The organism is Amycolatopsis sp. NPDC041971, assembly GCF_055588925.1.
The window spans coordinates 170,315-211,563 of sequence record NZ_JBVJCE010000018.1; the positions used below are offsets into that span (position 1 = coordinate 170,315).

At 67.9% G+C, this 41,249-nt stretch carries 31 protein-coding genes, 2 tRNA genes and 2 pseudogenes (1 of these 35 cut by a window edge); 21 read left to right on the plus strand and 14 right to left on the minus strand.

Annotated elements, in window-relative coordinates; translation table 11 throughout:
- On the plus strand, positions 1 to 252 hold the final stretch of the coding sequence (locus ACZ6DT_RS31045) for a TetR/AcrR family transcriptional regulator (protein WP_465602081.1). It extends 354 nt beyond the left edge of the window; the window shows 252 of its 606 coding nt (coding positions 355-606); its start codon lies beyond the left edge, outside the window; it ends in the stop codon at positions 250 to 252.
- Here ACZ6DT_RS31045 and ACZ6DT_RS31050 read toward each other — a convergent pair.
- From ACZ6DT_RS31050 to ACZ6DT_RS31070, 5 genes and pseudogenes are all read right to left on the minus strand, one after another.
- Positions 223 to 576, minus strand: a complete 354-nt coding sequence (locus tag ACZ6DT_RS31050) for a hypothetical protein (RefSeq protein WP_465602027.1) — start codon at positions 574 to 576, stop codon at positions 223 to 225. The two genes, ACZ6DT_RS31045 and ACZ6DT_RS31050, sit on opposite strands and share 30 nt — an antisense overlap.
- Positions 577 to 814: 238 nt before the next feature.
- A pseudogene (locus ACZ6DT_RS31055) lies at positions 815 to 1,036 on the minus strand (MarR family winged helix-turn-helix transcriptional regulator); the annotation flags it as partial.
- Positions 1,037 to 1,433: 397 nt separating this feature from the next.
- A complete protein-coding gene (locus tag ACZ6DT_RS31060; protein ID WP_465602028.1) occupies positions 1,434 to 2,390 on the minus strand; it encodes an ankyrin repeat domain-containing protein in 957 nt (318 codons plus the stop codon).
- Positions 2,374 to 3,210, minus strand: coding sequence for a TIGR03620 family F420-dependent LLM class oxidoreductase (locus tag ACZ6DT_RS31065; protein WP_465602029.1), 837 nt, complete (start codon positions 3,208 to 3,210; stop codon positions 2,374 to 2,376). Before ACZ6DT_RS31065 ends, ACZ6DT_RS31060 begins: the two co-directional genes overlap by 17 nt.
- A complete protein-coding gene (locus ACZ6DT_RS31070; RefSeq protein WP_465602030.1) occupies positions 3,207 to 4,115 on the minus strand; it encodes a TIGR03620 family F420-dependent LLM class oxidoreductase in 909 nt (302 codons plus the stop codon). Before ACZ6DT_RS31070 ends, ACZ6DT_RS31065 begins: the two co-directional genes overlap by 4 nt.
- Positions 4,116 to 4,210: 95 nt before the next feature.
- On the opposite strand from ACZ6DT_RS31070, the gene ACZ6DT_RS31075 reads away from it, so the two are divergent.
- The 6 genes from ACZ6DT_RS31075 (at position 4,211) to ACZ6DT_RS31100 (ending at position 14,212) form a co-directional block, all read left to right on the plus strand.
- Complete coding sequence (locus ACZ6DT_RS31075; protein WP_465602031.1) at positions 4,211 to 4,777, plus strand: TetR/AcrR family transcriptional regulator; 567 nt, start codon at positions 4,211 to 4,213, stop codon at positions 4,775 to 4,777.
- A 140-nt stretch (positions 4,778 to 4,917) separates the two neighbouring features.
- The gene (serA, locus tag ACZ6DT_RS31080; RefSeq protein WP_465602033.1) at positions 4,918 to 6,516 is read left to right on the plus strand and encodes a phosphoglycerate dehydrogenase; all 1,599 of its coding nucleotides are present in this window, start codon (positions 4,918 to 4,920) and stop codon (positions 6,514 to 6,516) included.
- A 305-nt stretch (positions 6,517 to 6,821) separates the two neighbouring features.
- Positions 6,822 to 10,226, plus strand: a complete 3,405-nt coding sequence (locus ACZ6DT_RS31085) for a S8 family peptidase (protein ID WP_465602035.1) — start codon at positions 6,822 to 6,824, stop codon at positions 10,224 to 10,226.
- 235 nt (positions 10,227 to 10,461) lie between these two features.
- A complete protein-coding gene (locus tag ACZ6DT_RS31090) occupies positions 10,462 to 11,505 on the plus strand; it encodes a 3-isopropylmalate dehydrogenase (protein WP_465602037.1) in 1,044 nt (347 codons plus the stop codon).
- A gap of 291 nt (positions 11,506 to 11,796) precedes the next feature.
- Positions 11,797 to 13,422: a citramalate synthase gene (cimA, locus tag ACZ6DT_RS31095; RefSeq protein WP_465602038.1), complete on the plus strand. Its 1,626-nt coding sequence runs from the start codon at positions 11,797 to 11,799 to the stop codon at positions 13,420 to 13,422.
- 19 nt (positions 13,423 to 13,441) lie between these two features.
- The gene (locus tag ACZ6DT_RS31100) at positions 13,442 to 14,212 is read left to right on the plus strand and encodes a fumarylacetoacetate hydrolase family protein (protein WP_465602040.1); all 771 of its coding nucleotides are present in this window, start codon (positions 13,442 to 13,444) and stop codon (positions 14,210 to 14,212) included.
- Positions 14,213 to 14,281: 69 nt separating this feature from the next.
- Here ACZ6DT_RS31100 and ACZ6DT_RS31105 read toward each other — a convergent pair whose 3' ends face one another.
- Entirely contained in the window at positions 14,282 to 15,520 is a 1,239-nt protein-coding gene (locus ACZ6DT_RS31105; RefSeq protein WP_465602042.1) for an FAD-dependent oxidoreductase, read from the minus strand.
- A gap of 556 nt (positions 15,521 to 16,076) precedes the next feature.
- On the opposite strand from ACZ6DT_RS31105, the gene ACZ6DT_RS31110 reads away from it, so the two are divergent.
- The 3 genes from ACZ6DT_RS31110 (at position 16,077) to ACZ6DT_RS31120 (ending at position 17,139) form a co-directional block, all read left to right on the plus strand.
- A complete protein-coding gene (locus ACZ6DT_RS31110; protein ID WP_465602083.1) occupies positions 16,077 to 16,811 on the plus strand; it encodes an HAD family hydrolase in 735 nt (244 codons plus the stop codon).
- 51 nt (positions 16,812 to 16,862) lie between these two features.
- Positions 16,863 to 16,934, plus strand: a tRNA-Gln gene (locus ACZ6DT_RS31115).
- Between the two features lie 132 nt (positions 16,935 to 17,066).
- Positions 17,067 to 17,139: transfer RNA gene (locus tag ACZ6DT_RS31120), tRNA-Glu, on the plus strand.
- Between the two features lie 1,113 nt (positions 17,140 to 18,252).
- On the opposite strand, the gene ACZ6DT_RS31125 is transcribed toward ACZ6DT_RS31120, so the two are convergent.
- Complete coding sequence (locus tag ACZ6DT_RS31125; RefSeq protein ID WP_465602044.1) at positions 18,253 to 19,002, minus strand: calcium-binding protein; 750 nt, start codon at positions 19,000 to 19,002, stop codon at positions 18,253 to 18,255.
- Between the two features lie 814 nt (positions 19,003 to 19,816).
- Here ACZ6DT_RS31125 and ACZ6DT_RS31130 point away from each other — a divergent pair.
- Positions 19,817 to 21,142: a hypothetical protein gene (locus tag ACZ6DT_RS31130; RefSeq protein ID WP_465602046.1), complete on the plus strand. Its 1,326-nt coding sequence runs from the start codon at positions 19,817 to 19,819 to the stop codon at positions 21,140 to 21,142.
- 412 nt (positions 21,143 to 21,554) lie between these two features.
- Here ACZ6DT_RS31130 and ACZ6DT_RS31135 read toward each other — a convergent pair whose 3' ends face one another.
- From ACZ6DT_RS31135 to ACZ6DT_RS31145, 3 genes are all read right to left on the minus strand, one after another.
- Positions 21,555 to 22,232, minus strand: coding sequence for a 3-oxoacid CoA-transferase subunit B (locus ACZ6DT_RS31135; protein ID WP_465602047.1), 678 nt, complete (start codon positions 22,230 to 22,232; stop codon positions 21,555 to 21,557).
- On the minus strand, positions 22,232 to 22,999 hold the full coding sequence (locus ACZ6DT_RS31140; RefSeq protein ID WP_465602049.1) for a CoA transferase subunit A: 768 nt from the start codon (positions 22,997 to 22,999) through the stop codon (positions 22,232 to 22,234). The genes ACZ6DT_RS31135 and ACZ6DT_RS31140 overlap by 1 nt, the downstream gene beginning before the upstream one ends.
- A 104-nt stretch (positions 23,000 to 23,103) precedes the next feature.
- Positions 23,104 to 24,129, minus strand: coding sequence for an esterase/lipase family protein (locus tag ACZ6DT_RS31145; RefSeq protein WP_465602051.1), 1,026 nt, complete (start codon positions 24,127 to 24,129; stop codon positions 23,104 to 23,106).
- 472 nt (positions 24,130 to 24,601) lie between these two features.
- On the opposite strand from ACZ6DT_RS31145, the gene ACZ6DT_RS31150 reads away from it, so the two are divergent.
- From ACZ6DT_RS31150 to ACZ6DT_RS31165, 4 genes are all read left to right on the plus strand, one after another.
- On the plus strand, positions 24,602 to 25,513 hold the full coding sequence (locus tag ACZ6DT_RS31150) for a 3-hydroxyacyl-CoA dehydrogenase family protein (protein ID WP_465602052.1): 912 nt from the start codon (positions 24,602 to 24,604) through the stop codon (positions 25,511 to 25,513).
- Between the two features lie 88 nt (positions 25,514 to 25,601).
- Positions 25,602 to 27,512: a helix-turn-helix domain-containing protein gene (locus ACZ6DT_RS31155; protein WP_465602054.1), complete on the plus strand. Its 1,911-nt coding sequence runs from the start codon at positions 25,602 to 25,604 to the stop codon at positions 27,510 to 27,512.
- Positions 27,513 to 27,726: 214 nt separating this feature from the next.
- Positions 27,727 to 29,373 (plus strand): tannase/feruloyl esterase family alpha/beta hydrolase, encoded by a 1,647-nt coding sequence (locus tag ACZ6DT_RS31160; RefSeq protein ID WP_465602056.1) that lies wholly within the window; start codon positions 27,727 to 27,729, stop codon positions 29,371 to 29,373.
- A gap of 80 nt (positions 29,374 to 29,453) precedes the next feature.
- On the plus strand, positions 29,454 to 30,776 hold the full coding sequence (locus tag ACZ6DT_RS31165; RefSeq protein ID WP_465602057.1) for an MFS transporter: 1,323 nt from the start codon (positions 29,454 to 29,456) through the stop codon (positions 30,774 to 30,776).
- Positions 30,777 to 30,857: 81 nt separating this feature from the next.
- Here the strand turns inward: ACZ6DT_RS31165 and ACZ6DT_RS31170 are convergent, their stop codons facing one another.
- Positions 30,858 to 32,645: a helix-turn-helix domain-containing protein gene (locus tag ACZ6DT_RS31170; protein WP_465602059.1), complete on the minus strand. Its 1,788-nt coding sequence runs from the start codon at positions 32,643 to 32,645 to the stop codon at positions 30,858 to 30,860.
- A gap of 401 nt (positions 32,646 to 33,046) precedes the next feature.
- Positions 33,047 to 34,663 (minus strand): poly(ethylene terephthalate) hydrolase family protein, encoded by a 1,617-nt coding sequence (locus tag ACZ6DT_RS31175; protein WP_465602060.1) that lies wholly within the window; start codon positions 34,661 to 34,663, stop codon positions 33,047 to 33,049.
- Between the two features lie 675 nt (positions 34,664 to 35,338).
- On the opposite strand from ACZ6DT_RS31175, the gene ACZ6DT_RS31180 reads away from it, so the two are divergent.
- The 4 genes and pseudogenes from ACZ6DT_RS31180 (at position 35,339) to ACZ6DT_RS31195 (ending at position 38,110) form a co-directional block, all read left to right on the plus strand.
- The gene (locus ACZ6DT_RS31180) at positions 35,339 to 35,629 is read left to right on the plus strand and encodes a hypothetical protein (protein WP_465602062.1); all 291 of its coding nucleotides are present in this window, start codon (positions 35,339 to 35,341) and stop codon (positions 35,627 to 35,629) included.
- 104 nt (positions 35,630 to 35,733) lie between these two features.
- Positions 35,734 to 36,066: a hypothetical protein gene (locus tag ACZ6DT_RS31185; protein ID WP_465602063.1), complete on the plus strand. Its 333-nt coding sequence runs from the start codon at positions 35,734 to 35,736 to the stop codon at positions 36,064 to 36,066.
- Between the two features lie 145 nt (positions 36,067 to 36,211).
- Positions 36,212 to 36,553: pseudogene (locus ACZ6DT_RS31190) on the plus strand (VOC family protein); the annotation flags it as partial.
- Between the two features lie 558 nt (positions 36,554 to 37,111).
- Positions 37,112 to 38,110, plus strand: coding sequence for a ferritin-like domain-containing protein (locus tag ACZ6DT_RS31195; protein ID WP_465602084.1), 999 nt, complete (start codon positions 37,112 to 37,114; stop codon positions 38,108 to 38,110).
- A 60-nt stretch (positions 38,111 to 38,170) separates the two neighbouring features.
- Here ACZ6DT_RS31195 and ACZ6DT_RS31200 read toward each other — a convergent pair whose 3' ends face one another.
- The gene (locus ACZ6DT_RS31200) at positions 38,171 to 38,662 is read right to left on the minus strand and encodes an ATP-binding protein (RefSeq protein ID WP_465602064.1); all 492 of its coding nucleotides are present in this window, start codon (positions 38,660 to 38,662) and stop codon (positions 38,171 to 38,173) included.
- Between the two features lie 98 nt (positions 38,663 to 38,760).
- Positions 38,761 to 39,615 (minus strand): DUF4394 domain-containing protein, encoded by an 855-nt coding sequence (locus ACZ6DT_RS31205; protein ID WP_465602065.1) that lies wholly within the window; start codon positions 39,613 to 39,615, stop codon positions 38,761 to 38,763.
- 145 nt (positions 39,616 to 39,760) lie between these two features.
- On the opposite strand from ACZ6DT_RS31205, the gene ACZ6DT_RS31210 reads away from it, so the two are divergent.
- On the plus strand, positions 39,761 to 40,291 hold the full coding sequence (locus ACZ6DT_RS31210) for a sigma-70 family RNA polymerase sigma factor (RefSeq protein WP_465602066.1): 531 nt from the start codon (positions 39,761 to 39,763) through the stop codon (positions 40,289 to 40,291).
- The gene (locus tag ACZ6DT_RS31215) at positions 40,288 to 40,947 is read left to right on the plus strand and encodes an anti-sigma factor family protein (RefSeq protein WP_465602067.1); all 660 of its coding nucleotides are present in this window, start codon (positions 40,288 to 40,290) and stop codon (positions 40,945 to 40,947) included. The genes ACZ6DT_RS31210 and ACZ6DT_RS31215 overlap by 4 nt, the downstream gene beginning before the upstream one ends.
- The last annotated feature ends 302 nt before the right edge of the window (positions 40,948 to 41,249 follow it).

Here is a 41,249-nt window from a genome sequence, read left to right on the forward strand (position 1 = left end):
GAGACCGCGGCGCCGGGGGCGCGTTACCGCATCGGCGCCTACCGCTTCTGGCATCGGCACGTGGCGATCCTGCTCGACGGCACGCCCGACCCGGAGCACGCCGCGCACGCCCTGCTCGCGCCGATGGCGGCCGAGCACGCGACGGCGTTGCTGCCGGAACTCGGCGAAGAGCGGCTCCGCGCCGGGATCACGCGCCTGTGGCAGGCGATGAGTTCCGGTCGATCAGGCGGATCCGGCCGCCGCCATCACTAGATGCCAAGAGGTCGCGATGGCTTCGATCCGGCAGTCCCGCAGGCGGAAGTGCTCGGCGGTGTGCTGGATTCCCATCGGCAGCAGGGTTCGCATGTCGTAGACCAGTGTCGCCTCCGAGTCGCCGTACAGCTCACTGATCATCTCGACGCGGGTGACGACCTGGAGAAAACCGGGGAGTCCGGCCAGATGGCCGTCGGCGTCGGCGCTCATCCGCGGGCTTCGGAATGTGAACGCGTCGGTGAGCGGGGCGGCTGCGGCGGTTACGTCGCCCGCGAATCTCGCCCGGTGATAGGCCTGGACGGTTTTCCGTGTCGTGTCGGTCATGAACGTTCTTCCAGATAGCGGGCCAAACAATCCTGGTTTTCCACCACACGCAGGCAGAGGTGTCGGAACAACGCGGTTTCGGCTGGGGTGAACCGCGGAAGACCGCCGCCATGGCCGCTTGCGAGGGCCGACGGAACTCGTCGAGCCAGGTCCGTCCGGCAGGGATGATCCGGGCGAGTACGGAACGCCTGTCCTCCGGCGCGGGGACGCGATCGGCGAGTCCGCCCCGCTCCAGCGTGTCGACGAGGCCGGTGACGTTTCTCGAACTCACTCCCGCCGAGGCGGCGAGATCCTTGATGCTGATGCCGGTTTCGTCGACCGCCAGGCGGAGCAGGATGTCCAGGGCGCCGGGGCTGAGCCCGCGGTCGCCTGTCCCCGTCGAACGCAGTTTGTCCAGGCCGCGAGCCGCCGCGCGGATGGTCGCGGCCGCTTCCAGGACACCGTGATCGTCGGCGGACACCGGCCTATCGCTGCCAAGACAGATGGCCGCGGTCGTGCCCGATCGTTCGTATCCGGTCTCAGGGCGCCTTGGTGGACATTCGTGCGAGTTTGGCTTTCGAGGGGACGCCCTTATTGTCGACCGCGACGAGCAGTAGTCACCAGGCGGTGCCGCAGTACTGTTGGCTGGCGCCTCCGCTGCGACGACCCCGTTTCACCATCGGCATCGATCAATTCGTAGGGCATCCAGTCGGCACCGCTCGCAATCAGGCAGCCCTCTGCGGGGAGGACCAACCCGGCCAATCTTGATGTGCTTCGCGATCGCTCACGACGACGGAAGCTAGCAGAAACCATCCATGACCTGCAAAAACTATGCTGTTAGTTCAGTTAACAGGCCGCATGCAAGCCGTGGCTCCCCCTCAGGCGTCCCGCAGCACCGCCAGGATCTCCGTCTGCTCGAAGTGCTCGGCCCACCCCAAGGCCGACGACGAGTACAGCGAGTCTTCGACCGAAGGATCCGCCCCCGCCTCGAGCAGAGTGCGAACCGCGTCCACGTGACCGCCCTGCACGGCAAGGTGCAGCGCCGTGACACCCTCCCCATGGGAAAGCCCGCCGAACGTCCCCCGCTGGTCGACCGAAGCCCCGAGTTCCGACAAGGTCTTGATCGCCGAAGTCTTCCCCTGCGCGGCGGCCCAGGTCAGCGCCGTGCCGCGGTAGACGTCGGCGTCCACGTCCGCGCCCCGCTCCACCAGGGTCCGCACCGCGTCGGAGCGGTCGTTCCGCGCGGCCCACGAAAGCGCCTCGTCGATGATCTCGGCCGGATCGTCGCTCGGCCGCCATTCCGGGAAACCGCTGTGCGGCCGGTGGAACTCGCGATGCGCGCCGGCCTCGGGGGAGAGCGTGCCGTCCGGCGCGAGCAGCGGATCGAGCAGGTCGGCCCGGCCGAGTCCCGCCGCCACCCGGAGGTTGCCGGGGGAGAGGTCGCGCGAAGCCAGCAGCTCCGCCGCCTCACGGTGGCCCCAGAACAGTGCGACCACCAGCGGTGTCCCGCCGTCACCGCGGGCGGAAACGTCGACCGGGGCGCCCGCGTCGAGCAGCATCGTGACCAGCAGCGGCAGCCCGGCGTACCCGGCCTGGTGCAACGCCGTCCAGCCGTGGACGTTGGCCGAAGCCGGATCGGCGCCGTGGTCGAGCAGGAGCCGGCACAGCCGCTCGTCGCGGGTCGCGGCGGCCATGCCGAGCAGGTCGTTCCCGTTCTTCCCGTGCGCGTGGACGAGCGTGGGCAGGTCGCCGATCAGGCGCGCGAGCCCGGCGAGGTCCCGCGCGTCGATCAGTTCCCGTGCCCGTTCGAAAGCGAGTTCAGCCGGTGACGTCACGCTTCCGCACGCTACCCCCGACCCCCGACAGAACCCGCCATTCGGCCAGCGGGATCCGGTCGTCCCCGGTCAGGACCTGCAGACAGACGTGATCCGCCCCCGCGTCCAGATGCGCCCGCACCCGGGCGCCGATCTCGTCCTCCCCGACGGCGACCAACGCGTCCACCAGCCGGTCGGAGCCGTAGTCCTCCTCGGTGAACCCGAACCGCCGCAGATTCGCTTGATGGTGGACGGCCAGGTCCAGATACATCGACACGTGCCGCCTCGCGATCTCCCGGTCCGATCCGAGGACGACGGCCTGCTCGACGGCGAGGAAGGCCGAAGGCCCCATGACCTCCCGCGCCAGCGCGGTGTGCTCGACGGGGACGAAGTACGAATGCGCCCCATCGGTGCGTTCCGCGGCCAGTGCGAGCATCTTCGGCCCCAGTGCGGCCAGCACGCGCCGACGCGGGGAGTCCGGTGTGGACAGTTCGGCCTCGTCCATTCCGTCGAGATAGCCGCGCATCGCCTCCAGTGGTTTCGCGCCCGGCAGGTGACCACCCAGTCCGAGGACGAACCGGCCGGGGTAGGCCTCGGCGAGAGTCCGTTCGGCGGCGGCCGCGGCGACGGGTGTCCGGTGGGAGAAGCGCGCGATGCCGGTGGCGACGGTCAGCCGGGAGGTCGCCGCCAGCAGCAGGCCCGCCTGCGTGAACGCCTCCCGCCCCCGGTATTCCCCGAACCACACCGTGTCGAAGCCGAGTTCCTCGACTTCTGCAACCGCCTCGCGGACCGCGCCGATTTCCATGCCGTCGAACGAGAACGTCCAGATCCCGACGCTCATCGGCTCACCGCCGTCAACGCCGGAGCGAGCCGTTCCAGATGGTCCACTATGGACGATAGATCGTCGCCCACCGGATTGACGAGCACGGTGTCCGCGCCGGCGTCGACGAGGTCCTTGATCCGCACGGCGATCCGCTCTTCGTCGCCCCACGCCGTCAGCCCGTCGACGAGCCGATCGCTGACGTCGTCGATGTCGGCGTCGGTGTAGCCGAGCCGCTTCCAGCCCTTGAAATAGTGCGGGATGCCGTATTGCTTCATCAGCCCGATGTCCCTCGCCACGCTCTTCCGCGCCTGTTCGCGATCGCCGAGCAGAACCGAATGGGTGGGGATGAGCAGCTTGTCCCGGCCGAGGATCTCGCGGGCGTACGGCGTGTGCTCGAAGGGCTGGGCGAACGGGTGCGCGCCGTCCGTGAGATCCCGCGCGAGTCCGAGCATCTTCGGGCCGACGGCGGCGAGGACGCGCGGGAAAGGTACCGGCGAAGGGAATTCCTCCGCCGCCGCGGACATGGCCCTGAGGTACTCACGGGTCTGCTCGAGCGGCCGGTAGTCCGAACCCGCTTTCGCCGCCTGATGTGAGTGCCCGATCCCGACACCGAGCACGAACCGGCCGGGAAAGGCCTCCGCGAGCGTCCGCCCGCCGCTGTGGGCGGTGTACGCGGGCCGCGACCAGATGTTCGCGATCCCGGTACCGACCACCACCCGTTCGGTGGCGGCCAGCGTGATGGCGCTGTACGCGAACAGCTCCCGGTTCCCTGGCCCTTCGCCGCCCCAGACGGTGCGATAACCCAGCTCTTCCAGGCGCCGCACGGCCCGCCGTTCCTCGTCCGGTGTCGGCGTGAACAGGCCGACCGGCAGCCAGACGCCCACCGGGCCCAGCCGCTTTCGCGTTCTTTCGATCAAGGTCATTCCCGGTCTCCCAGTTAACATGAGGCAGCCTCCGCTTACGCCTTCGACTATACGGAGGCTGCCTCCGATTTGTCGAGACTAAGCTCGGGAGCGCGATGGACACCGAGAAGAAGCCGCTGCGGGCCGACGCCCGGCGCAACTACGAGCGCCTCGTCGAAGAGGCGAAGCGCGCCTTCGCCGCGCACGGGGTCGAGGCGTCGCTGGAAGAGATCGCGCGCCGGGCCGGTGTCGGCATCGGAACGCTCTACCGGCACTTCCCGACGCGAGAGGCATTGGTCGAGACGGTGCTTCGCGAGGGCTACGACGCGCAGGCCGCGGTGGCCCGCGAACTCCTCGGCTCCCCGGATCCGGTGGACGCGCTCAAGGCCTGGTTCGCCGGGATGGGTGAACAAGGGGCGCGCTACCGCGGACTGCCCGAACTGATGGTCGACGTCCTCGACGACGAGACCTCGCCGCTGTATGCCTCCTGTCACGCGATGCGGAACCAGGTGTCCCACCTGGTGGACAGAGCGAAGGCTTCGGGTGAGCTCCGGGCGGACGTCACCGTGCACGAGTTGCTGGTGCTGCTGCACGCGCTTTCCTGGGCCAGCGAACACCTTTCGGGTGACAAGGGCCTCGAACGGCTCCTCGACCTCGTTTTCGCCGGATTACGGGCGAGTTAACAATCCCCTGTCACCAGGGCTAAACTGCGGCGCAACCGGGCACAACGGCGTGACCGTCAACCGCTTCGAGGCACTTTTTCCCGTCGAGAAGCCAAACAACCCCGAGTCGCAGGCACAGACCAGATAGTGGGAGCCGTATCGTGACCAAGCCGAACAAGCCCGTCGTCCTCATCGCCGAGAAGCTCGCGCCTTCCGTGCTGAGTGTCTTCTCCGACGAGGTCGAGGTCCAGCATGTGGACGGCACGGACCGCCCCGCGCTGCTCGAAGCCGTGAAGACGGCGGACGCGCTGCTCGTGCGGTCCGCCACCAAGGTCGACGCCGAGGTCCTCGGTGCCACCACCTCGCTCAAGGTCGTCGCCCGCGCCGGCGTCGGACTGGACAACGTCGAGGTCCCCGCCGCCACCGAACGCGGGGTGCTGGTCGTCAACGCGCCGACCTCGAACATCGTCTCCGCCGCCGAGCACGCCGTCGCGCTGCTGCTCGCGGTCGCTCGCCGGGTCCCGGCCGCGGACCAGAGCCTTCAGGGCGGCGCGTGGAAGCGCAGCGCCTACTCCGGCGTCGAGATCCAGGGCAAGACCATCGGTGTGGTCGGTCTCGGCAAGATCGGCCAGCTGTTCGCGCAGCGGCTCGCCGCGTTCGACACCAAGCTGATCGCGTACGACCCCTACGTCTCCGCCGCCCGCGCCGCGCAGCTCGGCATCGAGCTGGTGACGCTGGACGAGCTGCTGGAGCGCGCCGACGCGATCTCCATCCACCTGCCGAAGACCCCTGAGACCAAGGGCCTGATCGGTGCCGAGGCGCTCAAGAAGGTCAAGCAGGGCGTCATCATCGTCAACGCCGCGCGCGGTGGCCTCATCGACGAGGAGGCACTGGCGGACGCGGTGCGCTCCGGCCACGTCGGCGGCGCCGGTGTCGACGTGTTCGTCACCGAGCCGACCACCGAGAGCCCGCTGTTCGGGCTGCCGAACGTCGTCGTCACGCCGCACCTCGGCGCGTCGACCGCCGAGGCGCAGGACCGCGCGGGCACCGACGTCGCGAAGTCCGTGCTGCTCGCGCTGCGCGGCGACTTCGTGCCGGACGCGGTGAACGTCGCGGGCGGCGGCACGGTCGGCGAACTCGTGCGGCCGTACCTCTCGCTCACCCAGAAGCTCGGCACCGTGCTGACCGCGCTCAACCCGAAGGCGCCGTCCTCGGTCACCGTCGTGGTCAAGGGCGAGCTGTCCAGCGAGGACGTCAGCGTGCTCCCGCTCGCCGCCGAGCGCGGCGTGTTCTCCGGTGTCGTCGAGGACCAGGTCACCTTCGTGAACGCGCCGCGGGTGGCGGAGGAACTGGGTGTCCAGGTCGAGCTGGTCACCGAAACCGAAAGCCCCAAGTTCCGCAGCCTGGTCACCGTCCGCGCGGTCTACGCCGACGGCGCGACCCTGTCGGTGTCCGGTTCGGTCACCGGCAAGGACGAGGTCGAGAAGCTGGTCGAGGTCAACGGCCGCCACTTCGACCTGCGTGCCGAGGGCAACGTGCTGCTGCTCGAGTACCCGGACCGCCCGGGCATCATGGGTCGCGTCGGCACGCTGCTCGGCGAGGCCGGTCTCAACATCGAGGCCGCGCAGATCAGCCAGACCACCGACGGCGCGGACGCCGTCATGTTGCTGCGGGTGGACCGTTCCGTGGACTCGCACCTGCTGGAGCCGATCGGCGCCACCGTGGGCGCGCACACGATTCGCGCGGTCGACTTCGGCTGACCTCCGAGTACATGAAGGCCCCCTTCCTTGCGCCTGGGTACAGGAAGGGGGCCTTCATGTACTTTCTCGCAATTAGTCGACTAACTGCGATCGTTGTGTGTGCGGGGTTCGCGAGAGTGCAGGGCAAGATTCAGTAACGGTGAAAATTGCCTACTGAAGTCGGGTGGGCGGGCCGATAGGTTTTTGCGGCGAGGCCGAACCATCGCGCCGTCAAGGGCACGGCGCGGCGCCGGGGCTCACCGTCGGGGGTGTGTTCGAGCGGCAGGCAGGTTCGAAGTCAAGGCCTCGAGTGAGGGCACGTACTCATGAACAGATCCCGCGTACCCCGGTGGGCCATCCGCTCATCGGCCGCGGTCTTCGCCGCACTGCTCGCGACGTCCGTGACCGGGGCGACGGCAGCCGCACAGGATGTCCCGCTCGCGGACGGCGTCACGCCGGCGAAGATCGACCGTAACGGATTCCAGGGGAAGGTCGAACCGAAGCTCAAGGCCGCACAGGGCAAGATCACCGCCTTCGTCGAGCTGGCCAAGCAGCCCGCCGTCGACGCCTTCAACGCCGAGCAGAACAAGGGCGCCGGCAAGGAAAAGGCCAAGAAGGCCGCGAAGGACGCCAAGGCCGACACCGTCGCGACGGTGAACTCCGTCGTCGGGCAGCTCAAGGCCGCCGACGCAGGCACCCAGTTGGTCACCCAGACCTCGAACGCGGTCGCCGGCGCGGTCGTCACGGCCGACGCGGCGAAGATCCGCGAGCTGGCGAAGCGGCCGGACGTCGTCTCGGTCAAGAAGGTGGTCCCGAAGACCCGCACGAACTCCAGCGCGGTCCAGCTGACCAACACGCTCGCGTCGTGGCAGCAGACCGGCCGCTACGGCGACGGCATCCGCGTCGGCGTGATCGACGACGGCATCGACTACACCCACGCCACCTTCGGCGGCCCGGGCACGGCCGAGGCGTACAAGGCGATCAACCGTGACCAGGCCACCCCCGCCTTCCCGACCGACAAGGTCGTCGGCGGTATCGACCTGGTCGGCGACGCCTACGACTCGGGTAGCGACGATCCGGCACTCAACACCCCGAAGCCCGACCCCAACCCGATCTCGTGCGGCCACCACGGCACGCACGTCGCGGGCACGGTCGCCGGCTTCGGTGTGGACGAAGCGGGCAAGACCTTCACGGGCGACTACAAGAAGCTGAACAAGAAGAAGATCGAAGCGATGCAGATCGGCCCGGGCACCGCGCCCAAGGCCCTCCTGTACGCGATCAAGGTCTTCGGCTGCGACGGCTCGACCAACGTCACCTCGCAGGCGCTCGACTGGTCGCTCGACCCGGACGGCGACGGCGACTTCACCGACCATCTCGACGTGGTCAACCTGTCGCTGGGCGGCGACTTCGCCACCCCGGACGACCCGGACTCGCTGTTCGTGCGCAAGATCGCCGCGAACAACGTCGTGCCGGTGTTCTCCGCGGGCAACGGCGGCGACCTCAACGACGTCGGCGGCGCGCCGGGCAACACGCCCGAGGCGCTGACCGTCGCCAGCAGCCGAGACGCGTCCGTCCTGCGCGACGCCGTCGAAGCCGTCGCTCCCCTCGGTGTCAAGGGTGCGAAGACCGGGCAGTTCAGCCAGAACTACGCGGCCTACGACACGCTCGACGTCACCGCGCCGGTGGTCACGCTGTCGGCCGACAACGCCGCCGGCTGCAAGCCGTACTCCGAAGCCGACAAGGCCAAGGCCGCGGGCAAGATCGTGTTCCTCGAATGGGACGACAACGACGCGACCCGCGCCTGCGGTTCCGGCGCCCGTTCGAACAACGCGCAGGCAGCCGGCGCCAAGGGCGCGCTGTTCTCGTCCACGCTGGAGCACTTCTCGGCCGGGATCGCGGGCAACGCGGCCACGCCGACGTTCCAGCTGACCGGCGGCGCGACCGCCTCGGTCCGCCCGGCGCTGGCCGCCGGCACGCTGCAGGTCCGCATGACCGGCAAGGGCCGCGTGTCCGTGCCGACCACCGACCAGTCCATTGTGGACACCCCGAGCTCGTTCACCTCGCGGGGCGGGCGCGGCCCGGCCGTCAAGCCGGACGTCGCGGCGCCCGGTGACTCGATCTCGTCCGCGCTGAGCGGAAGCGGGGCCGGTCGCCTGGTCATCTCCGGGACGTCGATGGCGGCTCCGCACACCTCGGGTATCACCGCCCTGATCCGTCAGGCGCACCCCGATTGGTCCGTCGAGGAGGTCAAGGCCTCGGTCATCAACACCGCCGGTCACGACATCCGCGACGCCTCCGGCCGCACCTACGGCCCGCAGCGCGTCGGCAGCGGCCGGATCGACGCGAAGGCCGCGTTGGACAACCAGGTCCTGGCCTACGTCGTCGACAACCCCGGCTTCGTCTCGGTGAACTTCGGTGTCGTCGAAGCGGGCGGCCCGGTCACCCTGACCAAGACGGTCAAGGTGGTCAACAAGGGCATCAAGCCGGTCGAGTACTCGGTGGGCTACGAAGCCGTGAACTCGCTCCCCGGTGTCGAGTACACAGTGGACAAGCCGACGGTGAAGCTGAGCCCGCGCGGGATCGCGCTGGTGAAGGTGACCCTGAAGATCGCCGACCCCAAGGCGCTCCGCAAGGTCATGGACCCGACCATGGCGGCCACGCAGGCCGGGCTCGCCCGGCAGTTCGTGGCGGACGCCTCCGGCCGGATCGCGTTCACCCCGAAGAGTGGCACGGCCGTTCCGCTGCGGCTCTCGGTGTACTCCGCGCCGAAGCCCGTCTCGGCCATCAACACCCCGGGCAACGTCAACTTCGGCGCGGGCCAGAACCAGGCCGTGCTGAACCTGACCGGCAAGGGTGTGGACCAGGGCACCGGTGCGCAGCGGTACCGCTCGCTGATCAGCGTGCTCGAGCTTCAGGCGGAATCGCCGCAGCTGCCCGAGTGCGACGGCGACGTCACCACCGACTGCACCCTGAACCAGACCGCCAAGGGCGCCGACCTGCGCTACATCGGCGCGGCGTCCACGGCCCCGCTGGCCAAGGCGCAGGGTGAGCCGGAGAACGCGTTGCTGGCCTTCGGTCTCACCACCTGGAGCGACCTGGCCAACCTCGGCAGCAACACCTCGCCGTTCGTGGACATCGACACCACGGGCGACGGACAGCCGGACTTCGAGACCTATGTGACCAAGGTGACGGCCACCGACGTCCTCGTGGCGGTCACCGTGGCGCTGAAGCCGGGCTTCCCGCAGGTGGACATCCAGCCGATCAACGGCCAGCTCGGCGACGTCGACACGAACGTGTACGACACCAACGTCGCCGTGCTGCCGGTGAGCATCGCCGCGCTGGGCATCGACCCGAACGCCGCGTCGCACAAGATCAGCTACACGGTCGGGACCTCCGGGTTCTACGCGGCGCCCGGTGCGGACTCGTCGACGATCGACTACGTCGGCACGCCGCTTTCGTTCGACGCCTTGGCTCCCGCGTACACCGTCCAGGGCGGCGGCGACTCCGCGCTGGGCTACGTCGCGAAGCCGGGCACGGCGCTGGTGGTCAACCGCAACGCGGCCGCGCAGGACACCGTGCTGGGCCTGCTGGCGATCGAGCACCACAACGCCTCGGGCAACCGGGCGACCGTGGTGAAGATCCAGGCGAACGCCGGCAACGGCAACGCGGGCGCCGACCGGCCGGGCAACGGCGGACGGCACACCGGACGTCAGCCGATCGGTGTCGGCTGACGCGGAAGTGCGGTAATCCGCGTTCGATGAGGTGAGGGACGCCCTGGCGGCAGGTTTTCGCCAGGGCGTCCCTTCTTGTATTCACTCTTTCGGCTGTCTCGCTCTGTGGGAGATTCCGGCATAAGGGTGGTGCGGCTACGGCTACCGGGCTACGGCCGGTAACCTTCCGCTGCTGGCGTTTTCTTGCGGATGGGCCATCCGGACTGCCGGTGGCCTGGTCTACGGAGGTGTGTGGATGCGGCTCGCGGTGATCCCAGGAGACGGGATCGGGCCCGAAGTGGTCGCCGAGGCGCTCAAGGTGCTCGGTGAGGTCGTACCTACGGCGGAGATCACGAACTACGACCTCGGCGCCGCCCGGTGGCACTCCACCGGTGAGCTGCTCCCGGAGTCGGTACTCGGTGAACTCCGTCAGCACGACGCGATCCTGCTGGGCGCGGTGGGCGACCCGACGGTGCCGAGCGGCATTCTGGAGCGTGGGCTGTTGCTGCGGCTCCGGTTCGAGCTCGACCACCATGTGAACCTCCGCCCCGCGCGGTTGTACCCGGGGGTGCGCGGCCCGCTCGCCGACTCGGGTGAGATCGACATGGTCGTCGTGCGTGAAGGCACCGAAGGCCCGTACGCGGGCAACGGTGGTTTGCTGCGCAAGGACACCGACCACGAGATCGCGACGGAGGTCAGCGTCAACACCGCGTTCGGCGTCCGGCGCGTGGTGACCGACGCGTTCAACCGTGCCGAGGCGCGGCCCCGCAAGCATCTGACGCTCCTGCACAAGACGAACGTGCTGGAGTACGCGGGCTCGCTGTGGTCGCGGATCGTCGAAGAGGTCTCGTTGGAGCACCCGGAGGTGACCGTCGCGTACTCCCATGTGGACGCCGCGACCATCCACCTGGTGACCGACCCGTCCCGCTTCGACGTCGTGGTGACCGACAACCTGTTCGGCGACATCATCACCGACCTCGCGGCGGCCGTGACCGGCGGCATCGGGCTGGCGGCGAGCGGGAACCTCGACATCACCCGGCGGAACCCGAGCATGTTCGAGCCGGTGCACGGCAGCGCGCCGGACATCGCGGGCCAAGGTCTCGCCGACCCGACCGCCGCGGTGCTTTCGGTCGCGCTGCTGCTGGACCACTTGGGACAGAAGGAAGCGGCGCGGCGGATCGAGGCCTCGGTGGCCTTCGACCTCGCGACCCGCGACCAGGCGTCGCCCGGCGCGACGCACGCGATCGGTGACCGGCTGGCGGCCCTGGTGTCGTCGAACGTGCGCCCGGTCACTCACTAGTTCCCACGCGCGCCATGAACGGTCCTTTCCTTGCGAATTTCGCCAGGAAAGGACCGTTCCTTGCATTCGGGGATCACTGTGGCGTCTCAGCGAATGGGAAATTGCGCCCGGCTTGTGGACCCTAGGCGGGCCGTGTGCCATGATGCGTCCGTGACCTCCTGCACCATCATTATCGCCGAGCGCGCCGGATAACAGCTCCACAAGAGCCCCCGGCGCGCAACCTCTCGCACCCATGCGGGAGGTTTTTTTGTTGCCTGAACACGTTTTGCCACCACCATGAGGAGTTCCCCCGTGACTCGCACGGAGCCCGCCGGCACACCGCTCGGCGACGCATTCCACCTCTACGACACGACGTTGCGCGACGGTGCGCAGCGCGAGGGGATCTCCTACTCCGTCACGGACAAACTGGCGGTGGCGAGGCTGCTCGACGATCTCGGGGTCGGGTTCATCGAAGGCGGATGGCCGGGCGCCTTGCCCAAGGACACGGAATTCTTCGCTCGGGCCGCTTCCGGCGAACTCAAACTCCGCCACGCCGCGCTCGTGGCCTTCGGCGCGACCCGGAAGGCGGGCACGAAAGCGAATCAGGACACGCAGGTTCGCGCCCTGCTCGACTCCCAGGCGCCGGTGATCACACTGGTGGCCAAATCGGACTTACGCCACATCGAGCGGGCGCTGCGGGTCGACGTCGGCGAAGCGTGCGAGATGGTGCGGGACACCGTCGCGTTCCTCGTCGGCGAAGGACGTCGCGTCTTCCTTGACGCGGAACACTTTTTCGACGGCTACGCGTTCTCCCCGGACACCGCGTTGAAGGTGCTCGACGCGGGTGTGAACGCGGGCGCCGACGTCGCCGTGCTGTGTGATACCAACGGCGGCCGCCTGCCGCTCGGCCTCGCGGAAACCGTCCGCGAGGTCAAGGAAAGGACCGGATTCCGGCTCGGAATCCACTGCCAGGACGACACTTCCTGCGCGGTGGCGAATTCCGTCGCCGCCGTGCAGGCCGGCGTGACGCACGTCCAGTGCACCGCCAATGGTTACGGCGAACGGGCGGGTAACGCCGATCTGTTCGCCGTGACGGGAAATCTGGTGACCAAGCTCGGAATGGAGGTGCTCCCGACCGGAGGCGCCGCCGAGCTCACCCGGGTCTCCCATGCTCTTGCCGAGATCGCGAACATCGCCCCCTACACCCACCAGGCGTACGTAGGGGCGTCGGCCTTCGCCCACAAGGCGGGACTGCACGCGAGCGCGATCAAGGTGGATCCGTTGCTGTACAACCACATCGATCCAGCTTCTGTCGGCAATGACATGCGGGTACTGGTCACCGAGATGGCCGGCAGGGCCAGCCTGGAGCTCAAGGGACGTGAGCTCGGGGTCGACCTTGCCGGCCAGCCCGAGGCGCTGACGAGCGCCATACGCAAGGTGAAGCGGCTGGAATCCGAAGGCTGGTCCTTCGAAGCCGCGGACGCTTCACTGGAACTCCTGCTGCGGCGGGAGGTCGACGGCCCGCAGAGCGACGTCCTCGACGAACCGCCGTTCGAGCTCGAGTCGTACCGGGTCGTGCTGGATCACCGGTCCGACGGAGAGGTCGTCTCCGAAGCGACGGTGAAGGTGCACGTCGCCGGGCAGCGCGTGATCGCGACCGCCGAGGGCAACGGCCCCGTGCACGCGCTCGACGCCGCCCTGCGCGAGGCGCTCAGCCCGTATCTGTCCTGGTTGGACAGTGTCGAGCTGGCCGACTACAAGGTGCGGATCCTGCCCGGCCACCCGGGCACCGACGCCGTCACCCGCGTGCTCGTCGAGACCAGCGACGGCGAACGGGAATGGACCACCGTCGGCGTGCACGGCAACATCGTCGAAGCGAGCTGGCTCGCGCTGTGCGACGCGCTCGTGCACAAGTCCCTCTCCGAAGGTCGTGGCTGAGGAGTCGTACAGTGGGGGAGTGCGTCTAGCCCGAATTGTTCATCCCGGTGGTGTCGCGTTCGCTTCGATCGAAGGGGACGGCGACGACGCCCAGGTACTGGAAATCGCCGAGCACCCCTTCGGCAACCCCAACTTCACCGGCAAGCGCTGGCCGCTCGCCGACGTCCGGCTGCTCGCGCCGATCCTGCCGTCGAAGGTGATCGCGGTCGGCCGGAACTACGCCGAGCACGCGGCCGAGTTCGGCAACGAGGTCCCGCGGGACCCGATGCTGTTCATCAAGCCGTCGACCACGGTGATCGGCCCCAACGCGCCCATCCGCCGTCCGCGCGGCGTCGGCCGCGTCGACTTCGAGGGCGAACTGGCGATCGTCATCGGCCAGCCGGTCAAGAACGTGCCCGCCGCCCGCGCGGCGAGCGCGATCCTCGGCTACACCGTGGCGAACGACGTCAGCGCCCGTGACCTGCAGAAGTCCGACGGCCAGTGGGGCAGGGCGAAGGGGTTCGACACCTTCTGCCCGCTGGGCCCGTGGATCGAGACCTCGCTCGACGCGGCCGACCTCGCGCTCAAGTCCGAGGTGGACGGTGTGCTCAAGCAGGACGGCCGGACGTCGGACCTGGTGCACAAGATCCCCGAGCTGGTCGAGTTCGTGTCCGGCGTGATGACCCTGCTGCCCGGCGACGTCATCCTGACCGGCACGCCCGAGGGCGTCGGCCCGATCGAGGACGGCCAGTCGGTCTCGATCACCATCGAAGGCATCGGCACGCTGACCAACCCGGTGCAGGAAGTCTGACCCGAGTGCTATGAACGGTCCGTTACTTGCAAAATTTGCAAGTAACGGACCGTTCATAGCACTGGGGACCTAGCCACCGGCCGGCTCCATCGCCCGCCGCGCGAAGGCGGGGGCGTGCTCGGGCCGCAGGCCCAGGCCCAGCAGCCGTGCGGGGACGTAGGACAGCACGGGAAACCGGCTGAACAGCTTCACCATCATCGCGGGCGGGCCGTTGCGCCTGCCCGCCATGACCGGCCCCATGACGTTCTTGTGCAACATCCGTTGCAGCCCCTGCACCAGCATCGTGGGCGCGAGACGGCGCCTGCGGACCTTCGCCAGGTCCGCCACCGACGGCCTGCCCCGGCGCAGCGGTTCGGCGAGCAGGGTGGCGGCCGCGACCGCGTCCTGCACCGCGAGGTTGACGCCGACCCCGCCGACCGGTGACATTGCGTGCGCCGCGTCACCGATGCACAGCAGCCCGTCGAGATGCCACTTCCGCAGCAGGTTCATCTTGACGTCGAGGAACTTGACGTCGTCGGTCGTCTTCAGCTCGTCCACGCGGTCGGCCAGCTCGGGAAGGATCGCGGCCACGTTCTCCCGGAACGCCTCGATGCCTTTCTCGCGGAGGTCCCCGCCCTTGGGGCTGAGGTAGGCGATCTGGAAGTAGCCCTTGCGCGGCAGCGGCACGGCGAAGCGGCGGTCCCGCATCTTCGGCGTCAGTACGCCCTCGAGTTCGCCGTCCCGTCGCGAGATCCGGAACCACCACGCGTCGAACGGGATGGGGTAATCCTTCGTCATCAACCCGGCCTCCCGCCGGGCCTGCGACCAGCGGCCGTCGGCGGCGATCACCAGGTCGGCGCGCAGTTCGCCGGTTTTCCCGTCGGCGTCGCGATAGCGGACCCCGCTCACCCGGCCCCGTTCCAGGATCAGCCCGGTCATCTCGGTGCTCTGCCGCAACGTGAACGTGGGCTCCTTCGCGCCGGCGTCGGCGAGCAGGTCCAGGAAGTCCCACTGCGGGACCATCGCGATGAACGGATGCGCCACCTTCAGCCGGGTCAGATCGGCCAGGCGCATCATCGTGCCGTCGTCGGTGGGGAAACCGGCGTAGGAGATCTCGCTGTGCGGCAGGCTGAGGAATTTCTCCCCGAGGCCCAGTTCGTCGAGCAACGTCAACGTCGACGGGTGCACGGTGTCGCCGCGGAAGTCCCTCAGGAAGTCCTTGTGCTTCTCCAACACGGTGACCTCGACCCCGGCCCTGGCCAGCAGCAATCCGGCGACCATGCCCGCGGGGCCACCGCCGACGACCACGCAGTTCGTGCGTTCGCTCATCCGTCCCACCCCTTCGAAACCCTTATTCATCACTTGTTGAATAAGCTCAGCATGCACCTGTCCGGCATGCGCGTCAAGCGCCGTCCGGGCGGATGCCCTGTTCGGGCCATGTCCTGGGTCTCACCGGTCCGCATGAGCTTCCCGGCGGTGGACAGGGATTGTCCAAAAAGGACCTATGGGGGCCGTGTGACAGTCCCGGAAGGACAGCGATCGTGGAAATACCCTTGTGGACGGTCCGTGTCTCAAGCCGCGTAAGGATTTCGTCGTCGTCACGCGGTGTGCGCGCCGTGGATCGGATGGGAGGGCGGGCATCGGCAATTCACCCGGCCGGCCGTGCTACTCGTTGTCCGGTAACTAAAAAACGTCATCTCACCAACTGGGAGTAGAGTGCCCGCGCCGGAACAGAGCAGCCTTAATCACCTCATCGGCAGAGTCGCGATCGCGCTGGGTGCCCTAGCCTCACTTGGTGGATTTCGCTCTCGTGCCCCGGACCCCGTCACGAACCACGCCGGACGTTCCGGAAGGAGCCCCGTGGGAGCCCCCGGAGCTGCGGTTGGTGTGCCTCGACATCGATGACACGCTGATCGACTGCACGGCGGCGATCCGCCTCAGTCTGCGCGCGCTCACCGGCCAGAACGATCTCTGGCCACTGTGGGATCTCATCACCGAAGAGCACGTCGCGCTGGTGGTCGCGGGCCAAATCGATTACGCGACCATGCATCACAAGCGTACTGAATGTTTTCTCGCCGAGATCGGCATTCTGGCCGACGAAGACCAGGTCAACGGCTTCGAAAGACGCCGTCGTGAAATTCTCACCCGTTCGTGGCAATTGTTTGAAGATGTCCTCCCATGTCTGGAATGGCTTCGTGCCGCCGGCGTCCTCGTCGCGGCCGTCACGAACGCCTCGGGCACGCATCAGCGCAAGAAGATCGCCGACCTCGGACTCGCCCGGTTCTTCGACCACGTGGCCATCGCCGGTGAACTCGGAGTAGCCAAACCGGACCCGGCGATGTTCCACTCGGTCTGCCTCGGCCTCGGCTGCGACCCGGCGCAGGCCGTCCACGTCGGCGACAAGCTCGACACCGACGCCATCGGCGCACGTGACGCCGGGCTGGGCGCCGTCTGGCTCGATCGGGACGGCATCGCCGAGCGTGCCCCGGCGGGCGTGCACACCATCTCCGGCCTCGACGAGCTGCCTGAGCTGCTGGTTTCCGAGTTCGCGAAGCTCGGCGTCCCGGCTCAGCGCGCCACGGAGACCCCCGCTTTCACGGTGCGGAACAGCGTGCTCTAGTATTCTTTCTCGTGCGGCACCGAGCCGGTCAAGATCGGCACGGTACCTCACTGGGGTATGGTGTAATTGGCAGCACGACTGGTTCTGGTCCAGTTAGTCTAGGTTCGAGTCCTGGTACCCCAGCTGGAGAAACTCTTCGGAGTGAAACACAGAGTGACCCCCCTGCGAAGGAGGGAAACCCGGTCTGGTAAGTTTCTCCGCAGCAACACAGCAGGTGAACAACTGAAAACCTCCTCTCAGAGGAGGAAGATCCTAGCCCCCGTCGTCTAGCGGCCTAGGACGCCGGCCTCTCACGCCGGTAGCGTGGGTTCGAATCCCATCGGGGGTACGTACAGCTTCCATCCAAGAAGTCCCGACCGAATCGGTCGGGACTTTTTGCGTTTCGGGGGAAGTCATCGGCGTGGCTGATCCTTTCTGCGGTTACAGCTGTTTCGGTAGTTGAACTGGAGATGCGGAGTTCAGGTCTGACGACGTGGCCTTCGGTGGCTGCTTCTTGTCTTCCGTGTCGAGGCGGGCGATCGCCGCCAGAGCCGTGGTCTTGTCGTCTTCGAGCTTTGTGCTTGCCGCGGAACCGAGTCCTGCCACCGGACCACTTCAGCCAGTTGCCGTTGGAGGCTTTTTCGACGCTCTTGGGCGGCGCGGTCGTCCACTGTGGCCAGGTCGGCTTCGACGATATTTCGCCGAGCTGGGCAGAAGGGTCGGTCGACGCAGAAGGCTGATACGGCTTCGAGTAGTTCATCCTCGCGGAGCCGGAGGGCTGCCGAAAGCACGGCGTGCGGCGGCCCGGCGGTTCTTGCCAGGAAGACCGCGCCGCGGAAGACGTACGTCCGTTCGGTGTGTGTGCAGCGGCAGTACGGAGCGGGACTGACGGTCGGGAATGATCTGGTCGACCGGAGCCCTGACCCGACCGTCAACCTGTCGGTACGGGGTATTCGTGCCGCGGCCCGCGGGACCTTGTCCACTTTGGATCCGGCGGATCCGCGGCACTCGACGACGCGTACACCGAGCTGCTGAGTTGGCTTAGTGGTGACGGCTTACCCCGGTCTCGAAGACCAGCTTCAGACGTTCGCCGATTTGCTACGCCGCCGTGGTGGCCAGGACGATCTCGCGGGCAGCAGGCAACTCGGTGTGGATGCCCTGGCGAACGCGGGCCGGCGCGTGTTGCCGCATGCCGCGAACACGAGTCCTTCGGTCTCGGCGCTGCTGACGGGTGAAGTCGAAACCAAAGCCATCCGAGACTCGTTCTACGCGGAGGTGTGTTCCTGGGAGGAACGGGGCAACCACCACGGCGCTGGGTTCCCGCGCCGGAAGGCCCGGGTAAGCCGTCCGAAGTGCTCGAACATCCGCGAAGCCCGCTGCGGCTCGTGCAGCTGGCCTGCCACGCTGTCGCGAATATGCGGGAGCCGCGTGAGAACCGATCCGGCCGAGAGAGCTGCCTACGTCAGATGGTGTCGTGGGTGGCTTGTGGCCCGGCGGGCAGGAGGCAGGCGTAGCTCGCGGGGAGCAGGTTGACGAAGGTTCCGTTGGCTCCGGTGCAGATGTTGCCGGCTTCCTGGACGCGGCGGTTGGCTGGGTTGAGGGGGTTGAAGACGCAGACGTATCCCACTGGGTTGACGGTGAGGGACAGGACGCCGCCGGTCGTGTTGCACAGTTCGGTGGCGTTTCCGGTGCTCGAGCCTGGGCCCGAGGTGGGTGGTGTGCTGGTGTTCTCGCAGCCGGCGTGGATGTCGGGGTCGGGCGCGGGTCCTTGGCAGGTGTCGATGCCGTCGCCGCCGTCGAGGCTGTCCTGGCTGCCGTCGTTGGAGGCGCCGATGAGGGTGTCGTTGCCCGCGCTGCCGGAGATGGTGTCGATGTCCAGGCCGCCGGCGAGGGTGTCGGCCCCGGTGCCGCCGGTGATGGTGTCGTTGCCGTCACCGCCGTTGACCGTGTCGTCGAAGTCCGAGCCGGTGATGGTGTCGTTTCCGCCGTTGCCGTTGATCGTCTTGGCTGGGTTCGTGCCGCCGCAGTCGATCGTGTCGTTGCCGGGAGTTCCGGTCACGACCGTACTGGTCTGGGTCACGCCTGGGCTGACGACGCAGTTGACGGCGGCGTGGGCGGTCAGCGGGGTAGCCGCCCACAGGGCCGGGGCCGCGAGGGTTCCGGCCAGCATGGCGACGATTGCCCGGCGGACCGGATTCTGCTGAAATCTCATGTTCTTCATTTCCCGAAACACAATTGAGTGAGGACTCGCACAGGCGCGGTGCGCCGGCGGAATAGAAGTGCGCCGCTGTGCGGTCGAATTGTCGACGTTCGCCTCGTTCGCACAAAAAACCTCGGTTCGTGATCTTGAACCGCGATCTTCACGGATATGTCACGTCACCGAGGTCTAGGGGTACAAGAGGCAAGTTACTCCGGCGGTGGCGGAAACCGATACGGGTGTACCTCGAATGCGCGTGCACCGTCCGGAGTCGACACGAGACCGTGTCGTCCACGCTCGGCCGAGTTCGGCATGACGGCCGTCGCCGGCCGACGGAGTTCGGCGCGACGTCATTTCTTGCATGCCTGGGGAAACAAGGGTATCGAGGCTTCACCTCATCCGCCCTCGGTCATCTGGATTTTCCGGTGGGGTTCCCGGGGATGTGCGATACCGCGGGACGTCGGCAGTCGCGCCGGATTGGCGAAGGGTCGAACGAGTTCCGTCGGTTTGTCTTCGGTTTCGAGCCTGACGTGCGGCGAAAGTGTTGTATGCGGCGGGTGAGAGGGCGTCTCACGGCGGATATGGCCGACGGTCGACGCCGGTCGCGATCGCTGGCATCCGTGGGTTTGACGGCGTATGGGTGACTAGCCACGGTTGCGCTTGCAAACCCCGGTGAAGGGGCGAAGGGTCGGTCATGTCGAGGGTGTTGGTTTGTCCGGTCCCCTTCGAACACGGCATCGGGCAGTGACCCCAGTCTTTCGGTCACCACGCCACCTCGCAGGTTCGTGGCATCAGTCCCGGATCCCTTATATCCCTTGGAAGGTTGATCATGAGATCGACAGCGCGTATCAGTACGGCGGGCCAGGTCGGCCGGGTCCTGATCGGTGTGGGCACCGCGGCGGGGTTCGCCCTCGCGGTTCCCTCACAGGCGTGGGCGCTCCCGCCGGGGTGCACCCAGAGTGGTGCCAACTTCACTTGTACCGCTGGGATTCCCGCCGGTCAGGTGCTGGACGGCACCACGGGGAACAACATCATCACCATCACCGGCGGTGCCGTGAACGGGACTGTGAACGGTCTTGCCGGCAACGACACGATCAGGGTGACCGGTACCGCCGGGTCCTTGGGCGCCAACGGCCCTCCGGGTGCGGCCGGTAACGCGGGTACGCCCGCGGGCACCGCGGGTGGCAACGGCGGAGCGGGAATCGTCGGTGGTTCCGGTGTGGGGACGACCGGGGTCATCAACGCCGGTGACGGCACGGACAGCGTCACCGTCCTCGGTGGTGCGGGAGGCAATGGCGGGAACGGCGGCCAGGGCGGGGCCGGCTTCGCCAGCGGTGCCGGTGGTGCCGGAGGTAGTGGCGGTGTCGGCGGGATCGGTGGTGCCGGTAACGCCGGGAACGTCACCGGCGGCGTCGGCAGTGACACCGTCGTCCTCACCGCGGGCAGGGGTGGCAACGGCGGTCTCGGTGGCCTCGGTGGCAACGGCGGCGGTGTCGCCGGTGGTGCGGGTGCCGGGGGTATCGGTGGCGCGGGTGCGGCCGGTGGTGTCGGGAACTCGGGAGCCTATAACGATGATCTCGTCGATCCCGGGCTCGACAACGTCACCGTGAACGGTGGTGCCGGTGGTACCGGCGCGGCCGGTGGCGTCGCGGGCTGCGGCCATGGTGGCGGTGCCGGGGGCGTCGGCGGCGCCGGCGGTGCCGGTGGCGTGGGGAACTCCGGGACCGTCAACGGTGGTGCCGGTGTCGACACACTCAAGTCCAATGGCGGGCTCGGCGGCAACGGTGGCGTCGGTGGCAAGGGCGGCAACGGCTCCGCATCCGTCCAGCCCGGCGGCGCCGGCGGTGTCGGCGGTGCGGGTGGTGCCGGTGGGATCGGGAACTCCGGCACTCTCACGGGTGGAACCGGTATCGACAGCATCACCGCCACCGGTGGCAAGGGCGGCAACGGTGCCGTCGGCGGTAACGGTGGCACGGGTTGCAGTGGCCCCGGTGGTCCTGGTGGCATCGGTGGTGCCGCGGGTGCCGGCGGTCTCGGGAACTCCGGGACCATCAACGACGGGGCGGACACCATCGCCACGCCGTCCGGCGCGAGTGGCCTGGCGGGCGGCAACGGTGTCGCCGGAGTCAACAACGGCGGCGTCTGCACCTGCTGACCAGTGAACTCAACGGCGGCGACATCACCGGCAACGCCGGGGATGTCGCCGTCGGCAAACCGGCAGCCGGCACGTAAACGCGTTGTCCGTCAACGCTTTTCAGGATTCGCGCGCCACCGGCGGACTCCATCGCAGTCGGGAGCGCGGTGAGAGCTTCTTCTGACAGGCTCGCGGCGAACTGAAGGTGTGCGGCGGCGTCAACCGGCATCTGATGCCCGGAGATGAAGATCAAGGCGGTTTCGAGGTCCCCGGATGAGCCGATCGCGAAGCGGTTCGTAGGTCTCTGAGGCGCGGTCCTCGGAGCGGTGGACGTCGACTCGCCCATGGGCCGGACCGGCCAGTGTTCCTGACACCGCGGGCGGTCTGGCCCTCATTCTGACTAATGCGTGGACATCTATCCGCAACCGAGCTGTCATAGGTGGGCTCCCGACCCGATGTTCTTCGCGTGGGCAGGAGGGGCCGCGGTGAGGACGGATGTGCCCGTCGCGGCGACGATGTCGTCGGCGGTGACGTCGGGTGCGGTCTCGATCAGCTGGAGCCCCTCGTCGGTCACGTCGAGGACACCGAGATCGGTGATGATGCGGTTGATGCACCGGCGGCCGGTGAGCGGCAGGGTGCACTTCTCCACGATTTTGGGGCTGCCGTCGCGGGCGGTGTGTTCGGTGAGGGCGACGACGTGGCGTGCGCCGTGGACGAGGTCCATCGCGCCGCCCATGCCTTTGATCATTTTTCCGGGGATCATCCAGTTCGCGAGGTCGCCCTGGCCGGAGATCTGCATGGCGCCGAGGATCGCGGTGTCGATGTGGCCGCCGCGGATCATGGCGAACGATTGCGCGGAGTCGAAGAAACTGGCTCCGGGGAGCGTGGTGACCGTTTCCTTCCCGGCGTTGATGAGGTCGGGGTCGACCTCCGATTCACGGGGATAGGGGCCGGTGCCGAGGATGCCGTTCTCGGAGTGCAGGACGACGTGGACGTCTGCGGGAATATGGTTGGGAACGAGGGTGGGCAGGCCGATGCCGAGGTTGACGTAGCTGCCGTCGGCGAGTTCGGCGGCGGCGCGGGCGGCCATCTGGTCGCGTGTCCACGGCATCAGTCGGTGGTCCTTTCACTGGTGGTGCGGCGTTCGATGGGTTTGTCCGCGGCTTGTTCGGGTGTGAGTGCGACGACGCGCTGGACATGGATCCCCGGTACATGGATCCGGTCGGGGTCGAGGTCACCGGGTTCGACGAGTTCTTCGACTTCCGCGATGGTGATGCGCCCGGCGGCCGCGGCCAGCGGGTTGAAGTTGGCCGCCGACCGGCGGAAGACCAGGTTCCCGTGCCGATCCCCGCGATAAGCGTGTACCAGGGCGAAATCGCAGGTGATGGCGCGTTCGAGGACATAGTCGCGGCCATCGAACACGCGGGTCTCGCGAGGCGGGGACGCCACCGCGACCGTGCCGTCCTCGGCGTAGCGCCAGGGCAGCCCGCCGTCGGCGATCTGGGTGCCCACACCCGCGGGGGTGAAGAACGCGGGAATGCCCGCGCCCCCGGCGCGTAACCGCTCGGCGAGCGTGCCCTGGGGGATGAGTTCGACCTCGAGTTCCCCTGCCAGGTACTGACGGGCGAATTCCTTGTTTTCGCCCACATAGGACGCGACGACCCGTGCGACTCGGCCGGATTCCAGGAGGACGCCGAGTCCCCGTCCGTCTGTGCCGCAGTTGTTCGACACGAGGCTCAGCATGGACGCTGTCGTGCCGTGTACGGCCTGGATGAGCGTCTGGGGTATGCCGCACAGCCCGAAGCCGCCGACGGCCAAGGACGCTCCGTCGTGGACATCGGCCACGGCCTGTGCGGCGCTGGACACTACTTTGTTCATGAGGGAAGGCCACTCCTCTACCAGTGCGAAGTGAAGACACGGACCGGGGTGACGATGGCGGGTACCTCGCACCCCGGCCCGTGGAACGGTGCTGCGGCGACTCGTTACGCGCAGGTCGTGTCGAGGATGTAGAAGTTCGGGCCGGTCTCACGCAGCTTGGTCGTTCCACTGGTGATGTTCAGGCCGAGATTCTGCTCGGAGCCGTTGGCCAGGGCAGTACCGAACCGGTCATGTGCCCGGCCTGCCTGCACGTGCCCGTAGTTGGACGCCGAGAAGCAGGCCCCGGGGGTGGTCGTCGGAGTGGTGCTGGTGGGCGGTGTCGTCCCGGTGGTGGGGACAGGAGTTCCGGTCGGGCGGCCCTCGTGGGTCGTGATGAACGAGCGCATCGCGGCGAGCGCGGTGCTGTTCTTGATGATGGTGAAATGGTCCGGTGCCCCGGCCCCGGACATCAGGTGGTTCTCGTCGGCACCGGCGAGTTTGGCGGTGTCATAGGGGGCCGCGTTGGTGTCCTTGACCGACCGCACGGTCATATAGGCGACCTTGTCGTTGAACGGCACCTCGGTCCCGGCGTTCAGTTCCCGCAGGAACGGGGAATTCGCGCTGCCGAACTGCTGGCAGGAGACGTAGAACTGGCAACCATTGTTCGTGGTCCCGTGCTGCGGGCCGGCGAATCCGATGTACTGCGACACCTTGTCCCCGCCGCCGAGGTTCTTGATGTAGTACCGGGCCGCCAGCGTGGACGCCGACCAGGTCGCCAGTACGACCTTGGCGGCCCCTGTCTGGGAGCGCACCTGGTCGACCTTGGTGCCGAGTTCGCGGGCGGCGACGGCGAGGTCCTGGGTCATTCTGCTGCTGTCGGTCCAGGTGAACAAGATGTTCGACGGCCACCCGTTGGACTGCAGATTCGACTTCATCGTGTCCATGTTGGCCGTGGTGCCGGTCATCCCGGGAATCATGATCACCGGGTCGTGTGCGGCGGCGGCATCGGTTTCGGCACTGGCCGGACCTGTGCTCAGCGCGAGCGCGGTGGCGGCCACGGCGACCAGGGCGGCGGAGCCCGCCGCGAAAAGCCGAGTTCGACGGCTCGGAAGATTTCGCGCCGAATGGGAAGGGTGCGGATTCGCAGGCATCGTTGCCTCCATGGTGTTACAGCACTGCGCGAGACGGGAGAGATGTTCGCGGCCCCGGCGGTGGGGAGTCGGTGCTCGAGGTGGCAATACTGTAGGGACAAGGCACCCCGGTAGCGGTATGTGCAAACGTCACACTCTTGCGTTGCCACGGATGTGTCACCCGTCGCGTTGTCTCACCGGGGGCGGACAAACCGATGGCGTAACCCCGGGTCCAGACCCCCGTCACCGGCTGATTTCTCATCCAAGGAGTGACAGAGGCACACTGCCGAGGAGCCAGAAGTGTGTTGCCCGCATATTTGTCCGGTGGTCCGGCACCCATAACGTGGTGCTCACTCACCGCTCACGGTCGAGCCATCACCGACAGGTCACCGCCCCGCACAGAGCGACGTCACCTCGGTGACGCTCCGGTAACCGGGCTTCTTACGCCGTGCGCCAGTCAGGTTCGCGAACCCATTCTGAAGGAAGTCGTTCAGTGACCCGTTTCGGTATCATCGGCGGCGGTCTCATGGGCCACGGTATCGCCGTCGCCCTGGCTCAAGCCGGCCACCAGGTCGGTGTCTTCGACATCGACCCCGCCATCCTGGCGAGTCTCAGTGACCGTGTCGGCCAGGCGCTGTCGCGCATCGGGGTCTCGCCCGAGCGGGCCGGCACAGTGCGGGATCTGATCGTGCCGGTCGCTTCGCTGCCGGAGCTCGCGCGGCAGTCGGAGATCGTCGTGGAGGCGGTGTCGGAGCGTTTGGCGGTCAAGCATGACGTGCTGGCCGCCCTCGAATCCGACATCGCGCCGGACACGCCGGTCTGGACGAACACGTCGGTGCTGTCGATCAGCAAGGTCGCCCACGCGATGGCGCACCCTCAGCGCCTGGTCGGAGTGCACTGGTGGAATCCTCCCTATCTGATCCCCCTGGTGGAAATCGCGCCAGGCGCGGACTCCGACCCGGATGTCGTCAAACACGCCTACGACCTGATCACGTCGCTGGGCAAGACCACCGTCCGGCTGCACCGGGACGTACCGGGGTTCATCGGGAACCGCCTGCAGTTCGCCCTGGTGAGAGAAGCCCTCTACCTGCTCGACGAGGGCGTGTGCGAGCCGGAGACGATCGACACGGTCGTCCGCGCCAGCCTCGGGCTGCGCTGGGCCGCCGTGGGCCCCATGGAGAACGCCGACTACATCGGACTGGACCTCACCCGCGCGATCCTGGCCAACCTGGCACACGACCTGTCCAGCCGGACGAACTCGTTCCCCACCCTTGACCAGCTCCTCGAGCAGGCCCGCACGGGCCGCCCCACCGGGAGCGGACTGCTCGCCTGGCCGGACGGACGCGGCGACGAGGTGGCCGCGCGACTGGAAGCCGGGATCCGCCGAGGACTGTCCGCGAACTGACTCGCCACCTCGATCATCGAAGGTCACACTGTCCACAAGGCGTGGTCGAACGCGCGGCGGGACGTGCCGCCGCTCATCAGGAGGATCGATGCGGGCGAAAGGTGAATCCCTGCTTCAGCTGTTGCAGCAGGACGCGGACATCAGTGCCTTCGACACTGCCGTGACGCGGGCGCGGGCGGCGAACCTGGCCCCCGGCGAACTCGCCGAGGTCGAGCGGGAACGCGCGATCGCGCTTCAGCTGCGCGAGACCCTCATCCGGCACCGCCGCAACGAAGCCGAACTGCAACTGCTCAACGACACGGCCAACGATCTCGCGTCGATCCGCGACCTCGATTCGATCCTGCAAGCCATCGCCGACCGGGCCCGACGGCTGCTGGAATGCGACCTGGCCTACATCAGTCTCAGCGACAGTGACCGCGGCGACTGCTTCATCAAAGCGGCCTCCGGGAACGTCTCCGGTTTGCTGGTCGGTCTGCGCCTGGCTCCCGGCTGCGGACTCGGCGGCATGGTCGCCCGCACGGGCGAGCCCTACAGTGTGGCGTCCTACCGGCGGGACAGCGCGCTCACGCATACCGAGCCCGTCGACCGGACGGTCGCCGCCGAGGGAATCGAATCTCTCCTCGGTGTCCCCGTGAAGCTCAAACAGGAAGTGATCGGTGTCCTGCTCGCGGCGCACCGTGCGGTACGGACGTTCAGCAGCCGCGACATCAACGCGCTCAGCATGCTCGCCAACCACGCCGCCGTCGCGATCCAGAACTCCCGGCTGCTGACCGCCGCCCAATCCGCGGTCGAGGATCTGCGTGTCGCCAACTCGACCATCGGTTCCCACGTCGACGACCTGGAACGCACCGCCGAGGTCCACGAGCGCCTGACGAAACTGGTCATCCAGGGCAAGGGCGTCGACGAGGTCGTCCAAGCGACCGCCGCCGCGGTCCCCGGTGAGGTCGTGGTCGTGGACGAACACGGCGTCGCGATCGCCACCTCGGGCGAAGACGGCGACGCGCCGCTGGCGGAGCTGGCGGAAATCGGTGTCGAGGCGCGTCGGTCCGGTCATACCCTCGTGCGGGGCCATCTGTGCGTCGTGCCGATGATCACCGAGTCCGAGCCATTGGGCACCATCGTCCACGTCGGCCCGTCGACCGTCAGCGACACCGACCGGCGCATTCTGGAGCGGGCCGCGCTGGTCGCCGCGCTGGTCCTGGTCACCCGGCGGCGAATGGCCGAAGCCGAAGCGCGGGTCCGCGGCGAACTGCTCGGCGAACTCCTCACCCGGCAAACGCAGGACTACGACCTGCTGCGACGCCGTGCCGCGATCCTCGGCGTCGACCTCGACACCTGTCACGTCATGGTCGTCGCTCACTTGGAAGGCCCCGCTCGCGAGCGGATCTATCCCGCCATCGCCGCGCTGGCCCGCCGCTTCCGCGGCCTGGCCACCCACCACCACGACGCCGTCGTCCTGCTGGCGCCCGGCGACGAACCCCGCGCGGTCGCCGGCGCCGCCACACGCGAGCTGGCGCGGGCCTCTCGCCACCGGGTCACCGCCGGCGTTGCCCGGGTGCCGCGCCCCACCGCGATCATCGCCGCGCACGACGAAGCCGCCCGATGCCTGCGCGCCCTGCTGGCCCTCGGCCGCCACGGTGACACAGCCGAAGCCGGCGACCTCGGTTTCGTCGGAACCCTGTTCAACGGCCGCCCCGACCTCGGCGGTTTCATCAACGCCACGATCGGACCGATCCTGGACTACGACCGCGTCAACCGGACCGAGCTCCTGCACACCCTCGAAGTCTTCTGCGCCACCAACCACAACACCCGCAACACCGCGCAGACACTGCACTTGCACCACAACACCGTGTCCCAGCGGCTCAGCCGCATCAGCCACCTCATCGGCGAAACCTGGCGTCACGCGGATCAATTGCTGGAGATTCAAGTCGCCTTGCGCCTGCTGAGGGTCACTGGCGCCACGAGCACTACGACCAGCGCCGGCTCCGGCGAGGCGTGAGGTAGGTCCGCTCCGCGATCTTCGACTCGACGCGCACGGCTCGTGGAGGTCGCACTCGCGGTGTCACCAACGGGCAGGCGTGGGTGGCAGTCGGTCAGAAACACACCGCGGGTGTCACACCTGAACAGGCGGTGACCGGATCCAGTGTGCCGCGCGCACATCGCGGTGAGTGGTCGTTGCTGCCTAGCCTGATGCCCGCGCCAAGGTACGAACGATGGAGGTCGTCATGAAGGTCTTCCGGACAGCCGCGGTGGTGACCCCGTTGCTCGCCACGCTCGTCATGCCGCTCGTGGCACACGCTCAGCAGTCCGCGTCCGGGCATTGCGCCGGCCTTGGGGGTGTCGAAATCCCCGCTGCCGTGATCGGTCTGCCCACCTCCGGCGCGCAGGTCACCTCGACCCGGCTGGTCGCCGGCACCGCGACCATCGGGGAACACTGCCTGGTCGATGCCGCGATCCGGCCCGTGGACCCGGCCGCCCCACGGATCGAGATGCGGCTGGCCTTGCCCACCCAGTGGAATCGTGACGCGCTGATGTTCGGTGGAGGCGGTTACGACGGCACCATCCCCAACGTCGCCGGCAACGTCCCTTTCGGACCCGCCGATCAACCCGTACCTCTTGCGCGTGGCTACGCCGTCTTCGCCAGTGACTCCGGGCACCAGGCCACGCCCGGGTTTCCGCCGAGCACCAGCCTCGACGGATCGTTCGGCCGCAATGACGAAGCGGTGCGGAATTTCGCCGGCGACGCACTGAAAAAGACCAGGGACACGGCCGTCCATCTCATCGGCGAGCGTTACGCGGGCACGCCGCCGGAACACAGCTATTTCGCCGGAGGCTCCACCGGCGGCCGGGAAGCGCTCGCCGTCGCCCAACGCTGGCCCACCGCGTTCGACGGGGTGATCGCGGTCTATCCCGCGTGGAACGCCGCCAGCCTCGATCTGTTCTTCGGCTACGAGACGCGGATCTTGTCCCGGCCAGGTGCCTTTCTCAACCCTGCCGAGCAAGCCCTGCTCTACCGCGGCGTCATCGCCGCCTGCGACCGCCGTGACGGGCTGACCGACGGCGTCGTGTCCAATCCGGACGGTTGCCGTTACAACCCTTGGCTCTTGCGCTGTCCCGGCGGGAAGGACACCGCGGACACCTGCCTGTCCGACATCCAGATCAACGCGGTCGTACGGATCTCCTCGCCGTTGCGCTGGAACTACCGCCTCGGCAGCGGGGAGCGCGGCTACCCGGGATTCCCATTCCTGTCCGGAGCCAAAATGAGCACGCCACTGCTCGGCATGGGAACTCAGGCACCGGCCCACCCGATGCCGACGACAGCCGGATACGGGCCTCAGTTCTGGGACCAGTGGGCGCGGTACTTCGTCACCCGGGACCCCTCCTTCGACTCCCTCACCCTCGACCCGCGTGCCCCCGGCAAGTGGAAGCAGCGGATCAGCGACCTGTCGGAACTGCAGGACGTCAACGATCCCGATCTGCGTCCCTTCGCGCGGGCAGGCGGCAAGTTGCTGATGCTGCACGGCGCCGCCGACGAACTGGTCAGCTCGCGTTCCACCGCCGAATACTTCGAACGCGTACAGCGGACCGTCGGACGTCCGGCCACCGACCGGTTCGCCAGGTTCTACGTCGTGCCCGGCGCCAACCACGTCAACGTCGGCGCGGCCTTCGCCGCCGGCTGGGACTCGCTCACCGCCCTGGAAACCTGGACCGGACAAGGGAAAGCACCCACCCACCCGGTGGTCACCGACGTCAACGCCTCGGCAGGCCAGCGCACCCGACCCTTGTGCCAGTACCCGACCTGGCCCCGCTACACCGGCGGCGACCCGGACAACGCCCGCAGCTTCACCTGCCAGAACTAACGACACTTCAGCCGCAGCAGCGAATTACACCCTTCCCACCCATCCGGTCGAAGGCCGGGAGGGCTACCAGTGGAGTCTCAATGACGAGAACAAACGAATCCACCGCGCCCCGGACCAGCATGGGCCGCGTCGTCGCCGCCAGCCTGATCGGCACCGCCGTCGAGTGGTACGACTTCTTCCTCTACGGCTCCGCCGCGGCGCTGGTGTTCAACAAACTGTTCTTTCCCAACAGTGATCCGCTCGTCGGGGTGATGCTCGCTTTCCTGACCTACGCGCTCGGGTTCGTCGCCCGGCCCATCGGAGGCCTGGTCTTCGGGCACTTCGGCGACCGCCTGGGCCGGAAAAAGCTCCTCATGGTCAGTCTCATGCTCATGGGGGCGTCCACCGCCGCCATCGGCCTGCTTCCCACCTACGGATCGATCGGCATCTGGGCGGCCGTACTGCTCACCACCTTGCGGCTGGTGCAAGGCTTCGCCGTCGGCGGCGAATGGGGCGGAGCCGTACTGCTGGTCAGTGAACACGGCTCGGCCGAACGCCGGGGTTTCTGGGCCAGCTGGCCACAGGCGGGCGTCCCGATCGGCAACCTGCTGGCCACCGCCGTCCTGGCGATCCTCGCCGGAACGATGGACGAAGCGGCCTTCCTCAGCTGGGGCTGGCGCATCCCCTTCCTGCTCTCCGCCGCACTCGTCGTCCTCGGCTTCTGGATCCGCACGGCGGTCGAAGACGCCCCGTCGTTCATCAAAGCGAAAGCGCTGGCGGACGCCGGCGACACCCCACGCCGGGCACCCGCCATGGAAGCGCTGCGCCGCCACCCCAAGGAAATCGCGATCTGCATGGCCGCCCGGGTCGGGGAAAACGTCTCCTACTACGTCATCACCGCGTTCGTGCTCACCTACGTCACGACCCACCTCAAACTCTCCAGCGGCGTCGTCCTCACCGCCCTGCTGGTCGCCAACACCGTCCACCTGGTGGCGATCCCGCTGTTCGGCGCACTGTCCGACCGAGTCGGCAGGCGGCCGGTGTACCTGGCAGGCGCCATCGGGACGGCCATCTGGGCGCCGGTGTTCTTCCACCTTCTCGACACCCGCCAACCGGCACTCATCATCGTGGCGGTGACCGGTGGCCTCTTCATGCACGCGGCCATGTACGGCCCCCAGGCGGCGTTCTTCGCCGAACAATTCGACATCAGCGTCCGCTACAGTGCCACCTCCATCGGCTACCAGGTCACCTCGATCTTCGCCGGATCCCTCGCCCCGATCATCGCCGTCGCGCTTCTGCAGCGCTACGGCAACGGCACACCCATCGCCGTCTACATCGCCATCGCCGCCGCCATCTCGGTTCTCGGCATCCTGGCGGCCAAAGAAACCCGCCGCCGCAACCTTTCGGAACTCGCTCCCCGCTGATTCGAGGCTCACTTCCTACGGCACGGTAAGGAAATACCCTGCTTTCGAAAGCGCGTGCCGCTGCCGGCGGGAGCGTGGGATTCAGATGGCGTTCAGTTCGTGCAGTCGTAGGGCCAGTTGGATTTCGAGCTTTCGGTCCGGGGATTGCCAGTCCGGGCCGAGGAGTTTGCCGATCCGGTCCAGCCGCTGGCCGACGGTGTTGACGTGGACGTGGATGGTGTCCTTGGTGCGGGGAATGCTGCAGCCGCTCGCGAAGTAGGCCTTGAGGGTGCGGACCAGTTCGGTTCCACGGTTGCGGTCGTAGTCGAAGACCGGGCCCAGCGTCTCGCGGATGAAGCAGGCATGATCCGCGTGGTCGGCGAGCACGAGGCCGATGAACCCCAGCTCCGCCATCGAAGCACCGGTACCCTCGCGGCCCAGCCGGAGCAGCGCGCGCAGACAGCGGTTCGCCTCGTGGTAGGCGGCGGCGAGACCGGAGGGCCCGCGGGCCGGGCCGCCCGCCGCGACGGTGATCGGCAGGCCCGCGTGGGAGCCGAGAGCGGCGGCGATGCGGGCGGCCAGGGCCCCGGGCGCGTCGGTGGAGGCCAAGAGCACGACTTGTTCGGCGTGGATGCCGCTGAGGGCCGCGAAGGGGGCGGCGGCCGCGGCCAGGCGTCGTCGGGACATCTCGTCGGCGTGGACGATGAAGACCGCGTGCCGGACGGTCAGGTCCAGGCCGAGGCGGTGGCCGCGGTCGATGAGGGCGGAGGGGTTGCGCTCAGGTGCGGTGAGCAGGTCGGTGAGCAGTTCACCGCGGACTTCGTCTTCGGCCTTGGCCGCCGAGCGGCGCAGCATCTGCAGCAGTGCGGTCACCACGGCGGCACGCTCGAAGAGACGTCGATCGGCGGCGGCCGGCTTCGTGTCGGTGCGCAGCACGATGCTGCCGAGCAGTTCGGGTCCCGCTTGCACGGCGCAGACCCAGCCCTCCGACGTGGCTGTGGCGCGGCCGGAGTTGTGGGATGCGGCGACGGCCTGGGGGTCCGGCGGCGTCGTGGGCAGTCCGGCGTGGGCGAGTTGTCCGCCGTCGTTGGTGTACACGCCGATGCCGCCGTGCAGTACGTCGGCGACCGCGGCGGCGACCGCGGAGGTGTTCTCGCCGCGCAGCACCAGGTCCATCAGCCGGTCGTGGGCCTCCTCGGCGCGTTCCATCGTTCGGCTGTGGGCGCTGAGTTCTGCCAGCAGCCGCGCGTTGTCCAACGCGATGGCGGCGTGGTCGGCAAGGGAGGACAGCAAGGCTATCTCCTCGGGCGTGAACTCCCGGGGCGTGCGGTCCGCGGCGTACAGCACACCGGTGACGGTTTCGCCCACCGTCAGCGGTACCGCGAGCAAGGCGGTCAGTCCCTCGTCGCGGACCGCCTCGTCCACCGGCTCGGAGTGCCGGAAGTGCTCGTCGGAGCGGTAGTCGGGGGTGGTGTACGGACGCGCCGTCTGTGCGACCAGTCCACCGATTCCCACTCCCAGTCTCATTCTGACCTGTGGGAACAGCTTCGACACCGAGCCGTCGGTGATCTGCATCCGGGTGACGCCCGCGGCGGCGTCGGTGAGGGTGAGGTAGGACAGATCGACACCGAGCAGCCTGCGGGCGCGGTGCACGATGGACCGCAGCACCTCGTCCGGATCACGAAGCCGGGCCAGATCGCCCGCGGTGTCGAACAACGCCGCCAGCTCCGCCTCTCGTCGCCGGTGTCCGCGCAGCGTCGCGTTGATCCGCAGGGCGAGTTTGACGGCCGCGGTCGAGGAGGGCTCCTCGACCGTCACCCGCGCCAGTTCGTCGCTGTCCGCGCCGCCGGCGAGCAACTCAAGAAGTCGAGTGGGGACGTCGTTGTCCATGGGCATGTCTCCTCACTGCACAACGGTGTGCAGGCTGCCTCGTCGAAAGGTTCGCAGTCTCGTTCTCGGCGCGGAATGTGCTACTCGGTCGTCTCCGGAGCGGGGTGGAACCCACCGCGTCCAGCACGTCCCCATCCGCTTTCCACGGTTCACCTCCAGTGCGCAATGTCGATGTCAACAGTGTGTACTCCTATGCGCGCCCGACAATGTTTGTTTCTCACATACTGGAGGGTGCTGGAATGTTTCAACGAACCATTGCTCTCGAGGCACACCGATTTTCTCGGCTGCGACAGGCGCCGCCCAGGTCGCCATTCGGCGCCGAGGATGTGTTGTACCGCCATAGAAAACGAGCGGGGAGCCCGACCGGTGTCGGGCTCCCCGCTCGTCGTTTGCGGGTGTGGTCAGGCGCCGGGGACGGCCTGGGCCTTGGCGTTGCGTTCGTAGATCGACCAGAACTGCGAGGAGCAGTAGGTGCAGTTCGGGCCGAAGTAGAGGCCTCGGGCCTGTTCGTCGCGCATGAGGTGGAGACGGAACCACGCGGTGACGGGGCCGTGCAGATTCGGAATGCCGTAGTGGTCCGCGCCGCGTTGCTCGGCGTAGATGGCGGGCACCTGGGTGGCCTGGTTGTAGGTCCTGCGGACCGTGGAGGGCGAGACGATGGTGTCGTTCTGCCCGGCGAAGAACACCGCCGGGCCCCGCACGCGGCTGCCGCTGCTGAACGCCAGGGGATAGATCGGCGCGATGGTGTCCACCCGGGGGTCGGCTCCGGCGTCGACCGCCGCCCCGCCGCCGAAGGAGTGGCCGGTGGCGCCGACGTTGGTCAGGTCGACCTTGCCCTGCAAGGGGCTACCGGCGCGGTTGTTCTCGGTGGTCAGGTGGTCCAGGCCCGAAAGCATGGCGGTCCCGGTGCCCGTGTTGCCTTCGGCGGCGGCGATGACGAAGCCGTGGGAGGCGAGGTGGTTGAGCAGGGGGAGGTACCGGTCCAGCTTGGATTGGGCGCCGTTGTTCCACAGCACGACCGGGTGCGTGGTGCAGCCCAGGGTGCCGGGGTCGACCGGCCGGACGACGGTGGTGCCGCGTCCGTTGGAGGCCGACGTCACCGCGAACGGGCCCGCGGCGTCCCACTGGCCGTTGACCGACGAGCAGGGCGAGGCGGGCGGGGTGGTGGTGGTCGTCGTGGGGCTGCTCGTGCTGGTCGGCGTGGCGGTCGAGGTGCCGGTGGTGGTCGGGGTGGGAGTGGTGGTGGGCGTCTGCTTCTCGTGTTCGATGATGATGTTCTTGATCTGGGTGAACACCCCAGAGTCGCTGGGGAAGCTGCCGTGGGTGATGCAGGTCGGTGTCTGGAGGTTGGTGGCCCCGGCGAGTTCGGCGGAGGTGCTGGGGTTGACGTTGGTGTCGCAGGTGGAGCGCTGCGTGGTGTAGCGGACACCCGGGGAGCCAGGGACCTCGGTGCCGGAGTTCAGGTCGGCCAACCACGGTGAGCCGATGGCGAACTGCTTGCAGGAGGGGTACAGGTTCTGGCACCAGGGCGCGGCGGTGGTGGTGCCGTGGTGCGGTCCGGCCATCGAGAAGTACAGCGACACCTTGTCCTGCGCGCCGGCGACCTTCTTGAGGTAGGAGCGGGCGGCGAGGGTAGAGGCCGACCAGGTGACCAGAACGACCTTGCGAGCGCCGGTCTTGGCCAGCACGCTGTCGACCTTCTGCCCGATCTCCTGCCCCGCCTTGGTGAGGTCACCGGTCATGCTGGTGCTGTCGGTCCAGGTCTCGACCCGGTCCGCGCGCCATCCGGCGGAGACGAATTTGGTCTTCATCGGCTCCATGTACTGGGTGGTACCGGTCATGCCAGGGATGATGAGCACCGGGTCGTGCTCGACGGCCGCGGAGGCGGTGTCGGCGAGGCCGGCACTCGCCTGGGACGAGAACCCGACCAGGGACAGCGCGGCCGCCGCCGCGGTCAGCACCGCGAGCAGTGCCGGACCGCGGCGGCGGATGACGGCGCGTGCGTTCTTTGTGGACATCGGACAGCCTCCAGGGACCGGGGGGTGATGCGGAATCGACAGGTGATCCGGGTCACGCTGTTTCGCTGATGCTACGAAGGTGAAAACGGCGACACCATGGCTCGATACACACTTTTGAGCCGCCTCCGCATGTCGAAAACCACACCCTTGATTCTGCTCCGTCAAGGCGCCGCTCTTTGTACGGCCTCGAACTGCGAAATGTGTGGCCGCAGACATTGTTCACGCCTGTACTCTTCGTTACTTTCGGGCGATCGGACAGTGGATCGTTTGCTAGGTGGCCCGTTTTGAATTCCGTCTTTCCCTTTCGTATTTCGTCTTTCTGGAGGGTGATTGATGTTGGAATCCCGAGCCGGAATACCCGGTTCCGCGCGTGGCCGCGCAGCGGTGATCGCCTCGGTGTCGGCAGTCGCGTTGGTGGGTGGTGCCCTGTCACCGGCCGCGGCAACGGGCCAGGTGGTGCAGCCGCAGGCGGGTGTTGTCCACGCGGGCAGGCAGACGGTGTGCGCGGGCAGGTGACACTGTTGTCGGGAGACGAGGTCACCGTGGTCGAGAAGCGGGACGGTCGGCTCTCTCCGCTGGTGCGGCCTGCCAAGGGCCGGGAGCGCATGTCGTTCCAGATTCAGCACCGACACCGCGACCGGCCCGCCGGTCTCGGCCATCCGGTTCAACCCCGCCGTGGACATGGACAACCGCGCCAAGGCCGGCACGCTGTTCCGGCTGCCGATCCAGGTACAGACGCAGAAGAGCAGCTCCCCGACCTGGGTCAATCGCCTAGAGCTGTCGGCCTCCTACGACGACGGCAAGACCTGGCAGACGGCCGCCGTCGTTCCCGCCGGAACCTCGCACTGGGCCACCTATCTCCGGCATCCCGCCGGGCCGGGTTTCGTGTCCCTCAAAGCCAAAGCGACCGACAACCGCGGCGGCACCACCGAGCAAACCATCGTCAGGGCCTACGGCCTGAAATAGACCGACCGACTGAAGCGGTGGCCTCCGTCGCACGACGGCGCCACCGCTTCCGACATCGAGCCGCGCGGACATCCCCGCCCGCGTCTTCGGGTACGTCGTCTCCGATGGGGCTACGTTCGCCCGGCAAACGTCATCGAGAAGCCCGGCGGTCTCGCCAGCTCCGCGCCACGGAATCGCTCACGACGGGCGCGCTGACGATCATCGCGAATCGTCGTCAGGCCGGGGACGCCGACGAACACAGTGAGTTCGGCCCCGCCGGCTGGGTGAATCAACCGACGGGGCCTGAGTCGTCGATCGTCCGCGGCAGATCGGCAACCTCTTCGCAGAGTGCCCACAATCCGGTGATCGATGCGCCTTACCGCTCATTGATCGTGCCGGTTTTCTCCCTGTCCTGGACCGGGTGGATCAGCGGCGGTCGGAACGAACGCGAGCACTGAGCCAGTCGGCGATCCTTCCGCGCCTGCGCAATCGGGCCACCCCCGGCCGTGCGCAGTATCTACTGAGCCCGATCCTGTTCCCCGCCGGTGGTCAGGCGGACACGTAGACGGACATCGACCAGCAGCACAGGGTTGATCTGTCGACATGCTCAGGCTGGGGTTGCCCGTGATCGGCGTGTCGGATCTGCCGCGGGCGGTGGCGTTCTGGACCGCGGCGTTGAATCTCGTCGCGAGTGACGAGTGGGCGAGCGACGGCTGGCGGACTCTTGTCCGTGCCGATGGGTCCGGGCGTGTGCTGGGGCTGATGTCGAGTACTTCCCCGATCGAGCCCTATCCGCGGATCCACCTCGACCTGTTCGTCGACACCGCCGCGGAGCAAGCGGCCGAAGTCGCACGTCTGAAAGAGCTCGGGGCCAAAGACGTCGATTGGGACCGCTATCCGCCCAACCCTGACTTCGTCGTTCTCGCCGACCCGGATGGCAACCGCTTCTGCGTCGTCGACCTCAGCAGCGCGCCCTTGGGGATATCGAGCTCAACTCACGCGCCGAGCGGCTTCGGGGACCTCCACTCCGCCTTGTTCGGCACAGAGCGCCAGCAAGGAAGCGGCGGTACGGCTGTCGATCTCGTGACGCGCCATGAGTACCCCTTTGGCGCGTTCGATCGCCGCCATCTCGCGCCACAGGGACGCACGCCACTGGCCGTCGTCGCCATCGTCGTCAGTCGTCACCGATCCAGGATCACGGAACCGCCCCCCTCCTGGAACCCGCTGCGCGACTCCTTACCAAGACGGGTGACAGTCACGCCCCGATCGGGGCGGCATCTACTCACTCGCAGTAACGCCGGTGCTGAGCGGACCGGTCCGCCCGATTCGATGCCGATTCTCGTGGATTTCGGTCGATTTGGTGCGGACACCAAGCCGTGCCGCTCGCGAGTACGAAAGCAGGGTGTCCGCGAAGGTCAACCCTGCCCTCCCGGGTCCGCCCGAGATGGTGGGGCACGCCCGTTGTCGTGCGTAGTCGGGACACGGGCGGGAAGGAGATCGCACGTGTTTGGCAAACGCTATGCCGCATCGATGATCAACCGTAGTGCGGAGAACCCGCAGGATCGGCGTCGGTTCCTGCGCGCTGCCGGGATGACGGGGCTGGGGGTCGTCGGGGCGGGAGCTCTCGGTGGCTTGGCCGGTCCCGCTTCCGCCGCCACTGTTCGGCAGGCGGCGGGGGAAGCGGCGGCCGAGGGGATCAGCGACGGTGCCGTACTCAACTTCGCCCTCAACCTGGAATACCTGGAAGCCGAGTTCTACCTCCACGCCGTCACGGGGGAGGGGCTCGCCGATTCACTGACCACCGGCACGGGAACCCGTGGTGGCGTCACCGGTGGCCGCGCGGTGCGGTTCAAGACCAAGGCCGCCCGCCAGTACGCCCAGGAGATCGCCTCCGACGAGAAAGCGCATGTGGAGTTCCTGCGCACCGCGCTCGGCTCGGCCGCGGTCAGTCGTCCGGCGATCGATCTGCGGTCCAGCTTCACCGCGGCGGCTCAAGCGGCCGGTCTGGTCAGGAAGGGCCAGAGCTTCGACGCTTTCGCCTGCGAGGAGAACTTCCTGCTCGCCGCCTATCTGTTCGAGGACGTCGGTGTCACCGCGTACAAGGGAGCGGCGCCGTTGATCAGCAACAAGACCTACCTCGAGGCCGCCGCCGGCATTCTCGCCGTCGAGGCTTACCACGCCGCCGGCATCCGTACCGCGCTTTACCAGCACAGCGGCGGAATTCTCGGTCTCGGCTTGCTGGGGCGTGATCTCAGGGAAGCCAGTGTCAAGCTTTCCAACGCCCGCGACAGTCTCGACGGCACGACGGATCTCGACCAGGGCGTCGTCGACGGGCAGGGCCGCGCGAACATCGTTCCCACCGACGGCAACGGGATCGCCTTCAGCCGGTCACCGGGCCAGGTGCTCAACATCGTCTACCTGACTCCCAAGGCGGCCACGTCAGGCGGGTTCTTCCCCAAGGGTGTCAACGGTGACGTGAACACCAGCGCCGCCAACGGCTGACACGATGACAGGGCCGAGCGGGCGTCTCCGCTCGGCCCTGTCACGCCTTCGGTGAAAGCGTCACCGCTCGAAGTACATCTGCGCGGGAACCAGCGCCCACACCACTTTCCCGGTTTCTCCGGGCAGCACTCCCCACTCGAGCGACAGGTGGGCGACAAGACGAAACCCGTGATGGCCGGAGCCAGGTCGTCCTTCCGTTCTCGCTTTCATCCGCTCCACGTCCGGGTCGTCATCGGTGACTTCGACCAGGAGGCCGCGGGGTGTCCGGGTGATGCCGAGTTCACCGGGAGTGGTGGTGTGCCGGTAGGCGTTGGAGACCAGTTCGTCGACCACCAGCACCACCGCGCCCAGCGGTTCGTTCTCACCACGCCCGAAACCAAGGCAGTTCACCACCGTCGAGCGCACGCGACGTAGTTCGGGACGGTTCGACAGCCCGAGCCTGACCTCCGCCGCCCATGAGACTCGCTGGGTGAGCCGTTCGACTTCCCGGTCTACGTCCACCGGTAAGGGCAGATCGGCCCCGTCGTGCGCTGGATCCGGATTCCCGCTCATCTCGGTCCCTTTCAACAGTCGTCAGGGATTCTTCGAGACAGCGAAGCGTGTGGACGGCGCGGGACCGCGATTTCACTCGTTCGGCCCGGGGACAAGGATCAGCTCGTCAGGGTGAGGCCGACCGGATGCGTGAGCAGCGGCGACACGACGTGGGCCCGGCCTGTGGCCAGGTCGATGCGGATCAGGAACGGGATACCGTGCGCTCGGACGGCCGCGACGGCTTTGTAGTCGCGCGGGTCGTACGCACCGGCTTTCGCGGCGCCGGCGACGTCGAAACCGTTCACTGAGCTGATGTTCAGCCCGAGTCCGCCGATCGCGGTGAGCTGGCCGGTGTTGGGCGACACGACGGGTGTCTCGCCGGGCAGACTGCCTTGTTTGACAAGCGTGTCGTGTCCGGAGTCGAGGCCGTAGAGCGCGGTCGATGTCGCTCCGGCGACGCTGTTGGTGTAGCCGGAGGCGGCGACGCGGGGAGCCCGCGATCGGCCCGGATAGCTCAGGGCCGTGTCGGTCGCGGCTATCGCGCCGGTGTCCGGGTGCAGGCGGAGGTTGAGGCCGCTGTCGGTCACGAGCCTGATCCGGTCGACGGTCGGGTTGAAGTCGAAGCCGATCGCTTTGCCTCGCAGGGTGATCGGCGCACCGACCGCGGTGGCCTTGGCGGTCGTGGCGTCGATGCGGTAGAGCCTGCCCGAGGCGGCCATTGAATAGAGCGAGCCGGTGGCCGGGCGGGTGTCCAGGCCGATCAGGCGGTCGCCTTTGGCCAGACCGGAGACGCGTTTCTTCGAGGTGGGCAGCAGCGGCCGCTCGCAGTGGTGTCTGCTCAGGGTGCCGTTTTCACTCAAGATGAGCAGGGCGCAGTCGTTGTTGCCCGTTGGTGTGGCGGAGGCGACGGTGCCGCTCGCCATGAGGGTCAGCAGCACACTTCCGGTCACGAGCGCGCGGGTGGTTCTGCGCATGTCAGCTCCTGTTTGTCGAGAGGGGTTTACGGCCGGTGTATACGGACGCGGCGTTCTTCGCGTTCATCCTTTTCCGGAAAATTCGGTGATCGGATGAACATTCGCCCTGCCTGTTCCGAACACAGTTCGGCAGGAGGGACACGGAATGAGCAGATCGGCCGGTGGTGGCCTCGGCCTGACCGGGGAACACGCGCTCCGTGCGGTGTACAACGCGCACGGACCGGAGCTGTACCGGTTCGCGATGCGGCAGCTGAACGACGACGGCGCGGCACAGGACGTGGTGCAGGAGGTGTTCCTCCGGGCGTGGCGGGCGGCGGAGAGGTTCGACCCCGAGGTGGCAAGCCTTCGGGTGTGGCTGTTCGCGATCGCGAGGAATGTGATCACCGACGAGATGCGCCGCCGGTCCGTTCGCCCGGCCAGGGAGTTCGGTCTGGCCGATGAGCCCACCGAGACGGGGTTCGACGAACGACAGGTCAACGCCTGGCTCGTGGAAGAAGCGTTACGGCGGATCACCCCGGAACACCGGGTGTGCCTTGTCGAAACCCATTTGCGGGGCAGGCCGTACGCGGAGGTCGCCGCCGAGCTGGGAATCCCGGTCGGGACACTGCGCACGAGGCTGTTCTACGGATTGCGAGCGCTCCGCGTCGTGATGGAGGAAATGGGGGTCGAGCTGTGAATCCCGATGATCACCGTGTTCTGCGGGAGACCTTGGGCGGTTACGCGCTCGACCGGCTCGACGAGCACGAACGACTCAAGATCGACGCGCATCTGTCCGGCTGTGCGGAGTGCCGTTCGGAGCTACGGGAACTGAGCCCGGTAGTGCGCGCGCTGGGCCTGGCCGAAGCCGCGCAGGTCAGCGAACACGGGCAGGTGACGGTGCCACCCGATCTCGGTGACGCGGTCGTGCGCAAGGTCATCGAGGGCTCGAACCGTACCCGGTGGCGCCCCCCTCGCTGGGTGGCCGCCGCGGTGATCGCGTTGGTATGCGGCGCCGGTGCCGGCTGGGTCGCGCATCCGGACGCCTCGGTGCCAGGCCCGTTCGAAGCGGTGCCGGTGACCACGTCGGTTCCGGCGATCCACGCTTCCGCCGGCCTCGTTCCCCATACCTGGGGCGTCGAGATCAAGCTGACGGGGACGGGATTCGACGCGAACAAGCGGTATCGCGTGGTGGTCGTGGACGAGACGGGGGCCCAGGCGGTCGCGGGCGAGTTCATCGGCACAGGTGCCACGGAAATGCGCTGCAATCTCAATAGTTCCGTACTGCGCACCGGTGCTGCCGGATTCCGGGTGTTCGACGCTGGGGGCCAGGTGGTTCTCGTATCCGACTTCTGACCCGGTGCGCGGCCGCTCCGGGATCGCGTAAGGGCCGGCCGTCGCCGTGGCCATGGAGTGAAACCAGCGACGGCGACGACCGGCGGAACGCCGCCGCTACAGCGTTCCCCATGCGGCAGGTCGTGCTCATCCTGCCGCGTGGCTGGAGCCCGCACCCCGGACGGGCGGTGTGGGCATGGAAGTGGGGGGGGGGGGGGGGGGGGGGGAGGGGGGGGGAGGAGGGGGGGGGGGGGGGGGGGGTGGGGGGGGGGGGGGGGGGGGGAGGGGGGGGGGGGGGGGTGGTGGTTGTTGGTTGGTGGTGG

Excerpts from the sequence above, each read along its gene's own strand:
- ACZ6DT_RS31075 (WP_465602031.1), top strand. The coding sequence starts at position 4,211 with ATGGACACCGAGAAGAAGCCGCTGCGGGCCGACGCCCGGCGCAACTAC.
- ACZ6DT_RS31145 (WP_465602051.1), bottom strand. The coding sequence starts at position 24,129 with ATGCCTGCGAATCCGCACCCTTCCCATTCGGCGCGAAATCTTCCGAGC.
- ACZ6DT_RS31105 (WP_465602042.1), bottom strand. The coding sequence starts at position 15,520 with ATGAGCGAACGCACGAACTGCGTGGTCGTCGGCGGTGGCCCCGCGGGC.
- ACZ6DT_RS31155 (WP_465602054.1), top strand. The coding sequence starts at position 25,602 with ATGCGGGCGAAAGGTGAATCCCTGCTTCAGCTGTTGCAGCAGGACGCG.
- ACZ6DT_RS31090 (WP_465602037.1), top strand. The coding sequence starts at position 10,462 with ATGCGGCTCGCGGTGATCCCAGGAGACGGGATCGGGCCCGAAGTGGTC.
- ACZ6DT_RS31175 (WP_465602060.1), bottom strand. The coding sequence starts at position 34,663 with ATGTCCACAAAGAACGCACGCGCCGTCATCCGCCGCCGCGGTCCGGCA.
- ACZ6DT_RS31165 (WP_465602057.1), top strand. The coding sequence starts at position 29,454 with ATGACGAGAACAAACGAATCCACCGCGCCCCGGACCAGCATGGGCCGC.
- ACZ6DT_RS31050 (WP_465602027.1), bottom strand. The coding sequence starts at position 576 with ATGACCGACACGACACGGAAAACCGTCCAGGCCTATCACCGGGCGAGA.
- ACZ6DT_RS31160 (WP_465602056.1), top strand. The coding sequence starts at position 27,727 with ATGGAGGTCGTCATGAAGGTCTTCCGGACAGCCGCGGTGGTGACCCCG.
- ACZ6DT_RS31205 (WP_465602065.1), bottom strand. The coding sequence starts at position 39,615 with ATGCGCAGAACCACCCGCGCGCTCGTGACCGGAAGTGTGCTGCTGACC.
- ACZ6DT_RS31125 (WP_465602044.1), bottom strand. The coding sequence starts at position 19,002 with ATGAGATTTCAGCAGAATCCGGTCCGCCGGGCAATCGTCGCCATGCTG.
- ACZ6DT_RS31200 (WP_465602064.1), bottom strand. The coding sequence starts at position 38,662 with ATGAGCGGGAATCCGGATCCAGCGCACGACGGGGCCGATCTGCCCTTA.
- ACZ6DT_RS31065 (WP_465602029.1), bottom strand. The coding sequence starts at position 3,210 with ATGAGCGTCGGGATCTGGACGTTCTCGTTCGACGGCATGGAAATCGGC.
- ACZ6DT_RS31085 (WP_465602035.1), top strand. The coding sequence starts at position 6,822 with ATGAACAGATCCCGCGTACCCCGGTGGGCCATCCGCTCATCGGCCGCG.
- ACZ6DT_RS31210 (WP_465602066.1), top strand. The coding sequence starts at position 39,761 with ATGAGCAGATCGGCCGGTGGTGGCCTCGGCCTGACCGGGGAACACGCG.
- ACZ6DT_RS31185 (WP_465602063.1), top strand. The coding sequence starts at position 35,734 with ATGGGGCTACGTTCGCCCGGCAAACGTCATCGAGAAGCCCGGCGGTCT.
- ACZ6DT_RS31070 (WP_465602030.1), bottom strand. The coding sequence starts at position 4,115 with ATGACCTTGATCGAAAGAACGCGAAAGCGGCTGGGCCCGGTGGGCGTC.
- ACZ6DT_RS31130 (WP_465602046.1), top strand. The coding sequence starts at position 19,817 with ATGAGATCGACAGCGCGTATCAGTACGGCGGGCCAGGTCGGCCGGGTC.
- ACZ6DT_RS31170 (WP_465602059.1), bottom strand. The coding sequence starts at position 32,645 with ATGGACAACGACGTCCCCACTCGACTTCTTGAGTTGCTCGCCGGCGGC.
- ACZ6DT_RS31140 (WP_465602049.1), bottom strand. The coding sequence starts at position 22,999 with ATGAACAAAGTAGTGTCCAGCGCCGCACAGGCCGTGGCCGATGTCCAC.
- ACZ6DT_RS31135 (WP_465602047.1), bottom strand. The coding sequence starts at position 22,232 with ATGCCGTGGACACGCGACCAGATGGCCGCCCGCGCCGCCGCCGAACTC.